A 57671-nucleotide genomic window follows, 5' to 3' on the forward strand; every position below is an offset into this window, starting at 1 on the left:
CTTCCCTAAGCTGTTCCGGGGTGCTCACTTCAGGTAGGATCAGCGCAAATTCATCACCACCAAGACGGGCAACCGTGTCCGATTTGCGCAAACTGCCTGCAAGCCTTTCGCCTACGCCGATCAGCAGTTCATCACCCACGGCATGTCCCAATGTGTCGTTGACCTTTTTAAATCCATTTAGGTCAAGGTAGACGAGAGCAAACCTGCGGCCATAACGGTCGGAACTTTCAATCAGGTTTTCCAAGCGATCAAAAAAAAGTTTCCGGTTAGGAAGCCCGGTCAGGGAATCATACATGGCAGTCCTGATCAGCTGCTCCTGATAAAGACGGCGCTTTGTAAAAGCCACCGCAATAACCCATGCCCCGATTGCTACGAGAATGAAAAATACGCCTCCCAACAGAAGCATGTTGGAAGCCAGTTCACCGGATCTTTCCTGCACAAGGGCCTCAGGAAGATGAGAAACAAGAACCCAGAAATAGCCTGCAGAACTGACCATCATCCTGCTCGGAAGATAAGGACCGCCAGCTCCGGTACTGGAACGGTATCCCTCCCGCAGTGGATGAATGGTCACAAAGGTAAACAGACCGTTGGCTGTAAAGAATTGGCCCTTCTTTTCTTTGAGCATGTGTTCCCATTCATTCGGATATTCATTGGCAAAAGAAATATTTTTCCGTTCTGGAATCATGAATCCCCACTCGCTCTCCCTCTCAGGACCTAACAACCAATATCCATCTGAATTAACGAGCATTTTCACACTCTCAGCAACAGCATCAATACTTAAAATTCGATCAAGCAAGTCTTGGGCAAGATAGTTGAAGATCAGAACTCCGTCCTTATTTCCTTCTGAGTCAAAAACCGGGGTTCCCAAACGAATCACCGGTTTAAACGGTTTTTCCACATGCCCGCGCTCAACGTTCAAATCAAGGGGAGAAATAAAGACTTCTCGCTCTTCAAGGGGAAGACAATCAGCAAAATAGTAACGTTTGGATTTGTCCTGCAATTTATCATCAGCAACAATCCACGGGTCCCCCTTATTGTAATTGACTCTGATTTTTTCCATTCCGGAACTATCTAGGAACACGACATGATTATATTTCTTCTTACAGAACAGAAAATTATAAAATTCCTTCTCAATGTTGCGTTTCTCTCCTTCATAATCAGAGTTGCAATAATCAATAAGTGGATATTGCCCGGCTAGAAAAAGCAGATCACTGACAAGAATATCAAGGCTGTCCTTAATAACGTCTTCCTGCAGGTCAACAGAAGCCTGCTCTCTCATTTTCAACTGTTCTAAATGATTTTTCTGATCCGCGTAAAAGAACAGAAACATCATTGCGGCTACAATACTGCCAGCCACAATAAATATCTTAAAAAAGAGCTTGAAGCTGTTCTTCTGCACATTGTTCAGTTCATTCTCAATCACGACAATAACTCCGTGCGCTACGCAGGTCGTTCTGGAACAGGACATAAAAAAGGCAACCTCGTAATCTATTATAGCACGAAATTGCCTTGCATTAACACTTAAAAATTATACCTACGGACCGAGCCAGCGCACTGCTCCTGTATCAGTATCATAAATAGCGCCCATAAGCTGGGCCTTGCCGGAACGGACCTTTTCAAGGATAGCCGGACATTGGCTCAAGATCTCACGCATGACCTGACGGACATTGGTTTCCGCCACCCTATCCGCCAGTTCTCCGCCCTTGAGGGAAGGATAAAGCACACGGGTCATTTGAATGGCCGGTTCCAATTTGCCCATGAGCTGCACAAGATGCCCCTTCAGTTCAACCTTATCAATAGCAGCCTTGATCAGGGTGGAACGGGTATGGCCCATGACTACCAACAACGGAGTTTCAAGGGCCAGCATGGAATATTCCACCGAGGCCAACGTATCAGATCCAGCCACATTACCTGCAAGGCGTACAGTAAAAAGATCACCGAGGCCGCGGTCAAAAATCAACACCGGGTCCACCCGCGAATCAGAAGCGGTAACCACAGTGGCAAACGGATTCTGTCCCCTTAAGGCCAGAACCTTGCGCTGATGGGAGGTCTGATTGGGATAAACGCTACTCCCCTTAACAAAACGCAGGTTACCTTCCATTAGCAGCACCAGCGACTGATCGGCTCCTCTCTGCTGCTCTGGCGGGGAAGCAGAAGTACCGTTATCAGCCAGAGCATCGGCACAGTGTGAATTCAATAGGAATGCAGTTATGAAAAATAAAAGTAATTTCCTCAATTAGAGACTCCGCCGGTTGCGATTGGTTGGACTTATTAGAAGAACCATACATACCCCGCCCATGTTTATGCAAGGGTCGGTTTACAAATTACTTTTATTAAAGCGTGTAAAGTTTTTTTCCCGCATACCGATCAGATAGGCAAGACATCAATCGGGAGGGTGTCAGGAACTGCCGATACAAGCGCAGGTTCCTTAAAACCATGTCCGGTCCTTCACCCGGGTAAGGTCTTCGCAAGAACGCTTTACCCCGCAGAACGACCCGACATGGTTTCATTTTTTGGAACGCATCACAAAGTAGAGTCCGCTTAAACTGAAAAGAGTTGTCCAGATTCTATACATGAGAAAAATGGAAGCTCCGGCAGTAACACTTCCGCAGGAACCTAAATAGAGCAGGGTCTCAAAGGCTGCCTCATTGACTCCCAGTCCGGCGGCAGGAGCAGGAATCACCCCGGCAAGAAAAGAAAGCGGGGCCGCGAAAAAAACTTCGTTAAAATCAGGCAACAACGGAAGATTCTGAATACGGGCCAGCAGATAGATAGCAAAGACAAAGGAAAAATGCTGGATTGCGGTCAACCCTACAATCTTCAAAACCGTACCTGCAGAATTCCTGTAAAGCATCAAAGCAGAAACAACTTCCCCTATCTTTTCTCCAAGCTTCGAATCCTTGAAAAATATCCGGTAGATAACACCTGTCTCCAAAAATTCAGGAGCAATCAACGGTGCAGCAAGAGAGAGGAGTGCAGCATAGAATAGAACCGGACCAACTTCCTCTCCTAGAAATCCTGAGCCCAAAACACACAATATTCCGGCCAGCCCCGGAAATATCAGCCCGACCGCAAAGCCCGCCATGCGCCCGCGCACAAGAGCCAGAAACCCCAGCAGCACGCTCAGCCAGATCAAACAAAGGATTCCCAGTGCCGGAACCGCAAGAATTCGCAATTCTGGCGAATGTTCTACAAGGGACCAGTTGAAGGCCATGCCCAGACCGCCAAACATAAACAGTCCCATAATCCCAATAATTCGGTCCACAATAATGGCCGCACCGACCCGTGCCCCCTTCCCGGTAATACGGGTGGTATAAAAATAGCGGGCCACATCTCCACTGGCCGAACCCATGACGCATTGGGTGAAAAAATACATAATCGCGGAGATCTTGAAGCTGTCCTTAAGGGAAATAGGCAATCCCGCACCTTTCAACAACTCCACATAGCGAACTGCGCCAAGACTCATCCCCAAAGCAATGATCAGGCAGGCCGCCCCCAGAACCGGAATATGGTCAGCAGCAACCATCAGGTACTTCGGACGAATTCCTCCAGAACGAATCAGCCAGAAAATAAGTCCCCCGGCGAAGAGGGACTTAAGAATATTGGATATGAATGTTTTGCGTCGGTTTGACGCAGGTTCAGGATAATTCAACTCTACTCCGCTTCATCTTCCAACTTGGTGCAATCCAGACGCATTTCCACAAGATCTTCATCATAATTTTCCCTGATCTCAAACCCGAACTTGCGGGAAAGACCCTGCATGGCCTTGTTCTCAAAAAGGGTCTGGCCTACCAGCCAGTGGGTGCCGCGTTCTTTGGTGTAGCTGATAATCTTATGGAACAGCATGGAGCCCAATCCGGTGCCTTTCAAATCGGAGCGGACCACAATGGCGAATTCGGCCTCGGAATTATCCGGCTTGGTGGAAGTACGCACCACCCCGAGAGTCTCCGGTTTTCCATCTTCGCCTATGGCTGTGGCTATAAAGGCCATTTCACGGTCATAGTTGATCTGGGTAAAACGGGACATGTCCTTGTGGTCAAAATCCCTGCGCACTACGCCGAAAAAGCGCATGCGCATATCTTCATCTGAAACCTGCTCCAAAAATTTGTAATGGGCCGGTTCATCTTCGGGACGGATGGGACGCAGGGTTACCTGCCTGCTGTCCCGAAGTACTACGCATTCCTCAAGCTCACGGGGATAGGGACGGATAGCCAGCTGCGGGCAATCCTCGCGGCACTCGGCAACCAGAATCTTGGCTCCAAGGGCCAGTACCCCGGTGTCATCACCGTAAAGGGGATTAATATCCAGATGTACAATCTGAGGAATGTCGATAAACAGCTGCGAGACCTGAATCAGGGTCAGGCAAAGGTCATCAATATCAGCAGGCGGCTGGGTAGGGGTACCGGAAAGCAAGCGTGAAATACGGGTTCTACTGATCAGCTCCCGGGCAAGGCTCATGTTCAAGGGGACCATGGCTACAGCCTGATCACGGACCACCTCACGGGTCATGCCGCCATGCCCGAAGTGAATAATCGGTCCGAAGGTAGAGTCAGCGGACGCGGAAATAAACAATTCATGCGCTCCCAGCCTGCGACCCATTTTCTGGACGGTGAAGCCCTCAATGTAAGCATCCGGGCGTTGACGGTTAACGCGGGTGAGCATGGTCGCAGCTGCTTCCCAGACCTTTTCGGTACTTTCAAGGTCAAGGACAACACCACCTACATCGTAGGGCTGGCTGATCTGCGGAGAACGAATCTTCAGGGCCACCGGACAACCGATCTCGTCTGCTGCAATGACAGCTTCACGAGCGGAGACTGCCACCCTTGTTTCCACCACAGGCAAACCGTAAGCCGCAAGTACCTTGCGCGCTTCCGGTTCGTTAAGTTCCTGCCGCCCCTCGGAAAGAGCCTTATGCACTGTCTCGCGGGCTGTGGTGGTGTCCGGGAAAAAGTCCGTGGGCAGGGAGTCCGGAGTTTCAGTAAGCAATTCCTGGTTGCGCTGATACTCGGCCATATACATAAAGGCCCGCACAGCCTGATCCGCACTCTCGTAAGTGGGAATACCGTGCAGGGAGAAAATCTTACGCGATTTTCGGGACATGTCCGATCCCAACCATGAGGTCAGCACCATGCGCCGGACCCGTTTCAATCCTTTGGCTATAATTTCCGCCACCTCGGCACTGGCAATTCCGGCAAAAGGCACATGTACAACCAGCACGGCATCCACGCCCTTGTCCTTAATAAGTATCTTGAGAGCATCGACGTATTTCTGACCGGGAGTATCGAACTTGATGGTCACCGGATTGCCACCGCTCCACTCACCGTCAAATACGTCATTCAGCTTTTCAACCGTCTCCTCGGAAAGCTTAGCCAGTTTCCCGCCCCGACGGATCAAACCGTCCGCAGCGGTAAGTCCGGCACTGGTTCCGTTGACGATGATTGCCAGACGGTTTCCGCGAACAGGCTGGCGTAAGCTGGCAAGGGTCTGGGCCGCGTCAAACATGCCGTCAATAGTCTGCACCCGCAGCATCCCGGCCCGACGAAAGGCTACATCGTAGACTTCTTCAGCGCGGGCGATCATGGCATTATCCAGACGGGACAGCTCCTGTGTTACGTGCTGCAAAGCCTGTCCCGGACGAATTGCCAGAACCGGCTTGTTGCGCGAGGCAGCACGGGCTGCGGACATAAAGTCGCGGGCATCGTTAATGGATTCGATATAGAGAAGGATAGAACGGGTCTGAGCGTCGGAGCCGAGATAATCAAGCACATCCCCGAAAGTAAGGTCGATACGGCTGCCGAGTGAAACTACATGGGAAAAACCAATATCATTAGTGGCCGCCCAGTCCAGAACTGTGGGAATAAAGCTGTCCGACTGGGAAACAAAAGCGATCTTGCCCGCTTTGGCCGGCAAGGGCGCAAGGCTGGCATTGAGATTCAAGGCCGGAACAATGAAACCGAGGCTCTTGGGACCTAGGATTCTCATTTGCGGAGAATTGGCCGCCTGCAGCAATTCGGCCCGCAGCCTGACCCGTTCATCCTCGGGAATGGCGCTAAACCCCGGACCGATCAAAGCACAAGCCTTAACCCCGATTTCGCTGAGCCTTTTCAGAAGCGGCGGACATTCCTGAAGAGGAAGGCAGATCACTGCAAGGTCAGGAACCTTGGGCAGGTCAGCCACATCCTTGTAAGTCAGAACCCCGGAAATGGCCTCAGCATCAGTACTCACCGGCATCACCGGGCCGAGAAATCCCCCGCCCATAAGGTTACGCATGAGAATATTTCCTGCATTGGCAGGGTCATTGGTTGCACCGATTACAGCCACTGATCCGGGCTGAAAAAGATATTCCAGATTGATAACGCTCATGAAAGCCTCTTGTTAGGGGTCCGTTGCTTATCCTTCCACAACTCTCTACATACCCGCTGATCGCGCTGCATATCAAGCAGAAAGCGTTCAACACAGCCCTAAATATTCCATTTCCGCCAATGGTTATGGTCCGCAACCCTGTTCAACCCGGCTGAAACAGCGTATATGAATAAGTGAAGTGTACACAAACCAGCATAAAATTTCATGAGTCGGAGCCGGAAATATGAGTGAGAACAGCATTGAAAACCTGATGAACGAAGAACGAACCTTTGATCCCCCAAAGGAAATGCTGGAAAAATCTAATCTTACAGCGCAAAAATACGAAGAAGCCTGCCGTATGGCGGATGAAAATCCCGAAGAATTCTGGGCTGAAAGAGCACGCGAGCTGCTGCATTGGAAACGGGATTTCAAAACAGCCCTTGAAGCGAATCCAGAAAAGAATGAATACAAATGGTTTGAAGGCGGAAGGCTGAACGCTTCTGAAAACTGCCTTGACCGCCATCTGGATAACGGCAGGCGCAATAAAGCCGCCCTTATCTGGCAGGGCGAACCTGAAGAGGAAGTCCGGGTCTTCACCTATCACATGCTGCACCGCAAAGTCTGCCGTTTCGCCAATGTGCTCAAAAAAATGGGTGTTTCCAAGGGCGACCGGGTAGCCATCTACCTGCCCATGGTCCCTGAACTGGTAATCTCCATGCTGGCCTGCGCCCGTATCGGGGCAATACATTCAGTTATTTTCGCCGGATTTTCCGCAGTCAGCCTGCAGAACCGGATCATCGACTGCGACGCAAAGGTCCTCATTGCCGCAGACGGAGTACTCCGCGGCGGTAAAAAAATCCCCTTGAAGCGCAATGTGGACGAAGCCCTTTTCGAATGCCCCTCAGTTGAGCAGGTCATTATGGTCAAACGCACCGGGGATGAAATTGATTTCATCGAGGGCCGCGACACCTGGTGGCAGGAAGAAATGTCAGCACCTGACATTGAAGACTACTGCAAGCCCGAATCCATGCGTTCCACAGACCCGCTCTTTATCCTGCACACTTCAGGTTCCACCGGGAAGCCCAAAGGGATTGTACACAGCACCGGCGGGTACATGACCATCACCGCTCACACGACCCAATGGGTGTTCGATCTCAAGGACGATGACGTGCACTGGTGCACTGCTGATATCGGCTGGATCACCGGACATAGTTACACAGTATACGGACCGCTGGCCCTTGGCGCCACCACCCTGCTCTTCGAAGGTGTTCCAACCTACCCCCGCCCGGACCGCTACTGGGAAATCATCAACCGCTACGGGGTGAATATCTTTTACACCACTCCCACAGCCATCCGCTCCCTCATGCGCGAAGGCTCGCAGTGGACCGAAAAATACGACCTCTCCACCCTGCGCATCCTCGGTTCCGTGGGCGAACCCATCAACCCGGAAGTCTGGATCTGGTTCCACGAACACATCGGCAAAGGCAAACTGCCCCTGCTGGACACTTGGTGGCAGACTGAAACCGGAGGCATCCTTATCTCACCACTGCCCTATGTAGGTAAGCTCAAGCCCGGATCAACCGGACACCCCCTTCCCGGAATCAAGACCACCATCGTGCACAGTGACGGCAGCGAAGCCTCTGTAAATGAAGGCGGACACCTGCTGATCACCAAACCATGGCCCGGTATGCTCACCAACATCCACAATGATGAAACCCGTTACCGCAGGACATACTTTGAACGCTTTCCGGGGTGCTATGAAACCGGGGACGGGGCGAGGATTGATAAAGACGGCTTCCACTGGATCATGGGCCGCCTTGACGATGTTATCAATGTTTCCGGGCACAGGCTGGGAACCACAGAAATTGAGTCCGCACTCATTGCCCATCCCGATGTGACTGAGGCCGCAGTGGTCGGTATTCCCCATGAGGTCAAAGGACAATCGGTATACGCCTACGTAACCTTGCGCAGCGGCCTTGATGAGGATGACGAAATGCGTGCGGCCCTGTGTGACTGGATCAGCGAAAAGATCAGCCCTATTGCCGTGCCCGAAGCTATCCAGTTCTCTGAAGGCTTGCCCAAAACCCGCTCAGGCAAAATAATGCGTCGCATCCTGCGAAGCATTGCGGTGGGAGAGGACGACTTCGGTGATACTTCCACTCTCTCTGACGCTTCGGTAATCAGCGACCTTATTGAAGGTCAGAAAATTCTATTCGAGTAAAAGATGAGTAACCATGAGCAACTAACCAGCTGTCAGGAGCTTGTCCGTAAATGCAATATCCTTGTTCTGGCAACATCAGGCGAGAGCGGGATACACACTTCGCTCATGGCCTACGCCTGTTCTGCGGACTGCAATGAAATTTACATGGTCAGCAGCAGGAAAAGCCGCAAATGGCAAAACCTGTCCCAGAATCCGCAGGTCAGCCTGCTGATAGATGACCGGGACGGCAAACTGTCTGAAAGACGTCATGAAATTATGGCCCTGACAGTCAAAGGGACTTTTGTTCCGGTTACTAACGACGCTGAAATCAAGAACATTAAGTCTGCAATTGCCGAAACAGCACCGGCAATTGCAGACGCTTTTTCCGGGCCTGAAAATTCCATTATCCGCATCAAGGCTGATTCATTTCAACTACTGAACGGCCCGCAGAATTCCTTTTACATAGACCTCCATTAAAAACCGCAACCCCCCGAAGCGTAAATAAATTTACCACTTCTTATTACTATGATATATTCATATCAGTAGAACCGGATTCCTATTACTCTGGCCGGGGAGGCAAATGTTCAAGTCCATGAAAGCAATCCTGCTTTTCTTTGCTGCCGGACTGGTCATAGCGACCACAGTCGGGCTGACTTACTTTGCCCAACGCACAGTAACCGAATCGGTCATGGAATCTGAATTCGCCCACGCGCAGGCAATCGTGGATGCCGTCTATCAGGAAGTGAACAACCAATATCAAAGCATCGTCTTTTCTGAACAATCTGCAATTTCTGCCCGCAAGCAACAACTACAAAACATCGTTGGCATATCCATTGACCTTATCCGTTTGAATTACAACAAATTCAAACAGGGACTCATTACTGAATCCGAAGCAAAAAAGCTAAGCGTCGAACAACTAAAAAACATGCGTTACGATGACGGCACCGGATATATCTGGATAAATGACGATACTGCCCCAATACCCCGGATGATCATGCATGCGACCATGCCCGATCTGGACGGTAAAATCCTAGATGATCCCCGCTTCAAAGGGGTAATGGCAAGTAAAGAAAATCTCTTTGCCACCTTCAGCAAAATCGGCACACAGTACGGATCCGGTTTTGTCGAATACCTTTGGCCCAAGCCCACTAAAACAGGATTTAGTAAGGAACAACCCAAACTGTCTTATGTAGAACTATTCAAGGAATGGGGCTGGATTGTCGGTTCCGGGGTCTACATTGATGACATAGAGGAAGAAGTAAACATAAGAATCAAAGCCGTGCTGCAGGAGCTGCGGGAAAGCTTCAAGAAAACCAGAATTGGCAAGCATGGATACATATTTCTCTTTTCAGGAAAACCGGAACTGGTCATCCACCCAGTTTATGAAGCAATCCCCATAGCTGACCTTTTAAATCCCGAAACAGGCAAGCCCCTCTTTCTGGAACTCAAGGATGCAGCCCATGTTGAAGGTGTAATGGAGTATTTATGGGATAAACCTCCTCGGCACAAAGGAGATTTCACTTTCCGCAAGAGGGCTTATATCAAGTTTTTCGAACCGCTGGACTGGTATATATGTTCCACCGCTTACATGGATGACCTTGAAAAACCGGGACATATGCTCAGGAATGAAATAACCATGCTCTCCATCGGAGTACTGGCTCTGGCTCTTTTCTTTGCCGCCATCCTCTCCAGCAAGATCGCCCAACCACTCATAAAACTGACCGCTGCAGCCCGGGCCATACGCGAGGGAGGGGTTTCCGCTTCTGAAATCCCGCAGGAAGGTCCAAGGGAAATCAGGGAGCTGGGTACGGTTATCAGCCAAATGCTGGAATCCATAAAATCCGCAATTGAAGAAAAGGAACAACTCCTTACTGCTTTGGAAGACGGCAACAGGCAGCTTTCAGCCAGCAACCACCAGCTAGAAATCAAAATCCAGGAACACGCGAGAGTGCAACAGGAATTGATCAAGCTGCGCAACCATCAGAAGAATATTATCGATTCCATGCCCTCCATACTGGTGGGAGTGGACAACGGCGGAGCCATCACCCTTTGGAATAAAGGGGCCGCAAACGCCAGTGGACTTGATTTTGAAACAGTAAGTGGCAAGCAGCTTTCCACCATATTTCCCCAATTGGATAAGGAAATAGCCAAGGTAAAAAAACAGATTATCAGCGGTAAAAATGAACAGAAAGTCCGAATTCCGCGCACAGTGAACGGGGAAACCCGCTATGAAAATATCACTATCTATCCGTTGATCAGTGAAGGATTTGACGGGGCAGTTATTCGTCTTGATGACATAACCGACAATGTACGTATTGAAGAAATGATGGTCCAGACTGAAAAAATGATGTCTGTAGGTGGCCTTGCGGCAGGAATGGCCCATGAAATCAACAATCCCTTAGGAGGGATACTGCAGGGAACCCAGAATATTGAACGTAGACTAAAACCGGGGTTAGCTAAAAACGAACAATTTGCCCGACAACTGGGTATCCCGCTTGAGACTCTCAACGAGTACATGGAACAACGGGGCATATTTAAAATTCTCTCCGGGGTCCGGGAGTCTGCTAGCCGGGCAGCTGGAATCATAACGAACATGTTGAACTTCAGTCGCAAGAACGATGTGCACCGCACCACATGCAAGCTCGACGAACTGGCCGACAGCGCCGTTGCACTTGCTGAACAGGATTATGATCTGAAAAAGAAATATGATTTCAGGAAAATAGAAGTCGTCAGGGATTATCAGGAAAACCTGCCGCTAGTAATCTGCGCGCCCACGGAAATAGAGCAGGTTATGCTTAACCTTCTGGGCAACGCCGCCCATGCAATGCAGGAAAGTAATTGCGAAAATCCAAGGCTGGAAATCAAGATCTGGCAGGAAGGGGATTACGTGGCTACTTCTATTTCAGACAACGGCCCGGGCATGGATGAAAATGTCCGCAAAAGAGTCTTTGAACCCTTCTTTACCACCAAACCCAAAGGGGTCGGCACCGGGCTGGGTCTTTCAGTGTCCTACTTCATCATCACTGAAAACCACAACGGTAACTTCATTATTGAATCAACTCCGGGCAGCGGCTCAAAATTCACCTTCAAGCTGCCCGTCTCCTCCCCGCGCTGATGCGGGATTAAAATCAACAACAACGGTTGTTCCTTCTTTACCGGACTCCATGTTGATGGAGCCTCCGTGGACCTTGGCAATCAGACTGGCGGAATAAGTCCCCAACCCTGTTCCCCCAATCTTGCCCGCAGTTGAATACTTTTCGAAAAAAATATCCCTGACCGCCGCCGGAACCTCCCCAAAATTATGGATGGAAATTTGCGGAAACTCGCCGCTACTGAGCCTAACTGTTACCGGATTCCCGGCCGGACTGGCTTCAAGACCGTTCTTGAGCAGATTGGAAAGCATGGAAAAAAGCAGAAGGTCCTCACCGCGCACATAAAAAGAATCTTCATCCCCGGCCTCACTGCCGTCAATGAGCACTTTAAAGTCAGAATCGCAACTCTCAATCATGTCCTGAAGGTCAATTGCTATGCGCTTTATCAGCGGCAGCACGTCCACCTTTTCCGGACGCAGGATATAAGAATCCGTCTCCATGCGGTAGATATCATAAGACCTGTTGACCAGACCCAGCATACGGTATCCTGCATCCTGAATATTTTTGATCAACTCAATCTTTTCAGCATCGGTTTCATCAGCAAGCAACAGATGAGGGAGGTTAATTACGGCGTTTAGAGGGGTTTTCAAATCATGCCGGGTGATGCGCTCCACATCAACACGCAACATTTCACCCCGCTCATGGTTGATAACATCGATGATGGTCGAGGCCACAGAGTCACAAAAATACTCAAGGAAATCCGTACCCATTTCAGGATGAAAACGATCTTCTGAAGGGTCATGGATGGAAAACAGACCAATCAGCCTGCCTGGAGTATACTTATCCATCATCCCGAAAGCGAAGCAGGAACCGCCCATCTCCGGTCCAACTTCCGGGTCCCCGAAAAATACATCCGGGCGCATCATCCGCGAAATAGGACCGAGAAAAACACGGTTGGAACCATCATTCAAGGTTGCGTCAATATAACGCATACATCCCTTGAGATAAAAAGTCGGAATATCCGGGCAGGGCATATCCTTACACAGTTCCCGGTCCAGAACCACCGCAATACGCCCCAGACCAAGCTCCTGCGCCACCCCGGTCAACATTTCAGCCAAACCGGAAAGAGATTTAAGGCCATTCACATATTGCAGGGCCTTACCGAACTTGGCAAAAAGCTGGAAATCAGAATTATGGACGCTGTAGGCTTCTTTAAGCTTTCCTTCAAGAATATGGATACGCTCGTCTTTTTCAGCAAGATCATGACGCGCCCCAAGGTTTGCATCTTCCTGTGAAAGAAAACCGTCGCGGGCATAGGCGTAATTTTCATACATGTTCTGGGCAATAAAATCAGCCTGCTCCCCGTTACCTTCCTTAATAAGCCGCTTAAGGAGGTCCAGCTGCTCCCCGAATTTCTTTAATGTAGGCAGATCGTCCATGTTGTTTCCTATGCTTGTTTGAAAATATAATGCATATATATCAATTCAAAGCACAGAATGCCAGCAGTCCCGCTAATTCGCTAAGCACCACTGCTGCTCCGAGGAAATCCCCATTGGCTCCGTTGACCCTTTTTGCCAGCCGGAACAAAAAGAATATCCCGTCAGCGCAAAAGAAATAAGCCAATAGCTGCACCGCCGGACTGACTGCAAACACTCCTACGAGCACGGTAGTAAGAGCAGCCACGACCATGGAAAGGCAGTCCGCCCCGCGCATGGATAAACTGCCCTGTCCCGGTCTTGCCAACGGCTTGCCGACCATGCTCATAAGGGCATTGCCCAACCTGCCGAGCACAAAAATCCAGACCACAGCTCCATAAGCTCCAGCCTCATACACATAGAAAAAACAGACCGCCTGCCCCAGCACAGCCAGCACCGAAGCCAGTACCCCGAACACCCCGGAGCAGCTGTCTTTGATAATCTTCCAGAACCGCTCAGGATCAGGATAAGGTCCGGCCCCGTCTGCAATATCCGCAAAGCCGTCAAAATGCAGCCCACGGGTCAGGTAAACAGAAGCAGCCACTGTCAGCCAACTCTGAATCCAGAATTTACCAGCGAACAACCCCAGCCAGAACGGAAGCGCGATCAGTGCCCCCAGAACCAGCCCGCTTAAAGGCATCCACTTCACAGTCCGGCCGATATCATCTGCTTCAATATCCATGACCGGACCGATGCGGGTCATGAAACCAAGGGTAATTAAAAAATCTCTTACTAATCCCGATCGCACTGGGCACTCCATTTCAAAGTCAAAATATCTCCCGGTTCAAGGCCCAGCATTTCCGAGGCCGCCCCGCGGTTAAGGGCCAGCTCATAATAGCCCTGGCTCCCGGCAAGAAGTCCAGTGGCCCCGGTTTCAAGTTCAGCATAGCAGCAGACCCGTTTCACGCAGCTGGCGTCATTGCCGGAGAGAAGCTGCTCCTCGGGTATGGACATACGCTCGGGCAGGGTCTGCTTATCCGGGATGTTGAGCACCAGATTGCCGAAACGGTCCTTGTGTAGGATGGTTGCGTCCACCCCGTCCTCCAGCCAGACAGGCTTATCAATTCCGCAACGCACAATTTCGCGCAGGGGCAGCTTGGGTCCAAGTGATTCCAGAGAGATTCCGCAGGCAATGGACGCGGCCAGTGGAGAGAAAATATCCCTTCCATGGAATGTCGCCGAGCTGTGCATTTTTGCGGCGGCCTCGCTGAGATCGGTGACGATCATGGTCCCGGAAAAGCGCGCTTCGGCAAGTTCGAGCACCCCATTGTCCGGGGCTACTACAATCTGTTCACCAAACTCAGCGGCTATGATCCTGCGCGCACTGCCCACACCGGGATCTACAACGGTGATAAAAACCGTATTTTTGGGAAAATGATCCATGGCTGCGGAAAGAAAAAACGCACCCTGTGAAATGCAGAACGGCTCCACCCCGTGGCTGACGTCAATGATGCGCGAATCAGGGGCCTGATCTGCCAGTACCCCTTTCATCTGTCCCACGTAGGGGTCATCCAGCCCAAAATCAGTCAAAAGCGCGATGGGTCTGCTCATTTTTACCTCGGCACGGAAAAACCTTTTCCGAGTACGCTGAAGGTTGATTCGATTATGACAAAGGCCGCCGGGTCAATGGTAAAAACAGTGGATTCAAGACGCTTGATCCTAAATGAATCAACCACAGTCATGATCACTGTTTTCTCCTGCCGGGTATAACCGCCCTTGGCGTTGAGCAGGGTGGTACCCCTACCCATTTTAGCCATGATCGCCCCGGCTACGTCTTCGGGAAAAGTGGTGATTACCAGAACCAGTTTGCGCTGGTTGAAAAGGCGCTGCACCCCGTCAATAGCGGCTGAAGCAACATATATCATTGCCAGCGAATAAAGAACATCATCGAGTTTAAGCCAGAATGTACCGACCCCCAGCACAACAGCATTGAAGGCCATGGAGAACTGCCCGGGTTTGATACCCAGTTTTTCGCGGACCAGCACCAGCAGAATACCGATTCCCCCGCTGCAACCTAGTGAACGCAGGGAAATACCGGACCCCAGTCCCAGCACAACACCACCGGCAAGCACGGCCAGCCATTTATCGGTAAACGGAATTGTCCAAGGAACCAGTTCGATAAATGCACTGAGCGAAATCAGTCCGTACAGACTATAAAAAAAGAATTTCTTGCTGATACAAAACCAGCCGATCAAAAAGACCGGAATGTTGAGCAGGAAAATCCAAAGCCCGGAACTGAGCTGGGGAAAAATATAGTAAAAGAGCAGCCCCAGCCCGGAAATACCACTGGGCAGGAAAGCATTGGGAATAATTATCGCTTTAATGGCCAAGGCACCGACAAAGCCCCCGACAGTAAGCAGAAAAAGGTTCCACGGAATGGTATAAGTTATTTTCTGAAAGCGGGTTATGACTGCATCAATTTCTGTATCCAATTTATATTCTCCTTTGTATGGAGTCACATTTTGCTGTATTAGATTAAAAAGGCAATGTAGATTCGTTTTTTCACAAACTTATCTGACAGTAAACGGTATTCTTAGCCGTCTGATTTTTTTACTCCCTAACAGAGCACTTGGAAGCCGCACCGAAAGATGATAAGCGAAGCATGCCTACATAACAGATAAACAGCATGCCGGACCCGGCAAGGCTGTCATCATAATTTATTAAGGAGATTTTTGATCCACCATGAAAGCTAAACAACACCTTGAAAAAGTTCTCGGTTCCATCCTTGAAGCCAAAGGCTGGGAATGGCCGGAGAAGGCTGTTATCGAGCCTCCCAAAGATAAAAAATTCGGCGACATGTCCGCTAACATCGCCATGATGCTCTCCAAGCAGGCCAAGATGAATCCCCGCGCTATTGCGGAAGCGATCCAGTCCGATCTGGACGGAGACAAATACATCGAGAAAGTTGATATTGCCGGACCGGGCTTCCTCAACTTCACTTTTTCCAACTCCTTCTGGCAGGACCTCGTTCCCGAAGTTCTGACCAAAGGCGCGGACTACGGCCGCAGCGAAATCGGCAAGGGCACCAAAATTCAGGTGGAATACGTTTCCGCCAACCCCACCGGCCCACTGCATATCGGTCACGGTCGCGGTGCAGCCCTCGGTGACTGTCTTGTGCGCATCCTCGAATTCACCGGCTATGACGTGGAAGCAGAATACTACGTCAACGATGCCGGACGCCAGATGCTTATCCTCGGCAACTCCATCTGGGTCCGTTTGCAGCAGTCTCAGGGCCGTGACATTGCTGATCCTGAAGATTTTTACAAAGGCGAATACATCAAAGACCTCGCTGCCGAAGTACTGGAACGCAACCCAGGTATCCTCGAAAGGAGCGAAGACGAAGCAATCGCAATCTGCCGCGAATACGGTAAAGATGAAATCCTTGAAGGCATCAAAAAAGACCTCGCCGCCTTTGATGTACGCCACGATGTATGGTTCTCCGAAAAGAGCCTCGTGACCGCCAACAAGGTTGAAGAGACCTTCGCCGACCTCAAAGCACGCGGCATGGCTTACGAAGAAGACGGCGCACTCTGGTTCAAGTCCACCGAACTTGGTGACGACAAGGACCGCGTACTGCGCAAATCCAACGGAGACCTGACTTACTTCGCTTCCGACATCGCTTACCACGATGACAAATACAAACGCGGTTTCGACATTGTAGTCGACATCTGGGGCGCAGACCACCACGGTTACATTCCCCGCATGCAGGCCGCAGTAGAAGCACTGGGTAAGAAAGGACAGCTTGATGTCATCCTCGTACAGCTGGTTAACCTGCTGCGCGGTGGTGAGCAGATTGCCATGTCCACCCGTGCCGGTAAATTTGAAACCCTTGAAGACGTGGTTAACGAAGTAGGCCGCGACGCATCCCGCTTCATGTTCCTCTCCCGTAAGAGCGACAGCCACCTCGACTTCGACCTTGAACTGGTCAAGCAGAAGACCATGGATAACCCGGTCTACTACGTACAGTACGCTCATGCGCGTATCTGTTCCGTAATGCGCAAAGCCGCTGATCAGGGTATTGAAATCCCTGTTGTTGACGCTGCTCCCCTTTCCGCCCTGACCAATGCGGAAGAACTGAACCTCATGAAACTCATGGATCAGTTCGCGGACGTTGCTGAGAACGCAGGTAAAAACATGAGCCCGCACGTAATCAGCTACTACCTGCGCGACCTCGCCAGCGCACTGCACAGGTTCTACACCATGCACCACATCCTTTCCGCTGAGGAAGATGTAATCGCTGCAAGACTGGTCCTGCTGCAGGCAGTTGCAAGAACCCTTGCCAACGGCCTTAGCCTGCTTGGTGTTTCCGCTCCCGAACGCATGTAATAACAAATCGGAGTTACAAATGGCTGCACCCAGAAAAAAGAAGAAGACTGCTCCCGCTCAGGAAAAGACATTCACCTTTACCTTCACCATGCCCGAAGTAATCGGGCTGTGTGCCGGGGCTGTTGCCGCCCTGTGCGCCTTCTTTGTGCTGGGAATTCTGCTGGGCCGGGGCTACCAGCCTGAAAAGGATGTGCCCGAAATCGCCATGATGCTGCCCTCCAGCTCGGTAAACAGCTCCGGGGAAGTAAAAGGCGGAGTGCTCAAGCCCGAAGAACTGGACTATATTGACCAGCTCAAGAAAAAGCCTGAGCCTGCGGTAAAACCTGAAGAGCCTAAGAAGAAAGAAGTTGCCAAGACTGAGAAGAAAGCCGCTCCGGCCCAAAAGGCGGAACCTGCCAAGGTAGAAAAGCCCGCTGTAAAAGTAGCCGTAAAAGCTCCTGGAGTTAAACAGGCCGAACCGGAACCAGCAGTGGAAATCGACAATCCCGTGGAAGTTGATGAGCCTAAGTACAGCTACGTGTATCAGGCAGCATCCTTCGGCGACAACGCAAGGGCCCAAACTTTTGCCGACAAGCTCATTTCCAGCGGACTCGATTCATATGTTGAGTCAGGAAAAGGCGGAACCCGGACTTGGTATCGCGTTTTTGTCCGTCATACCGGAACGCCCGAATCCACTAATGGAATGAAAAAAATACTCACGAAGTACGGCATCAAGAGGCCGCTCTTGAAGAGTAAGAAAGCGATCTAAATAGAAACCCCGGAAGTTTAACTTCCGGGGTTCTTTTTTAGTATTGGCAACACACCACGCACCGTCACCGAACTAATCACCACCAGCCCACCTATTATAGCCCACTTTCCGGGAATTTCACCGTAGCCGACTGCGACTAAAATTGGATTGAAGATCGGTTCAAGAGTCATGATCAGGATTGCTTCCAGCGCGCCCAGACGCTTGATAGCCCATGTGTAGAGAGCTAGGGATATTCCCTGTTGGAAGATGCCTAAATAGATAAGCCCTACCCAACTTTCAACAGAGGGCATGTTGTTAAACATAAACGGCAATCCGCATAACGCTGTTAGCAGGTGCCCCAAGATTACAGACTCTACCGGAGAGGTGGATTTCTGGGCCCGCATGCAGAGGGTGAAAATGGCGTAGGAGGCCCCGGTAACCACGGCGATGATGTTGCCCCAAAGTCCGCTGGGAGATAGCTTATCAAGGAAGAATAGAACCATGCCGCCTACGGTGACGGCTATGAAAATCCAATCACTGCGGCTGGTTTTCTCCTTAAGAAACCAAGGAGCCAGCAATGCTACGTAAACAGGGGCAGTGTAGGCCAGCAGGATGGCATTGGCTGAGGTCGTCAGCTTAGTGGCGGCAACATTAGTGATCAGCAGTCCGGCATAACCCGCTGCCGCGCCCAATTGCACAAGGGAGAATCCGAATTTCAAACGGCCCCGAAATAGAAAAACCAGAGTCAAAGCAGCAAGAACACTACGCACCCCGGTGATAGCCATGGGATTCCAATCCACCAGCTTGATCGCCAGCCCGCCGGAACTCCAGATCAGGGCCGTAGCGGCCATGAGAAGTACTGCCTTGGATTTTTCGTTCAAACCGGCCCTCCCCTAAGTTTGTACGAAATCTATCCTTTCTTTACTCGCATTGTCATCAATATAATGTCGCAAATCAAATTGCCTTTAAACTTGCAAAAATAAAGGCAGGGTAAATACAAAGGCTGTGCCTTGCCTATATCCTTCAGGAGGGCATTGCACGGATATTTCGCCACCATGGTTGGACACGATATGCCGGGAGATAGCAAGACCAAGTCCAGTGGAACCGAATTCATTACGGCGGAATTTTTCCACAGAATAAAAACGCTCGAATATGCGCGGCTGATCCGCTGCGGGAATACCCGGACCTTGATCAATCACTGCAAGCTGTAAACGACCATCTTCAACACGATGCTCTACGGAAACAGGCTTTTCCTCCGGCCCGTACTTAATGGCATTTTCCAATAAATTTCTGAACAGCTGCATGAGTTGACCGGAATCAGCCATAATCGTGAAATCACCTTTTTCAAAACTGCGCTTAAGATCTACATTTCTTTTTTCAGCAAGCCCGGAACAGGCCTCCCATGCCTCACGTAATGCATCTGTGGGATCAATGGGCATGAGTTCAACCTTTTCATGGCCGCTTTCAAGCCTTGACAGATTAAGCAGGTCATCCACAATTTTACACATGTGGTTGGCATTCTTCTCAATGGTAGCCAGAAAGTTCTTCTGTATGGACTCCGGTGGAGGAGGATCGGAAAGCAGGGTTTCGGCATACCCTTTTACCGAGGTAAGCGGTGTGCGCAATTCGTGTGATACATTGGCTACGAAATCCTGACGCACTGTTTCAAGCCGCTTGATCTCGCTGATGTCATGAAAAACAGCAATAGCTCCCGGACCCTGTCCCGGTTCGGAAGTGTGCGGAGAGCGAACGATATTTACATCGTAAACCCTCCCATTGGGCAAAACAACCTGCACTGTTGTGGCTTCCGGACCTTCCGGGCCGACCACTTCCGTACAGGCATCGTAAAGATCAGGACTGGGAATAATTTCAAGCGGAGTACGATCCACCCCATTCTGAATACCGGGAAAAATATCCTGCAAGGCCCGGTTCACACTCTGAATACGGCAGCTGCCGTCTAAAACCATAACCCCGTCCCACATACCGTTGAATACAGCCTGAATCTTGTTCTTCTGTCCGGTAATGGTGCTGACGTGCTCATCAATCCGTGCAGCCATCCAATTGATGGAATTGGCGAGGGGAATGAATTCCTTGTCCGGAAAAGTCCTGATCCTGCGCTTGTAATTACCCTGCCCCACAGCCTCGGCAGTCCTGACCATGGATTGCACTGAAGAACTGAGCTGCATGGTCACAAAACGGATAACCCCGTAGCAAACCAGGGCAACAATGGGCAGGGCCCAGAAGAAAACCTTGAGGATCATATCCATTCTTTCTTCCGGCCCGTGCAGGGAGTCCTTGATCACCAGATACCCGGCCGGGGAATTAATGCCTTGGGCTACCTTTACAGCTCCTAACATGAATTCCTTGCCGTCCAGAGAATCTTCCTGCACCTGCAATCCGGGCTGTCCGCCTTCTGCGCTCCTGATTTGAGCATCATTCAATGAAATGGAAGCCCCGGCAGCCCAAGTTGGTTGAACCGAATTCTTACCGTCAAGGGAAATATAACCGACTTCTGTTCCCAGCATACCGGACACTGCATCTACCCGGCTCTGCACCCCAGCCCCGTCACTTTTTCTATAGATGCGTCTGGCAAGCTCCATTTTATCGCGCATGCTGTTCTGCGAATCCACCGTAAGGTCAGCCTTCAGCAAGTGATAGGCAAAACCAAGCGGCAGACTGACGCAGATAGCAGCAGTCAGGCAGACTGCGATAAAAAGCTTGCTCTTGATTGAAAATCTCAGATCGCTATTCATAATTGGCTTTAAAGTCAGAAAGTTAAATAAATACGCCGACAACTTAACATGGAATCAACGTCTATAAGTGACAAACAGGTAAGGATTGCTTTAAGGACGCAACAAAGCCCCCCGGAAATTCCGGGACCTGTTTTATCCATTGATGCGGTTTGATTAAATCAGGCCTATGAATGCTTGAAACGATAACCTACGCCACGCACAGTCTCGATATAATCTGCATAGGGACCAAGCTTCTGACGCAACCTGCGGATATGGGTGTCCACTGTTCTGGAATAGCCTTCGAAATGGGTGTCCCAAACAGTATCAAGCAGATGGTCACGGGTGCGGACCTTGCCTTCATGCTGCAAGAGTTCAGAAAAGAGCTTGAACTCGGTAGCGGTAAGGGCCACAAGGTCACCGTCGCATTCCACGGTGTGGGCTTCGAAATCCACGGAAAGGCCTTCACGGCTCCATTTTCCGGGACGGCGCGGCTCAGGCACTTCGGTGCTGCGGCGCAGAACGGCCTTAACCCTGAGCACAAGTTCACGGGGGCTGAACGGTTTGACGATGTAATCATCCACACCAAGCTCAAGCCCCACAACCCGGTCAACTTCCTCGCCCTTGGCGGTAAGCATGATCACCGGGATATGCTGGGTGGCAACTTCCTGTTTCAGCCTGCGGCAGACTTCAAGGCCGTCAATACCGGGCAGCATGAGGTCGAGCAGAATCAGGTCGGGATTTTCTTTTCCAGCCTGATCAAGAGCCTTATGGCCGTCCATGGCGGTCACAACCTCGTAACCGGAAGAGGTAAGGTTGTACTTCAACAACTCGATAGTATCATTATGGTCTTCAACAACCAGTATTTTCTCAACTGACACAATGTTCTCCTTTTGCTCGGACCTTACCTGTAACAATGGTACGAATTAAGGCGGAGTCGTTACAACTGTGTTAATTCTCCGGATCCTGTTCAGTTTCAGCCTTATTTGAGCCTTCTTTTTCGTCATTTGCTGTGAAAAAATCGTCTTCAACTGTCTGGAAACCGTCAACCGCACCGCTCAAGCTCTGTACGGTATAGTTCAAACTTGCCACTGTCCGCTTGAAATCTTCAAGGTATTCCGTGGTTCCGGCAGCAGTATCACTTAAATCAGACATGGCGTCGCTGATCTGCTCCGCACTGTCGGCCTGATCTCCCATGGAGCGGGAAACATCCACGAAACGGGGCTTGAGTACCCGGACCTGATCCACAATCTGTCCAAGATCGGCACTCATCTTTTCCACTTCATCAACGCTTGAGCGGACCTCATGGTTGAAAGTCTCCATCTCCATAACCCCGGAACTCACCGCAGACTGCATGTCCCTGACCATGAGTTCAATATCTTCAGCGGCTATGACCGTCTGATCGGCCAGCCTACGCATCTCGCGGGCAACTACGGAGAAGCCCTGACCGAACTGTCCGGCTTTTTCCGCTTCAATGGCCGCATTGAGAGAGAGCAGGTTGGTCTGGTCGGCAATTCTGGCGATAGTGGTCACAATATGGTTGATCCTGCTGGCCTTCTCGTTGATGGCCGCCAGTCTTGAAGCAACACTGTCGGTAGAATTAACCAGCCTGATCAGAGATTGCTCCCGACGTTCAATATTGCCTTGCAGGGCCTCGGCCATATGGGCAGATTCGCTGGCACTATCGGCAACATCAGCCATAACTTCCACTAAATCTTTAGAGGTCTTGCTGATCAACCGACTGGTAGCGGTAACTTCATTGGTGGAAGCAGCCTGCCTGTTTACTGCGGAATCAATGTGTTCGGCTGTGGACCTGATTTTATTTCCGGCCACAGAGACATTATCCCCGGAAGACTGCACTTCCCCGACCAGTTCCGACAATCCTGAAATCATGGTCTCAAAAGAAGTCACAAGATTGCCGATTTCATTGCCGGGACGGACAATCCTGCCGGCGAAGAATTTACCTTCAGCCATATTCTTCATCTTGCGGATGGAAACACTGGCACTGTGCAAATCCCCGGAAGCAATATCTTTAGCAATGTCGGTTATGCGGGAGACAGGGCTAAAAATAAGGTTCAGCCCGAAGAGCAGAAAACCAAGGGTTACCGCGATAAAAACACAACCCATGAAAACCACAGCTCCAAGAGCCTGATTGGACGCTGCATTCATGGCAGCCAAAGGAATAGCCGAGATCATGGCACACTCTATGCGCCCCGGCTTGCGGTAATAGCCCATATCATTTTTAACCGGATACCTGTTTTTCATGGACGGGGGCGCATCTTTGGGATCACCGTGACAAACCATACAGGAAGGCTTGTTGGACTCACCTTCTGCCACGATAAAGGACTCAATTCCGTTGATCTTGCGGATTTCCTCGATAAAGGGTCTTTTCCCGGCCCTTGCCATGGCATCAAGCTCCTCAATAATCCGGGCCTCATCAGTGGTGGCCAGATTATCGGGATTGCGCGGCTTGGTTGATGCAGTTTTAAAAGTTAACTCGTGCCTGAAGGTATCGGGAATACGTCCAAAAACACCGTTGGCGGTAAATGATGTGGACTGCAACTCGGTTACAAACATATTTTCCGGCAGCATTTCCGTAGCCTTAGGGCGGATAACCGACCCGGTATGCTTACGCACTGCCTTCATGGTATGGAGCATGATTTCAGCCTTGGACCGGAACTGGTCCATCAGGGTTTCCCGGGCATAGTCTGAAACCAGCCACATAATGGACACGGTCAAGGCTATGCAGAAAACCACACATCCGGCTATGAACTGTTTGCGGATACTCATTATCAGTCCTCTTTAATTCCCGATTAATTATGAGATGTCTTTAGGCAAAGACAAACTCCACCATGGAAAAATCATCTTCATAGAGCTCACCACCCTGCAATTTGCGGGTATGATCTATGAGCTGGTCAATGGGTTTGCCCAATTCTCCCCCGGTTTCCTTCATGAACCCTGCAAACTCATCGAACTCCCACATCTTGCCGTCCAAAACCTTTTTAAGCTCGTAAACACCGTCGCTGTAGAGAAAGAAACGCGCTCCCGGTTCAATGGTCACAGAATCGCTCACGTAGGTCATATCCGGCATGCCGCCCACAATCATTCCCGGAGTACGCAACTGCTGTGCTTCCCCGCCGGAGATAAGCAGAGCCGGAGGATGGCCGCCGCTGGAATAGATCAGGGTTCGGTCTGATTTGCGGTACACCCCGTACCACATGGTGAAATATAGATTGTTCTGCTGATCCATCTGAAAAGAATCATTCAAGGCTTCCAGAACCTTGTCCGGCTTGAGAAAGTCGGTATCCGGCAGGGTCTGGGAGCGGAGTACGTTCATGGCTGAAACAGAAAGCAAAGCGGAACCAACCCCATGGTCACAGACATCAAGCAGATACATGGCAAAATGGTCATCATCCAGCCAGTGGTAACCAAAGGAGTCTCCGCCCAATGATGCTGAAGGAATAAAACGCCAGTCTGCCTGAATATTCCCCTCTTTAACCGGGTCCGGGAGCAGTGAAGTTACGTAGTCGGCCGCAACAGCCAACTCCTTGCGCATTTCATCCCTGCTTTCACGCAATTGCTCGTAAGCCTCGTTCCTCTGCAAAAGGTTGATGTAACCCTTGGAGTGATAACGGATACGGGCTAATAGCTCGATGCGGTCCGGAAGCTTGACCAGATAATCATTGGCGCCAAGAGCGAAGGCCTCGGCCTTGGTGGTAGGCTCTTCCTTGGTGGAAAGCACGATCAGGGGGATATCCTTAAGCTTGGAATTTACCCGCATGAACTTGACCATGGTCATGCCATCAATCTCTGGCATAACAAGGTCCTGTAAAATAACCGTGGGCTGCAATTCTTCAGCAGTGGGGATGGCCTTGGTCGGATCACTCACAAAATGGAAATCAATGTCATCCTCGCCCTCAAGCATGCGCCGCACAGCCTCACCAACCATGGGCTGGTCATCGATGAGCAGGACATTAATCTTATGTTCGGTGAGCAATTGCTCTTTGACTTCGGTCATCACTAACTCCTGAAACGTTTTTTAAAATGCCTTACCAGCAACCCGGCCATATCCTCAATGGAACAAATCTCGCGTGCCGCACCCATTTTCACCGCAGCTCCGGGCATACCCCAGACCACACTGGACTCCTTATCCTGCGCCACGGTCATCCATCCGGAATTCCTGAGATCACACATGCCCCTTGCTCCGTCAGCACCCATACCCGTCAATAAAACCGCCGCAGAGTTGGACGGAAACCCGGCACAGCACAGGCTCTCGAAAAGAACATCCACAGAAGGCACGTAAAGATTCTCACCGGGCCCGCGGGACAACTCCACTATCCCTCCCGGCCCCATGCGCATATGCCGGTCACCGGGCGCGATTACCGCCTTCCCGGCCTGCATGACCATGCCGCTGCGGGCAAGTTCAACTTTCAATCCGGTCTGGCTGTCCAACCATTGGGCCAGATTTTCAGAAAAATTACCGTCCACATGCTGGGCAATGGCGATGGCTGCCGGAAAATCCTCAGGTAAGGCTCCCAGCAGGGTGGCTAATGCGGAAGGTCCGCCGGTGGAACTGCCTATTGCCAGCAGCGGGGGAACCATCCTCACTTTCGGAGCAGGCTTGTGAACCGCCCTTTCCTTCTTATTGCCATGCAACTTACCAATCACTGAAATTTTAGCGAGAAGATCGCTACCGCCTTCAATAGAACCGTTATCCTGACGGGGAGTAGTGGCCACATCTAGCGCTCCCGCTCCCATGGCCTCGAACACCTTGGTAGAATTGCCCTCGATACTGGCAGTAACGATCAGAACCGGGCAGGGGCACTTCTGCATAATCGCCTGTGTAGCCCCGGCACCGTCCAGCACGGGCATAATCAAGTCCATAAGCACAAGATCGGGAACATCGGCACAGCACTTTTCCACCGCCTTTTCCCCGTTATGGGCAATCCAGGCGACTTCATGTCCGGCATCGACAATTACTTTTTTAAGGACATCCACTGCTGATGCCTGATCATTCACAATACCTATTCTCATTTTCCGGCCCCGCCTATGAGATCTTCAACTGCCGAAAGCAGGGTCTCGTCATGAAAACTGCTCTTGGTCAAATAGTAATCGGCTCCGGCTTCCAGCCCACGGAGCTTGTCTTCCTTGCGGTCTTTATAGGAAACCATCATTACCGGAATGGACTTGAGATCCGGGTCACTCTTGATCTTGCTGGTCAATTCCAAACCGTTCATGCGCGGCATATCCACATCGGTGACCACAAGGTCATAGTCACCGGAAATAACAGCGTTGAGTCCATCCTGCCCATCAACTGCTGTATCCACTTCATAGCCGTGGTTGACCAGAAGCTTGCGTTCCACTTCGCGCACGGTAAGGGAATCATCCACCACCAGAATCTTCTGCACCGGGCCGCTTTCCGCGGATTCCAATCCCACCTTGCCCAGCCTGCCGCCGGAAAGGAGATTGTCGATAGAGCGCACAAGGTCCTCGGCATCAAGGATGAGTACCGGAGAACCGTCAGGCATCATAGCCACTGAGTTCACATCAGGGACCTTGCCCAGCCGATGGTCCAGCGGGCGAACCACAAGGTCCTGCTCGCCCAGAAAATCATCCACCACCAGCCCGTATTTATTCATCCGGTCACTGATGACCACTACCTTGAGCCCGTCATCTTCAATATGGGACGAGCTGACTCCCAGAATCTGGGCCGCAGGCACCAAGCCCACATTGGCTCCATTAAGCGATACATACTGGCGGTCCTCGGCCAGCTTAAGCTGATCCGGAAAAACCGAAGCAATACGGCTGATACGGCTCAAGGGAATGGCATAAGGCTGGTCAGCAATCTTAACCAGAAGGGTGCGGATAACTGAAAGGGTCAGCGGCAGCTGCATGGAAAAAGACATACCCTGTCCGGGTTCTGAATCTGCACGGACAGTACCGCCCACTTCCTGAACCATGGCATGAACCACGTCCAGCCCAACTCCACGCCCGGAAATCTCAGTGACTTTTCCGGCTGTGGAAAACCCGGGCAGAAAAAGAAATTCCATCAATTCAGCGCGGCTCATTTCCTCAGCCATGCGCGCCGGGGCCAGCTTGCGTTCCACCACCTTGGCCCTGATCCGTTCCGGGTCCAACCCCTGACCGTCATCACGGACTTCAATGAAAAGCATCCCGGCCCGGTGCCCGGCAATAACCTTAATGGTTCCGGTGGGCGACTTGCCTGCTGAAACACGCTCATCCGGCATCTCGATACCGTGATCAACCGCGTTCCTGATCAGATGGTTGAGAGGGGCTTCCAGCTTGTCCAAGATATCGCGGTCCACGGAGGTAGTTTCACCTTCGATGATGAAATCCACTTCCTTGCCCAACGAACGGGCCAGATCGCGGACCAGACGGGGAAAACCGCGCCCGCCGTCGGAAAAAGGACGCATGCGGCTGGCAATTACCTCGTGGTACAGCCTGCTGGAAACATTGTCATTGCGCCTGCGGTAAAGATCGAACTCATTGATATGCTTGACCAGCATGACCAGACATTCGCCCAACGCAGACTTCATTTCGCCGACCACATCTTCTGCGGTCTCGCCATGGCTGACCCGCTCACAGGAATCTTCTATGATCTTCATCACATCCCGGTGCCCAGCTTTTAAACGCAACAAAGAAGAAGCAAACTCGCCCAGCCTGCCGGACTCCACAAGACTTTCCCCGGCAAGGGCCATGAGCCTGTTCAGGTTTCCGGCGGAAACACGGACCACTGAATCTGCAGGGGCACGCACTCCCTGTGCCGGAACGGGACTTTCCTTGGCTGGAGGAGATTCCTTGACCGAAACCGAGGCATCCTGCTTAGACTCACCCTGCTCCGGAAAGGCTTCAATAACTTCCTCCACAGGCTCTGGAACAGGCTCGGCAATTGAAGCCGGAATACCCTGCGGACAGACTTCGGAGCAGACCTTAGCCGCCGCCCCCTCATCACCACGCAAAGCCTTTTCCATCTGGTCCATGAGCGGTTTGCGCTCACTTAAAAATCCTTGGATGGCGTCAGTTTCAAGCTGCGATACATCACGGTAAATATCTGTGGCCGCCAGCAACAGGTCAATCTGCCCGGAACCGAGAACAGTCTCGCCCTTCTGGCAAGAGACGAGCAGATCCTCCATGGCATGGGCAAGGGCCACGGCATCGGTCAGCCCCACGATACGGGCCGCCCCCTTCATGGAATGGGCCGCACGCATGAGCGGCTCCACCTTGTCCGGGGCCTGATCCTTTTCCAGTTCCAGCAGTCCGGCATTCAGAGCCTGTGAATGGCTCTCGGCCTCCATACGAAAAAGATCGAGCATGGAAAGGTCGGCAAGGGGCACACCTTCCTTAACCGGAGCGGCAGCCTGCACTGGGGCTGATTCTGAAATTTCATCTGCAGAAGGCTGCTCTTCAACTTCCTCTTCCTGAACAACAGGAGCTTGCAACTCATCTTCAGCTTCAGGCGCAGCTGTTGATTCAGTCTCGGCAGACTCAATGCTCGCGAGCAAATCCTTAAACTCAGCGGCCCTTTCTTCCAGCCAACCGTCCATTTCCTCCGCTTCAACTTCAGCAAGGGAATGCAGGAACCGGGTTCCGGCCAGTAATGCCTCAATAGTCTGGTCCGCAAGCAACTCCCCTGAGCCGGAACATCTGTCCAGCACGGTTTCCATGGCCTGCGAAAGATCCACAGCATCAGCCAGCCCTACGATCTTGCCCGAACCTTTCAGGGCATGGGCAGCATGGATGAGCGGCTGTACTTTTTCCGGGGAAACGTCAGCAGCAAGACCGGGAACGCCTTCTTCCAGCACCCGGGTATGGTTGCCCGCCTCCATGCGAAAGAGTTCCAGCATGGAAAGATCCGCCATATCTCGCGTCACCTTATCTTCTCCCTGTCCGGCTGTTACTCATAATCTCCGCCTTACTTGATGATGCGGTTGAAAGCCTCAAAAAGAAGCTCGTCTTCCAGCAGTGAAATTCTTTTATCATCTATTTCAAACAGGCCGCGGGTGTATGCCGCAGGGGCCTTGGCCACGGTGGCCGGAGCATCCATAAGAGCATCAGGAGAAAAATGATGCACTCCGAGCACTTCATCCACCGCAAAAATCCAGCGCCCGAAACCGCGGTCCACACAGATGAACCTGCTGTAGACCCGGAATCCTTTTTCTTCTTCAGTCAGGTATTCCGCTTCAAGCCCAAGCAATTCCCGCACTGAAACCACCGGGACGATCTGACCCTGAATGCTGGTCAGCCCCCGAAACATCCTGCTGTTGCGATGGGGAACCGGACGCACGGTGCGCTCCTCCAGAACCGAAACAAAGACCTGCGAAGAAAGAGCCAGCCATTCACGGGAAATCCTGAAGACCACTGCCCCTGCCGTCTCGACCTGCTCTTCTTCCTTGGCAATAGCCACGGCTTCGGTATTCTCGGCCAGATAGCCTTCGGGCGGCTCCCGGTCCAGCAGGGAAAGTCCGGCACTGGTAAAGTTCGGACAATGATAGCAATGGGACCAGTGCTCAAGTTCCGGGCAGGTCCTGTCCCCGGCATAACCTATTGTATTCCAGCAGGATTCAAGCATTATCAGGCCTCATTCCTTTTTTCAGCCCGACGGGCCCTGTTGCGCATGATCTCGGCCTTGCGCAAATCCCCCCGGTTTTCCAGCAGCAGGGCGAGATGCACTAGCGATTCCATATGATCCGGTTCAAGGTACAGGGCCTTGCCGTAAAATTCTTCAGCCATTGAAATATTTCCCCCGGCTTCATGCAGCAGCCCGCAGAGATGAAACAATTCAGGCTCCGGCCCTGCCTGTTTGAGCAGGTCATCACACATGCTCAAAGCCTCTGTTGTATCGCCCCGGTCCGCAAAGGCTTTGATATCCTCAACAGAAGAACAGACCGACAACTCCGTACCTTCAGGACTTTCAACCGTCTTTTCCGCAACTTCATGACTCTTTTCTTCCCTGCGGGACACCAGTTCCGGTTTAAGCGGAGGCGTAGTTTTAAAAGAGCTTTGGGTTAGTAATGTTCCAGTGCTAACCAAAGACTTCCGGGAGCAGTCCTTTTGCGGACATACGGGCGGTTTAAGCAGAGCGGCAACCTTGCGTTTGCCCTTACGTAAAGCAAATGTCCCCTGCTTCCTGACCGGGGTAAACCAATCGTTAAAAACCGGAAGAATCTCGGCATGCCCTACAAAGAGCAATCCGTCATCCTTCAACTTCTCATTCAATAATGCCGCCAAACATTTCCTTGAGCCTTCATCAAGATAAATCAATAAATTACGGCAAAAAATAACATCATACGTGCCATTGGGAAGACAACCGTCAATGATATTTCCGGCATGAAAATTCACCGAGTTCCTGACCTCTTGGGCAAGCATGCGTCCCTGTTTGCATTTACGGAACCATCTTTGAGCATACAGAGGCAGGTCAGTGCGAAAGGAGTTATCTCCATAGATACCGACCTTTGCCTTAAGCAAAGCACGCTCGCTGATATCGACCCCATCAACCCGAAAACTTTTCAGCCCGGCCCCCATTAGGGTCATGGCTATGGAATAGGGTTCTTCACCGGTGGAACAAGGAGCGCTGAGCACCCGGAAATCATCATTACGTCCGGCAACAGTTTCAAAGAGCAGTTCAAAGGGTTTGCTATCCCTGAAAAACCATGTTTCCGGGACCACAATCTCCTCAACCAGTTCCGCCAATTCCTCATCACTGGTGCGCAGCAGGCTGAGATAGGAATTCTCTTTGCTCCCGGTCTCCCGCATACGCGCCCTGACAGCCAGTTCTATGCCCGAACGGGACAGCGAATCCGGAGCTAATCCCATGGCCCGGTTAAGTATTTTCAGGAACGGCTCAACATTCATCCCTTACTCCTGAGCTGATCCTGAATCATCTTTGGGAAAAAGCACCTGCCGTAATTCCTCAGTCAGCAGCTTATGAGGTTTGAGCAATTGCAGCATACAATCATTTACCCGGGCTACCCGGCCCAGCCACGGGGCATCGGGAATCTCCAGTCCGGAATCTTCAAAATCAGAATCAGCAACCTTCAGGGTCTCGGTGATATTTTCAGCCAGCAGTCCCAGATATTGTTCACCCCGCTCCTCGCCTTCATCAAGGTCGGCAAGATCAATGAGCACAATCCGGGTGGACATGCGCGAAATGCACGGAGTATCCATAGCAAGCATGGACAAATCCACCACCGGGGTGACCTTGCCCCGGTAATTAAAAAGCCCCTTTACGTAATCCGGAGAACGGGGCAGTTCCTTGCACACAGTGGGCGGAACCACCTCTGCTACGGCCTGGGCTTCCAGCCCGTACACGTATTCACCTATCCTGAATGTGAGCACCAGCATGGTTATTCACTCACCTTGAAGCGGGAAACTTCACTGCGCAAGCCTTGCACCGCCTCATTAAGCTGGGATGTGGCCCGGTTGAATTCCGAAAGGGCATCGGAAGTATCGGAAGCAGTATCGGAAAGCTGGGCCATGGCTTCACTGATCTGTCCGGCCCCTTCAGCCTGTGCAGTCATGCCGTCGTTGACCTGTTCAATCCGGGGATTAAGTTCGCGGACCCCGGTCATGATGCCTTCCAGCTTCTTACCCAGCTTGCCCGCTTTTTCAGCACCGAAGCGAACATCAGAGGCAAACTTCTCCATCTCATCCACACCGGAATCAACAGAGCTGCGCATGTTGGAAATCATATCTTCAATCTCAAGGGCTGCCACCGAAGTCTGGTCTGCAAGACGCCGGATCTCCGCTGCAACAACGGAAAAGCCCTGACCGAATTTTCCGGCCTTCTCAGCTTCAATGGCGGCATTAAGGGAAAGCAGATTGGTGCGATCCGCAACCTTGGTGATGGTATTGACGATGCCCTCAATGGCATTGGCCCGGTCATTAATTTCGTCCAGCTTGCCGGTAATAGTTATGGTGGCTGAACTCAATTCATCCATGATCCTGACCATGGTCTTAAGGCCGTCCTGCCCTTCAAAGGCGAGGTTGTCCATATTGGAAGCCGCTTCATTAACATGATGCATGGCCCCGGCAAGTTCACCGGAATTGGCGGAAATCTCTGCACTGGTGGCACTGATCTGGGTGGTTGCTGTGGCCTGCTGGTTAACGGTCACTTCCAACTGACGGGCCGAAGCCGCGATTTCCGTGGAAGAAGTGGTCACCTGAATACCGGAACGCTGTACCTGCCCGATCAGGGAAAAAAGAGCATCGACCATTCCCTTGACCGCTAGGTAAAGCTGTCCGGTCTCATCAAGGATTTCAGGAGTATCGGCATGGCGCACAGCTTTGCGGGCATTGGGGCAGGACTCATCCACCACGGCGATGGTTTCCCGGGCCTTATGCAGGTCTCCGGAAGCGATAACCTTGACCAATTCAACCATATGGCTGACCGGTTCAGCTATCATTCCGCTGGCATAGAAGGAAACAATAAGGGTAATGGCCAGCAGGACCATCCCGGTAATACCCAGCCATTCCACCAGATAATCAAGCACCCCGGTCAGGCGGCTGGTGATGCCCTGATATTCATCCAGATATACACCGGCTCCGATAACCCAGCCCCAAGGCTTGAAATAGGTAAATACCGAAAGCTTGTCCCGACCCTCATCATCCGGTCCGGTTTTCCAGACATATGTTTTACTGTTGAGCTTACCTTCCCCAGACTCAATAGCCTGATTGAGGATATCCTGAACAAACCCCTTCCTGCCGCCGACCTCATCAACATGGGCCCCGTCATTCTTGGGTGAATTGGAAACAATATAGTGCCCCCGGCTGTCCCCTTTAGTGCCGATAACCCAGATGTACCCGGTCTTGCCGATGGAAGTTTTAAGCATGGATTTGCGCAGGACCTGCAAAATATCATCATCCATGTAGACAGCCATCATCCCGGTCACATAACCATCCTGATCCCGTAAGGGAGTGTAAATGGTAAAGCGGGAGCCATGGTCCAAGTCTTCATAATTACGGGCATTGCGTCCGGAAAGGACATCATCAATAGCCGTGACCACCCGTCCGTCATCACCGAGGGAGTAAAAAATATCTCCCAGCCTCCAGTTCAGATTCTCTGCCGAAGCGGTGGTATCTACTACGAGCATATCCCCTTCGGGATTTAATCTTTGGAAAATTGTGCAATAAGCACCGGAAATGCGGGTCGCCTCCACCAACATGGGTAACGGCTTACCTTTGCGCTTTGAATAGGTGAATTCGTTGCCGCCGACTGTCAGCACTGGAACAGTCAGCTCATCAGTATCCTTACTGCGATGGTTGTTCACCGGCCAGTCCGAAACCCTTTTCAGAACCTGAACCCTGCCTTCATCATCCAAAAGGGACTGCAAAGCCATGGCCGCCCTTTTGGTTTCCGCTGTAAGCAATTGGTCAGCGGTACGGCATTCCTCATAAAGATCGGCTGTCAACTGCGAAACATGGGATTCGATAAGAGAGCGAACCTCACCTTTCATACAGTTCTGCAAACGGTCCTCAAGGATATCGGTAATGATAAACATTGCCACAATGGGAATAATTGCGGCTCCGCAGGCAATGGCCATTATCTTTCTTCTGAGGGAAAAACGCATCGGATACATCCCGGCACCGCCATGAGCTGAGACGCGGCACCTTTTATTACAAGATTACATGGATTCCATCATATCAGGGAACAGGTGCTGTGACACCTACCCCTCCCTTGTATTTATTTTATATGATTAAATCAATGACCGCAGGCATTTTGCAGGTATTTGTAAGAAATATATTTATTTCATGTAAAGTGATTGCCACGGCCTGCCGATAGCAAAAGTATGAACCGGCAGGTGAATTTCTGCCCGCCGGATGTCCCCACTCACGGAGGAGTGTATGTATTATCACGGATTTGATAACAAAGCTGCGTCTGCTACCAAGTATTGGAGCCACAAAGACGATGAACTTGTTTCGGTGTTATTTGCAAAAATCATCAATAAGACAGTGAACACTCAGAGCCCCTGCCCGGAGCAGGACCATCTCGTGGACCAGATGGTCAACAACCTCTTCGACCTCTGCTTCTACATCAACAAGGACGTTCATAACTGCTAATCTTTTTTCAGACACCTGCGGCCCAGAGAAAGCCGCAGCGTGCTGAACAAAAAAATCCCCGACAGTATCTACTGCCGGGGATTTTTTTGATGGAACTTTATTGACCGCTTCGCTTAATTAGGAAACCTGAGCGAGACGGGGTGCGTTCTTGGCTTTTTCTTCTTCAGCTCTTTTACGCAGGTAGTGAACCATGGTCAGGATAGCGGTGATTGCTTCAAAGCCTTCCTGTTCTACGGAATCTACCAGTTCATCAGAAGGATCTGCCTGCAGGGCACTTTTGAGAGCCTTGGAGTAACGACCGAAACCATCCATGAGATCAAGAGCCATGTAGTTTGCTTCATCAGGATCTTCAGGGTTGATGTCCATGGGAACGAGTACGTAACCCATGATGTTTGCAAGCCTGGTCAGGGGGCGAATGCTGCCGGTAGCCTTCATGATGGGGATCAATTCTTCAACGCCTACTTTAGCACCTTTATCTTCGGGGTTAATCTCACGAAGAAGAGTGGGGTAGGGCTTGTTGATTTCATTTGCCACGTCACGTGCAGGCTTGTCATTTTTAAGTACAACATCCTGTAAAAGCTTGGTAAGTTCATTATTTGCCATTTTATCTCTCCCTTAGTTCATTATTTTGCGATTATTATTACTCTTAAGCTAAGCTAAATTCATGCCAGTTTATTATGCAATAATACACATACATTTAACGCTTTAATTTCAAGCTATTAACAAAAAAGATCCAATTGATCTCTCCTGCTTTTTATCACAAACCAATAAATTTTACTGAAAAACAAGAAAACCCATTATCCGGCAAATCATTATCGTTGCGAAAAGAAGGCTATACAAGGAATACTCTTCCCATGCAAGAACTGATTTAGGCTATATCAGGTTTTTTACCCTGTTCAGGTATGCTTTTCAGAATAGTAAAAAAAGACACCGCAAAAATGCGGTGCCCTTTTCACAAATATTTAACCTGCAATGCTATTCAATTCCCAGAGACTCAAGATAGACCTCACCGGAAAAGGTGAGCTCTGCTCCGCCCTGCAAAAAGACATTGCCGTCTTCAATGATAACCTTGAGAATTTCACCGCCGGAAGTACGGACGCGCACCGCAGCATCGGTCAAGCCCTGCTCATGAAGAGTAACCTGCACAGCGCTGACTCCGGTTCCGCAGGCATAGGTTTCATCTTCCACACCTCTTTCATAGGTACGGACGATAAGGCTATCGTTGTCATCGATCTGCACGAAATTCACGTTGGTTCCGGCCGGAGCAAAAGCTTCGTGGTAGCGGAATGCCGCTCCGAGCTTTTTAATGTCCACCTCTTCAACGTCAGCAACCTGCACCACTACATGTGGCACACCGGTATTGGCGAAATGGTATTCGTACTCTTCACCGTCGATCTCAAGAGCCTGTTTCACAACCAGACCTTCGGGCGGGGTCAGCTGGACCTTTACTTCCTCAAGCTCAGGAAAGACCTGCACTTTGATGGGGCCGGCGTCAGAGCCGAAGGTGTGCTGCTCCCCGGCAATATCCAACGCGTGAGCCAGACGGCCGGCACAACGGGATGCGTTACCGCACATCTCCGCTCTTGAGCCATCGGAATTGTAGAACTGCCAGATAAAATCAAGACCGGAGCCTTCCGGTGCATTTTCAATAAAGAACAGACCGTCTGCATAAACACCGAAAGCGCGCTGGCAGAGCTTTTCAGCCCAGAGAGGCATCTTCTCAACAGGTAAGCCCAGTTCACGGTTATCGATGATTACGAAATCATTGCCGCAGCCCTGCATTTTATAAAAAGGAACGGATTTTCCAAACATTTTACTCATTGGCAGCCTCGTATTGTTGCGAAATTGGATTTGATTTTTCTAAGGCAAATGCTCAGTCAAGAACAGACTATCAGACCGCGGATACACGGGCATGCAGCCGACGGGCCATATACAGGAAAGGTGTATCCATGACCGCCACTATAACCTTAAACAGGTAGGTAGTAAAAAGGATTTCCACCCAGACCTCAAAAGGAAAGAGTCCCCACAAGGCAACAAAGCAGAAAACGGACGAATCAAGGAACTGGCTGAGCAAAGTGGAAGCGTTGTTGCGCAACCAGAGATGACGCTCTCCCATCTTATCCTTGAGCAGATGGAATACATAAACATCATTCAGCTGGGAGACAATATATGCTGCCATGCTCCCAAGCGCAATACGGGGCAGAAATCCGAAAATAGCTTCAAGATGGGGCTGGGCAAAATCATCCGCTGCCGGTGTGAACATGAGGGCCAGCTGCATATAGACTACAGCCATGACCAGCACCACAAATCCGAGGTAGACTGCCTTCTTGGCTTCTTTTTTACCGTAGAACTCACTGAGCATGTCAGTGGAAAGAAAGACACTGGCGTAAAGGATATTACCCAGAGTGGTAGTCATTCCGAACAGCTCAATGGTCTTCAGAACCTGAATATTACAAAGGATCAGATTGAAAACGATCAGGCCGAACAAGCCAATTTTGCCGAAAAATCTATAAATAACAAGTACAAGGCTCAGGTCCATGACCGCAAAGCCAAGCCATAATAATTCATTCATTCCAAACTCCTGTACGGTCATTCCATAAAATTTTCATTCCCGAAAAACACCGCAACGTAATAAACACAGGCCCTGACGACCTGAGACAATGCTCCTAGCTTAAATCAGACTGAAAAGCCATTCAGTTTTTAAGTATTATGAAAATACAAATAACACAACAACCAGACACCGATGTATAATCCGTAGAATTATAACTGGTTTATCAAAAAAAAAGGGATTCCGACAACCGGAACCCCTTTAATTCAACCTGACAGCTATAGGTTGAAGGAAACCTCTTTAATTACATAATTCGCAGCTTGGGCCTCATGGGGGAGACAACCACCCGGTTACGGCCCTGCATCTTGGCATCGTAAAGAGCTTCGTCAGCCTTGCGCACGATCTCGGTATCTTTTTCAAGACTTCCCGGACGCACAGAGGAAACCCCGATGCTGGCGGTAACGTTGAAGCTCTTATCCTGATAAGTCATGGCGCAGGACTCAATCTTGGCCCTGACCCGCTCAGCAAGCATATGCGCCTGCTCTTCCTTGGTATGCGGCAGCAGGATTACGAATTCCTCTCCGCCGTAACGGGCGATGAAATCAGTGGAACGGAAAGTCTTTTCAAACATGCGAGCCACTTTTTCCAGGACCATGTCCCCGGCCATGTGACCGTAGGTATCGTTCACTGCCTTAAAATGGTCCAGATCAACCATGAGCAGGGAAAGTTCGGTATTCAAACGCTGGTGGCGCTTGAATTCTTCGACCAACCTTTCGTCAAAACTACGTCGGTTGTAGACTCTGGTCAGCCCGTCACGATTTGCACGGGTCTTGATCTTGTTGAACATGAGGGCGTTGCTCAAAGCAAGTGAGAGATGATTCACCGCAGCATTGAGGGAGGAAACCTGATCCTTTGCCAGTCTGACATTGCGTTCGCAAAGCATGACCAGACAGCCGAACTTTTCGCCACGGGCTACCAGCGGCAGAGCCAGAATTCTTCCGGCTCCGGGACTGTAAATCATCTGATTGCTACCCACGGGAACAGTTTCAGACATATTGTAGCTGGAAACTTCCATACCGCTGAGGGCAACCACATTTTCAATCATCAACTCAACCCATTCAGACTGGACATTTTCGGCCTGACCGGGATTGATAAAAATTTCTGCATCAATATGCTTTCCGGTGGGCAGGACATCCCAAAAAGCACCCTGTACCGAGTAAACCGGGAGGAGCATCTTGAGGTCTTCGGCGGCCTGTCCAAGGATATCTGCCACTTCAAGGCGCTCGGTGGCATTGGAAAGCACAGTGTTCAAGAACATGAGCTGTTCTGTTTTGCGGGAAAGCAGCTCCCGTTCAAGGATAATTTCCTCGGTCATGCGGTAAAGGTCACCATAAAGACCGGAAATTTCCTTGGCCCTGAACAGAGCATCCTGCACCTTGGAACTAGTCAGCGGAGTGCTGACTACTGCCAGAAAACCGTCCTCGAGCACCTGCTCCAAATCAGCGTTGTTCTTATCATCCTGAATCAAGATACGCTGGGTGGATTCAAGGTTGCGGTAGGCCATGCGCCTATCTTCAGGCAATTCATCCCAGACTCTTTGCGGAATCCAGGTAGCGGCAGGCTTCTCATTATTGCTCAGTTCCTTTTCACCGGGCAAAGAACGCTCGGAAAAATTTCTCAAAAAGAATCCGGGACCGAGGGAATCCTCGATTTTACCGGCTTCGTTGCTGTTTAGACCGAACCCCCAAAGCAGTTCAGGCCTGTGTCCTCTTTTCATTTCTGGTCTCCTTGATTAGCTGTCAGAAACAATATTCCACCCCATTTTTTGCAAAAACAGGGCCACCAGATATTAAGAGGATAACGCCGAACAGTATTATGGGAGTCAAACCAGAAGCACCCCATCAATAAAAGACTAAATAACAATAACTTACACACGCACAACACATGAGTTATAATTTTCATGAACAAAATTTCCGCAACACAAAATTTCTTCCGAAACACATTAAAAAGGAAAAGAGTGCCGGAAAACCGTCAGCCTCAAGGGTAAACGCACGGCAAATAAATCCTTTGACAAGAGCGTGCCAAATGTGGCTTGAAATAACGTATGAAAACTCAAAGAATATGGGGTAGTCTGGACCCATTCCACGAAAGCGGCCCCATTTTGGGCAGAAAAGTAGCGAACACAGGTTTCTTGAACGGATTACTCAAAATGGACCCGTTTGATGAATACCATTTCTTCCTTTCCGGGTCAGTCGGCAGACAGGGGCTGATCAATTTTTTCCAAAACAATTACCCAGCCATTTATGAACCGGGCCGAGTTAAGATCATGGACCGCCGGGACCTTCCGGCTGAAATATCCAAACAGGAATATTTCTGCTTCCACCAGTCCGACTGCATCAACTACCCTCCCCATCTGGCCCGGGTCCGCAACAAATACGCACGAAACATATTTCCCATCACCGGAACAACCCATTCATTGAGTTACAGCAACTACGGTTCATTCTTCCTTAATTATTTATGGAAAGGCACTACCGGGCGAGACTGCATTGTGACCACTTCCAACACCGGAATCGTGGTTGTTGAAAAATATTTCAAGCACCTGCGCGAAGGACTGGGTCTGAGTGAAAAGACTCATCCCACACCGCAAATCAGAAAAATTCCGCTGGGCATCGATCCCGGTCAACTGGCCCCACCGGACGAACACTTAAAAGCGCAGGCCAAAAGAAATCTCAACATTGACGCCGCAGACAAGCGAATCAATCTCCTCGTCTTCGGACGTATCGCCCATTATTCCAAGATGGATATCCTACCCCTGTTACGTGCCCTGCAAAGACTCTTTGCCGCAGGCATGGACCGGGGAAAAGTAAGGTTAATGCTTGGCGGATGGATCGATGAAGACGATGATTTCCCGGCAACTCTGGCCCAGCTCAGCCGCAACATGGGTCTGGAGCTGGTTATCATTGGACGGCCTTCTGAAGCTAAAAAACTCGACCTCTACCGGGCGGCGGATATTTTTGCATCTATTTCCGACAACCCGCAGGAAACCTTCGGCCTGACCATTCTGGAAGCAGGAGCCTCCGGATTGCCGGTAATTGCCTCCGACTATGACGGTTACAAGGATCTTGTGGTTGATGGTGAAACCGGACTGCTCATCGAAACCATCGGCCCGGAAGCCACACCGGAACTGGACCTCATGGCCCCGCTCTGCTTTGACAACCACTACCACTTACTGATGGCTCAGCAGACCGCCGTGAGCACCCCGAACCTGGCTGCCGAACTGGAAAAATTGATCAACAATCCGCAGTTAAGAGCCCGGATGGGCATTGCCGGAGCCAAGCGGGTCCGTGAACAATTCAACTGGACCTCAGTAGTTGAACAGCATGTCAGCCTCTGGGAAGAACTTAATACTGTCCCGGTGGATGAAGAGTCATTGCGCGACATACTCCACCCGATCCAAGTCCGCATGGGTGAAACCTTTTCCCATTATCTCACAGAAACCCTGACCCCGGAAACAAAACTGGTTACCGGAAAGACCGGTATGGCCATATATCAGGGCCGCGAATTTCCGCTTGTGTATAAAGGAGTGGACAGATTCCTTAAAGAAGAAGTGCTCCGCAAAATGGCTTTTTTTGCCCGAAAACCGATCAGCGCTGCGGATCTCGCGGAGAAAATCAAAACCATCGCCGGAGAAATGAGTGAGCGCGAAACACAGTTCCACATTCTCTGGAGCCTGAAACACGATATTCTGGAAAAAGTATGCTGACCCGGAACGTAGTGCACCACACCATCCTCAAAAAAAGCGGTGGTGCTGCAAAAGTGGCCCTTCTGCTCCATCAGGGCTTGATTGATGGAGGGGATGATTCAGCACATTCCTTTGAAACATCAGAAACTGTCGAAGAGGATCTGCTTGCCCCGGAAGCGGCTGCGCAGGCAATCCCGGAAAACAGCATTGTCCACCTGCATACTTCAAAGGACCCGACAAATTTCCTGCGCGCATTACCTGATAGCTGCAAAACTGTAATAACCCTGCACGACACCCAGATGATCACCGGAGGCTGTGCTTCACCCATCGACTGCCCTGAATTTGAACACAAATGCCGCACTTGCCCGCGAAATTTTCCAAACTCAGAACAGGTCCGCGCAGAACGCATCGCTGCCATAATAGAATCAAAGGCTGTACTGGTCTCCCCATCCGGATGGCTGGGCAGGTTGACCCGCAAAGCCGATCCTTCCCTGAAGCCTAAAATTATACCTAACGGTATACCGTGGCCGGAAGCCCCAGCAAACAAAAGTATGATCCGGAAAGAGCTGGGAATCCACCCGGTATCAAAAGTAATGCTCTTTGTGGCCCATGGCGGAGTGCAGGCAGCTTATAAATCTGGCCCACAATGGAAGAATTACTGGGCAACGATCAAAGCAGCAGTACCGGAAGCTCTCTGTTTTGCCATCGGGGGCAACGAAAACAGCAGGGACGGTGACTTTATCTCAGTCCCTTATGTGGACAGCCAAACACTTTCCAAATTTCTGGCTGCAGCGGACGTGCTGGCCTATCCTACTCTCGGAGACAATCATCCCTTGATTATACTTGAAGCCATGGCCCAAGGGTTAGCTCCGGTCAGTTATGGAGTAGGAGGTGTACTGGAGCAGATTTCCGATGGCGAGGACGGAATTCTTATTCCCCCTTATGAAAAACAGATATTTGCCGAAAAAGTAATTATGCTTCTCAAGAACAGCAGGATAGCTAGAGAGATGGGCAACCGGGGCTTTCAAAAAGGCAAAAAACGCTATTCAGTCCAAAGAATGCTCAAAGACTACTTAAAAATTTATGGCAATCTTGTGTAATTTTGACTACTCGTGTTATTTTTTTACCTATTTTTTTAAATTTTTATAAAAACCCAGTTGACTTTTTCTGCTGATTAAACTGGAACTGTGTTATTAACCTTAATATGAAGATGAAAAAAATCTTTCATAAACAAGCATTTCAGGCTAACATTATTATGAGCAAAAGTTGCTCTGTTTTATGATGCTGGCTCGATACATTATTTTTCCAGGGGAGGATGACAATGTCCCAAACTAATATTCTACTTGAATCAGGCACCAATGAGCTTGAAATAGTTGAATTTTATATTGACGAAGTTGACAATGTACATGACGGTTCAACCCGCCGCAGCTATTACGGCATCAACGTTGCCAAGGTCGTTGAGATTATTCGCCTGCCTGAGTTGACCGATATGCCCGATGCAGCCAACGATGCTGTTCTGGGTGCCTTCGATCTCAGGTCGGAAATCATTCCCCTGATCGATCTCAGCCGCAGAGTCGGTAAAAATAGAATTGAAGACGAAGCTCCCAAAGTCATCGTCACCGAATTCAACAAAATTTCCACCGCCTTCCTTGTTTCCGGTGTGACCCGCATTCACCGCATCAGCTGGGAACAGGTTGAAGCACCAAGCAAGCAGGTTTCTTCGCTGACCGCAAACTCCATCACCGGGGTGGTCAAACTTGAAGGACGCATCGTATTCCTGCTCGACCTTGAAAAGATCGTTGCCGACCTGAACCCGGACATGGACCTCACCGACATGCCGGAAGCATCCCTGGTCGACAAGATCGAAAAGCGCCAGCTCAAGGCACTTATTTCTGATGACTCCACCATGATCCGCCGCATGATCGGGCAGATGCTCGAAGATGCCGGTTTCCGGGTAACCAGAACCCACAACGGTAAGGCTGCGTGGGACAAAATCGTGGAATGGAAGGCCACGGCCGAAGCAGAAGGCAAATCCATCAACGATTATCTGGACATTGTAGTCACCGATATTGAAATGCCGGTTATGGACGGTCACAACCTGACCAAACGCATCAAGGATGACCATGAGCTCCGCAATATTCCGGTACTGCTCTGCTCCTCCATCATCACCGACACCCTGTTCCACAAAGGCGAATCCGTCGGTGCCGATGACCAGATCTCCAAAGCTGAGATCAACCAGCTGGCTGAAAGAGTTTTCAAGCTTATTGAAAAATACGAAAACTCTTAGCCTTAGCAATCATAACAACATTGAAGCCCCCGCAAAGTTAAACTTTGCGGGGGCTTTTCTTATTCCTCTAAAATCTGATCTACTTGATCCAAACAAGGGAGCACTGACGCCCGGTTACCTTTTCCCTGCGGTAGGAAAAGAAACTCTGGTCCATGGAATAAGTGCACAGGTCAAGTGAATGGATGTTACGTCGGCGAAGTCCGGCTTCCACCAATTGGTCTATGGTCAGTTTCCAAAGATCAACAGTGCTGGACTCCTTGTCAAAATATGAATCAAATCCGGGGCCGAAATCAGATTCGAAATTTACGAACTGGGCTACCGCAGGACTCAGGCTGGGACCACGAACGGCCAGCAGATCCTTAGGATCGCAGCTGTAGCGCTCGCAAAGATCCGCCACACCCTTGCCGGGAAAATTAATGGCATTGCCCCGCCAGCCGTTGTGCAGTCCGGCCACGAAATCACCATTCTTGTGAGCAATCATGATCGGCTGGCAATCCGCAGTCTTAATCACAAGTGCATGCCCAGCTGAGGTTGTGGCAAGGCCGTCACCCTCAAGACTGGGAGTATCTGCCGGGGAACCTTCCTCAAGGTCATAATGCATCACGTCTCCATGAACCTGAATGCACTCATGCCAATGAGAGATCCCCAAAGTGGCTGCCAATTCTGTACGGTTGGCCCGTACATCATACGCATCATCGCCGACATCATAGGAAATATTGCCACCATGATAAGGGTCCTTGCAGCTGCCCCCTTCTCTGGTGCTGAAAACAACCGAGACCTTATCCAGTCCCGGAAACGCAAACGGTATAAAATTTATTTTTGCCATATCTTTTCCTTATCAGTGCAGACCAGCTGCACAGCTTTATCCCAAGGCTCAACAGGAAAACCTTCCACCAGCTGGAAATCGTAACAAACCCCTACGGAAAGAAATCCTTCCTTCTGCGGACGAGCCAGAAAACGGTCGTAATAACCGCCGCCAAAGCCGATACGGAAACCGCTACGGTCAAATCCCACGCCGGGAACAATGATCAGGTCCGGTGAAACCGCATCCGGAAACTCGCAACGGGTCCGGCAGGGTTCTTTGATACCGAATGCTCCCGATGAAAGATCAGCCTCGGCACGAACCACACCGAAATCCATCTGTCCCGGTTCATTCTTGCGGCAGCAGGGCATGAACAGCTTCTTACCACTATCCCAAGCATCTTTAAGCAAGGGGCGCACGTCGACCTCATTCTTGATAGGCCAGTAAAGCAGGACTTCTTCAGCCTGTTCCCATTGCTCAAGGGAAATAACCGTATCCACAATGCTGCGGCTCATTGAATCAACGTCCGGTCCACGCATGGCAGAACGTTTTTCCAACAATTGCCGTCTGATGATTTCTTTATCCAATTCAGCCACCTGTTTTTCAATTTCAATCGTGAGATAAGAAAATTAAGCACAACCATGTCACAAAAATCAATCACCAAGTGCGACAATAACGAAAATAAACTCGGTTCAACCGGCACACTGGCCGGACTGCCATTGGTTTTTAAGACCATTAATGCTATTCAAAATTCTCTGGAACCAACACCTATAAAATCCTAACTGAGCCATATACAATCGGAGGCAGCATGTCCGAATCCAACCAAAAATGGATAGCTTTCGGCGATGTTCACCAGAGTGTTAAATTTGTTGACCTGCTCCCTAGCCTTGAAGAAGTTTCCGGAGTGATCATCACCGGAGACCTGACCAACCATTCCCCTGAAGGGGCAATCGAAAAGGTCTGGAATAGCATATACCGCAGAAACAAAAATATCCTTGCCCAACTCGGCAATATGGATAGGAGCAACGTAACGGACTTCTTGAAGGAGAAAGGTGCGAACCTGCATTGCGAAATCCGTGAACTAGCTAAGGGCATTAAAACCATGGGCGTGGGCTGTTCCATACCAACCCCTTTTGGAACTCCCAGCGAGATATCCGAAGATGAAATGGCCCAATATTTAGACGACACCCACCATGAGCTCGGCGATTATGAACAACTGCTTCTGGTGGTCCACGACGCGCCCTTCAACACCAAGCTGGATGTCATCGGCAATGGAATGCACGTAGGCAGCAAAGCCGTGCGCGGTTTCATTGAAAAGCATCAGCCCGATATCGTCCTTTGCGGGCACATCCATGAATCCAGCGGCGAAGACTCCATCGGTAAATCCCGTATCTTCAACCCCGGCATGGCTTCCGGCGGCGGGTACGTGCTTGTTTCCATTGAAGATGGCAAGCTGGACGCAACCCTTAAACAAATTTAAACATGAGCAAATTAAGATTTGTCTGGGTCGGCAAGCTCAAGGAACCTTTTTTCCGTGATGCCTGCGCCCATTACACCAAGAAACTTGGACGCTTCCACAAGCTGGAAGAAACCATCCTCAAAGATGCACCGGGCAAGCTGCCCCCCATGGACAAAGTGCAACATGAAGGCAAGGCCATCATGGCCAAAATAAAGCCTTCTGATATGCTTATCTGTCTTGATGAAAAGGGCAAGGAAATGACCTCGGTGGAACTTTCCAAGCAGCTGCAACGTTGGACTGAAGACCCCAACCTGACGCCCACCTTTGTCATTGGCGGTCCCTTCGGACTTGCTGACGAGGTCAAGAATGCGGCCCGGGTCAAGCTCAGCTTGAGCAAGATGACCCTACCCCACGAACTGGCCCGGACAATGCTCCTTGAACAACTCTACCGCGCTGCTTCCATACTGCGCGGTTCGCCTTATCATCACGTTTAAAGGCAGATTTGATGCGCTTCGCGCTTTATTGATTTGATTTCGCCTCCGGCGGCTTAAACCCTTTTTGAAAAAAGGGTTTGTTCCACTGTCGCTATCCCTAAGACTCGAAGCGAAGCTTCTCGACTAAGGGCTAGTGCAAGAATCCCAAAAACTTTTACTTCGGCTTCGCCGTTGTCATATATACTTTTGTGCGGGAGCTCCCTGCTATTGGAGAGAGTTATGCTTAAAATGGATTACCTTGAAAAACTGGAAGAATACATGACTTCCGGTGATATGAAATTTGAATTTGATAATGGAACCGAAGAAAAAAGATTTGAAATCCTCGAATTCCTTGAGAAGCTCATGGATGTGGCCGAAATCGCCGACGAACATGCCACCAAGCTGATCTTCAAAGGCGGTCTGCTGGAAGCTCTTTCCGGAGCAAACCAAGAAGAAGAAAAATAATTTTTACTTCCATACAAAACAAAAAGCGGCCTTGATTCAATTGAATCAAGGCCGCTTTTTGTTTTGAAAGTAGCTTTAACAAGCTATATGCAAAGCTTATTAAAATTTTTTAGGCGCCGGAGGCATTACATTCTTCGCAGACACCAGAAATAGTGAACCTTATCTCCGGCTTTATATTGCATGGAATCTTCAAGCTCATAGCCCGGATCATCCAAATCCTGTTCAGAAGGTGCAGGATCATTGGACAGGATCACGATCCTGCCTTGCGGGGCCAGCATGGGCTTTACGAACTCCAAAAGTTCCTTCCATGGCATGAAGGCCTTGCTCAGGATCAGGTCTGCGGGAAGAGTTTCTGCAGGGATCTTTTCCGCTCGGCCCTGAAACACATCCGTACGCGGCAGCTTCATCATCCGCAGGGCAGTACGCATGAATATGCACCGCTTCTCACGCGACTCAACCAGACGGTAATCACCGGCCTGCCAGAGGGTACGCAAGGGAATTCCGGGCAATCCGGCTCCGGCACCGAGATCCAAAGTTACCGGATTGGCGGGCAGCTCCAGCGAATCAAGAAAATCTGCCAGATGCAGGCTGTCGATAATCAGGGAATGAAAGACCTGCTCCCAGCCCTGCGGACCGACCAGATTCATGGACTTGTTCCACTTGACCAGCAGAGTCAGATAGTAGGCCAGCACCCTTGCCTGATCTGTGGCAGCCTTGAATCCTTCATCTTGAACAGTATTATCCTTAAGTCTGCGGCCAGCCTTGCTTGCCGCACCGAGAATATCCGCAGCATTGATATTAATTTCCGCCATTAGCCCTCCTTGCTGTTCCCGGCAGATTGCACACAAAGGCCCCTCTTGGCAACACTTTGCCTTTTCAGCACCGACCGGATGGAGATCAAGACCGCAATTCCGCACAGAACAGCAAGGCTGGACAGTGAAAAGCGCATTACTGTCAGGTATTCAGTTGCGGATTCAGGGCTGACTGGGGCCTTGCCCATAATGGTGGAAAGGAAGATGGCGATGATAACCATACTGAAAACCATACCGATAGTCCTTAGCCCACCTGAAATCGCAGAAGCAAAACCATAACGGGAAGGAGGCACGCTGCTCATAAGAATGATCATATTCGGTGAGGAGAACAGCGCAAAACCGATGCCCAGCACCACAAACATGCTGTAAAGATAGGGAAGACTTGTGTTCGCTGTGACCAGTGCTCCCATTATCGTCCCGGCAGTACAAGCCAGCATGCCCAGCAGAGCCAACACCCGCGGGGAAAACTTATCAGCAAGCCTGCCGCAAAGAGGAGAAAGCACGGCCTGAACAATAGGCTGAATAACCAGTACCAGTCCTGCATCATGGGGACTGAAGCCTTTTACGGACTGCATGTAGAGACTGAAGAGAAAAACTATCCCGAATGTTCCGGCATAGTTAATAAACTGCACCAGTGCGGCATCTGAAAAATCACGTCTTTCCTTGAACAGGGTTAATTCCACCAACGGTGATTCTGCTCTATTCTGCATGTAAATAAAGAGTGCAACGCCAAGTAAACCTGCAATCAATGCTGCCGGTCCAAACCATCCTGCACCGAGACTGGTTCCACCAAAAACAATGGCTGCAACAGAAAGAGCAACAACAAAGCTTCCGGAATAATCGAATTTCTCATCCGAAGGCCGGAACTTTCCGTTCAAATTGCGGTGGGCAACATAATATGAAATTCCAAGCGGAATCATGCTCAGATAATAAATCCAGCGCCACCCCATATGTGATGTCACAAGACCGCCTACGTACGGTCCTGCTGAAAGGCCAACATATACTGCTGCTACCGCCAACCCCATTGCCTTTCCGCGCTCTTCTTTGGGCACGGAATTGGTCAGCAGTGCCATATTGGTAGCTATACCCATACCGCCGACCATACCCTGAATCATGCGTAAACAGATCACAGTTTCAATGTTCTGGGCAAACCCGATCAACAACGTGAATATTGCAAACAGCAATACACCGAGCCTGAACATGGGCTGCCTGCCATGCATATCAGCCAGCCGACCAAATGGCAGCAACAGGGCAGCGACACTACCGATATATACCGATTCAACAAGACTGAGATCAAGACCGCTGGCTCCAAATTCACGGCCCATGACCGGAAGGGTTATGCCTACAGCCGAGAACATGAAAGGCATGGTAAACTGGGTTACCGCCACTGTAAATATGACTGCTTTTTTCTTTGCATCATCCATTATATTCTCCTGAAATATCACTACAAATAATCCCAAACACGGGGCATACCCAGATGATCTCTGCTCGTATCAATCACTTTGCCCATCAATTCCATCAATTTTTCTGCTTCTTCTCCTGAAAGTCCGGAGATCATAATCTCATTTGCAGCCATCAGCTCTTTAAGCAGATCTTCCTTTATCTTCTCTGCTTTCTCTGTGGGGTAAACCAATTTCTGACGTCTATTTTCGGGATTCTCTTCTCTGTATAGCAATCCCAGCTTAACTAAATTTGCGACTGCCCGCGCGGTAGCTGCCTTATCAACACTGAGGATCATTGATAATTCATCTTGAGATCTTCCTGGATACCGCAATGACTGCATAATAAAACCGACCTGTCCGTATGTAATACCTACAGATTTTAATTTTTCGGCAAGAATAGCCTTATGCAACCGTCCCATCTGTCCGTTCATGTATCCAAATGAAGCATGTTTTTTTATCATTTGCCCCTCTATTTTGTTGATAGATCAACAATTGACTAGTCAACTGTTGATCTATCAACTATTACCAGTTGAGCAAATAGTCAACGTTTTTTTAAAAATGGTTGATATGCATAAAAACGTATGCTCATATGCTCATAAACGCCGACCAATTATTAATATTATACCTCAACTGGAAATCTATCGGGACTACTGATGGCCAATGTCTTAATTATTGATGATGACCCGTTTATCGGGGAACTGCTGATCGCCATAGCTGAATCTGCGGGCCATGATGGAGAAAAAGCCCTGACCCTCAAAGAAGGCATGGCCCTTGCGCGTGAAGAGCGCTTTGATGTCGTATTCCTCGATGTAATTCTTCCTGATGGAAACGGGCTTGATGCCCTTCCGGAGCTGCAACAGCTCAGCAATATGCCTGAGGTTATCATCATCACCGGTAAGGGAGACTCCAAAGGCGCAGAGCTGGCAATAAATTCCGGGGCATGGGACTATATTTCCAAACCGGCCAGCCAGGAAGAATACATGCTGCACATGAAGAGGGTCTTCCAGTACCGCAGCGAAAAACAATCCTCCAGCCCCAAGCTCGGCCACCACAATATCGTAGGACGTTCTGACTCCATTGTACGCTGCCTCGGTCAGGCTGCCAAAGCTGCTGAAAGCCACGTAGGAGTCCTCCTGCTTGGAGAAACAGGCACCGGCAAGGAACTCTTTGCCCGGGCTGTCCATGACAACAGTATGCGCCGTACTGGACCTTTCATTATTGTCGACTGTGCCTCGATCCCGGAAAACCTCGTTGAATCCATACTTTTCGGCCATGAGCGCGGAGCTTTTACCAGCGCAGACAAAAGTCAGGAAGGTTTAATAGCCAAGGCTGACGGCGGTACTCTTTTCCTTGATGAAGTGGGGGAACTTCCGGTCTCTTTGCAGAAATCTTTTCTCAGGGTATTGCAGGAACGGACCTATCGTCCTGTGGGCGGCAATGAAGAAAAACAAAGCGATTTCAGACTTGTGGCCGCAACAAACCGCGACCTTGAAGCCTTGGTCCAGAGTGGACGTTTCAGACAGGACCTGCTCTATCGACTGCAGGCATTTACCATCGAGCTTCCACCTCTGAGGCAACGCGGGGAAGACATCAATAGGCTCTCCCGCTACTATTTGAACAAAATGGCAGCAGACTTCGACGCTTCGCCTATTGCCATTTCCGAAGAATTCCTTGATGCCTTAAAATCATACCCTTGGCCGGGTAACGTGCGTGAGCTTTTCAACGTACTGGAACAGGTTTTCACCTCAAATCCCGGGGCCGGTGAATTCCTGCCCATCCACCTACCTGTCCGCTTGCGCGTATCTGCAGCACAGGCTTCGGTACTCCCAAAGCAGGAACCCAAGAACAGCCTGACACTGATCAAAGGCAATAAGTCCCGCAAACCCCAAGCACGCAGCGAAGACATGCCCATGCCTGAGGTCAATCTCCCGGATGCCAACAAATTACCGCCTTTTAAGGAATATCGAGACGAGGCCGTCAACAGTGCTGAAAAATTGTACCTTGAACAACTGATACTCATCAGCAAGGCTAATATGGCTGAAGCGGCCAGAATCTCAGGCATATCAGTTTCCAGACTTTATGCCCTATTGAAGAAGCACAACATCAAGAAGCAATATTCAGTTGAATAACAAAAAATCCCCTGCAACCTAAGGCTGCAGGGGATTCGTTTCTAACAGAGTTGTCTAAACTGTTTATTCCATGGAACTGATATTAAAGGCCACAGAATAAAAGTGATGGGTGAAGTCAACGTATTCAACCGGAACATTTTTAGGTACATCAATCCTCGCCTGTGCGAAGTTGACAATTCCCTTAATGCCACCGTCAACAAGATAGTTCGCAGCTCGCTGCGCCCTTTCCGGCGGAGTGGTAATAATTCCGATCTCCAAGCCCAGTTCTTCTACTCGCGCCTTAAACTGGCGAGTGCAGACGACTTCAAGGCCGGACACAACTTCCCCGATTTTATAGGGGTCGCAGTCAAATGCCGCACGAATGGAGAATCCGCGCAGTGCGAATTCCTTATGGCGCAACAAAGCTCGTCCAAGGTTACCAACGCCCACAAGAGCGCAACCCCAGACCCGGTCTACACCGAGAGACTGCTTGATTGAAGAGATGAGTTCATGCACGTAGTAACCTACACCACGTACACCGAATTCACCGAAGTATGCCAGATCCTTACGAATCTGAGAAGGATTGACCGAACAGGCCCGGGCCAGTTTCTCAGAGGAAATAACCTCTACTCCGTCCCTTTTGAGTCCTGTTAATACCTGTATGTAAACAGCGAGCCTTTTAATGGTCGCTTTGGGGATATTCTGGGTTTTCACTTTAGTTTCCTATTTTCCATGACAAATGCACTTGCACGAAAAGTCTCGGCTGGTAGTTTTAGGTTCTGAGGTCCGGAAGACCACTACCTTCCCTCGCAAGTTCGCTAATTCCCCTACTGGAGAGTCGATACGAACGCAACCTTTTCCGCCACCTTCCATTAGATTAATATACACTAAAACCCTTGGTTTCGGCTACCCTTTGGGAGCATATTATTAATTTATGCAAGGGATTATAGCCTAGATGCCTGTAAAACCCCGATACCGGCATCAAATATGTGAAAAAATTAACAATACTTGCGGAAAAAAAAGGAGGTCCGAAGACCTCCTTTAAATATTTCCAAATCCTTAAAACTAACCGATGAGGGGGTTAGCGAAGAGCAGGATCAGGTTAACAACGAGAGCGTAAATGGCCAGGGATTCTACGAATGCCAGACCAAGAATCAGAGTAACGGTGATTTTACCACCAGCTTCGGGGTTACGTGCAGTACCTTCACAAGCAGCTTTCAGACCGAGGCCCTGACCGATACCACAACCAGCAGCAGCGATAGCCATACCGATAGCGGTAGCAGTAGCGGTTGCGGAAGCAACTTCGGGAGCTACGCCAGCAGCGAATGCTGCACCAGCAGCGAGAACCAGAGCCATGGTGTTCAGAACGATAAGCAGAGCTTTACGCATTGTAAAATCCTCCAAAATATAAGTTTATTTAACAGGTCGTTAGACCATTTCCCCAAAATTAAGTTTGCCTGAATCCTAGTGAGCTTCTTCCAGAGAACCTTTCAGATAAATCATGGTCAGCATGAAGAAAATGAAAGCCTGGATAACCTTTGCCAGCATGAACAAGAAGTACATGGGCAGGGTGGAAACTACAGGAGCAAGCAGGAACAGAAGTACGAGAACGATTTCCTCACCGCGGATGTTACCGAACAGACGCAGAGTAAGCGAAAGCGGACGCGAAATGTGGGAAACCACTTCGATGATAAACATCAAGGGAGACAGAGCCGGAATGGGGCCCATGAAATGCTTGATGTAGTGGGCACCATGAAGTTTGATGCCGATGTAGTTGTAGTAAAGAAAAGTACATACAGCCATTGCTGCGTTAGTGTTGACGTTCGCGGTAGGAGCGTCAAATCCGGGAATAAGCCCCATGAGGTTCAGTGTGAGGATGTATACAAAAAGAGTACACATGAAAGGAAATACTTTGCGTCCGCCCTCACCGACGTTACTGACGACAAAATCTTCCAATCCCCCAATGACGATCTCAGCAAGGTTCTGCACCCCGCCGGGAACCAGACTGAGCCTTCTGGATACAATAAAACCCAGTACGAAAAGAACACTCATTCCGAACCATGTGTACCACACGTGGTTGGGGATGTGAGTTCCCAGAGCGTGGTTAAGCTCTGTCATGATCAATAATGGATGTGGTAAACCTCCAGCCATGATCCTTATGCCTCCTTCACTTTTTGCCGAAACCCGGCTACGCCCCAAAATATCGCATTCACAACTACCGTACTAAGACCGGCCAGAAGAGCGTAAATGGAACACTGCCCCCAGACTATCAGACCGTAGATAGCCAGCCCGGATAAAATGAGCCGACCGTAGAAGCGAATCAACAAGGACACAACCGCGCCCTTGCGCATGTAAGCCAGATGCTGACCGAACTTAGCCAGCGACCAGAAGTTGAACGTAATCAGAACCGCTCCGGCTGCCAGTCCCAGTGCCCAGTGGGCAAACCCGATGGAGACTACTGCAGCTATAAGGCATGTTCCGGCAGTAAGGTACAATTGATTTCGCACCAGACTGCGTACGTCCGGATGAGTGAAGCCCCGCCTGTGGAGGAATGATTCAATCTTCTGATTTATTTTCATTGGTTCCAGGACCTTTCCCCTGATCCTTTTTCTGAATCCGCTGAACTTCGTCGAATACGTTCTTGAAGCCGGCAGCGATTCCGAAACACAAGAAAACAATTAGAAGCCAAGGCTTCGTTCCCAACCATTTATCGAGATACCACCCGATACCCAACCCGACAAAGGTGGAGGCAACCAGATGAGTTCCGATCGTAGCAGCATTGCCGAGCAGATCGAAGGTCTCTTTATTCCCTTTCAAAAAGAACATGTTGCTTCCGGTCCTTTATTTTATCCGGGATGGAATTTGCTGCGCAAAGCGGACTTTGCGCAAACCTTCACAAGTGAGTTTCGTCTAGCATAATCTTCAAATAAGAGTCAACGTATTCTTCATCCATAAGCTCTATTTTACTGAAAATTTATTCCAAAGATCAGCAGAGGAACCCACCTCGCAACAAAAAACACCTGAATTTCATATCCCCGAAAAGACTAACGCGCAACATCAAAATCAATTTTGAATGAACATTCAGCTTTTTTTTCATGCTTATTTTTTATTAACACACCTGATTAATTAAATCTTTATATTTGTAAAAAATTTCACAATCAACCTTTATAAGAATTTCAACCTCTAACCGTTCAGAGTGACTTTTTTTTCATATGCACGTAAGTCTTAAGACTGTAACCGGATACAGATTTAATAGAGGAAGATTAGAATATTATGACTAGCAATGAATTGACTCTGGACAGACTCACATCCAGACAGGAACCGTCTGAAATCAAGTACAACTCCAGTACAGAAATCCCTGAATCAAAATACGATTACGACCAGTTCCAGCCCCGGGCCTTACAGGCATTCCGCATGGCCCTTGCCATCAAGGGGACCTGCCACAACCTCTATCTTTCCGGGGACCCTAACCTCGGCAGAAGCTACTTTGCCCGTGAATATTTCCAGCTACGTGCTGCCAAACAGGAGACTCCGCCGGATCAGTTATACCTGCACAATTTCTCCCAGCAGGACCACCCCATTTCGGTCAGCCTGCCTGCCGGACGGGGCAAGGAATTCAAGAACGCCATGTCCGAAGTTGTCTCCCAGATCAAGGAACAGCTGCCCACATGGTTTGAGCGTGAACCACATGTAAAGGCCTTGGAACAGATTTCGCGAACCTTTCAAGACGAGCGTGAAGACCTTTTCACGAATATGGAAGGCCTGGCCAAGGAACGTGGTTTCAGCCTTGAAATCGATGACCATGGCGGCCTGACCCTGATTCCGCTGGTGGAAGGACGAATTTTAAATGATGACGAGTTCGAACGTCTTGACCCGGATGTGCGTAAAAGCCTGCGCAATGCTGCTGATGACCTGCTGGCCGAAGTGACTACAATCCTGCGCCGGATCAGCAAAACCGAAGAAGGCTTCCGTAAAGACGAACGTAAGCTTCATCAGGACTCCGCCAAGGAACTGCTCAAGGACCTGCTTTCTCCGCTGCATGAAAATTTCAATGAGTTTGATAGAATCAAAGAATATCTTGGTGAACTCGAAGAAGAACTGCTCGATAATATTGAACTGTTCATGCCCAAAGAACCGCAGGCCGCATCCCCCATCCCTGGATTACAGCTACCTGAAGCTTCCCCGGTGGAAGAACTTTTTTCACGCTTTGAAGTCAACCTGCTGGTGGATAACAGCAAGACCGAAGGCGCCCCGGTAGTAATGGCCGATCACCCGACCCTTTTCAATCTGCTCGGCTCCATAGAACGGGAATCGGAAATGGGTGCCCTGTACACAGACTTCACCCTGATCCGGGCCGGAGCCATCCACAAGGCCAACCACGGTTATCTCATTGTATATGCAGACGACATCCTGACCACCCCGTCTTCATGGGAAGGGCTGCTGCGGGCACTGCGTACCGGCCAGGCCAAAATCGAAGACCCGGGTGATGGAGAACATATCCGCACCAAGACCATTGAGCCGGAACCGATCCCGCTGGACCTGACCGTCATTTTGATCGGCTCTGAAGAAACCTACGAGATTTTATTATATAATGACGAACGGTTCGGAAAATACTTCAAGCTCAAGGCCCATATGCAGCTCAGCGCTAAACGCAATGAGGATAATGTAGAACGATTTGTGCGTGTTCTGGGCAAGATTATTGATGACTCCAAACTGCTGCCTTTTGAACGCAATTCGCTGGCCCGCATTGTTGATTACTCAAGCCGTCTGGCCGAAGACCAGAAAAAACTTTCCCTGCGCATCCCGCTGATCAAGGAAATGATGGTTGAAGCCTCGGCACTGGCTAAGCTGGACGACAAAGAATCGGTTGACCTGCCGGCGCTGGAAGAAGCTATTTCCATGAAGGACTTCCGTTCCAATCTCTATGAAGATGAATACATGAACGAGTATGACCGGGAGGTCATCAAGGTAGAGACTTCGGGTCAGGGTATCGGGGTGGCCAACGGTCTTTCAGTCACCATGTTCGGTGATTATGAGTTCGGACTGCCGCACCGGATTTCCTGCACCATCGGCGTAGGCCATGGCGGGATTCTCGACCTTGAACGCGAAGCGCGCATGGGCGGACCGATCCACACCAAGGGCATGATGATCATCAAGAGCTACCTTGTGGGTCTTTTCGCACAGGACAAGCCCATCGTGCTCACCGGATCCCTCTGTTTTGAACAAAGCTACGCCGGAATCGAGGGTGATTCTGCATCCGGTGCCGAACTTGCGGCCCTGCTTTCCGGTCTCTCAGGAGTACCCATCAAATTCGATTACGCCTTTACCGGGGCTGTCAGCCAGTCGGGAACTATTATGGCGATTGGCGGAGTCAGCCGCAAAATCGAAGGATTCTTCGAGGTCTGCCGCCGCAGGGGACTGAACGGAAAACAGGGTGTTATCATTCCGGCGGATAATGTGCTAAACCTCATGCTCAGAAACGAGGTTGTGCAGGCCGTTGAAAACGGTGAATTCCATATTTATCCAGTCAAAACCATTGAAGAAGCGATCTTTATCCTCACCGGCATGGAGGCCGGGGTTAAGGGTGAAGACGGTAAATTCCCGGAAGGAACCCTTTACCGCAAAGCAGACGAGAGACTGGCGGAGCTGGCAAAACTAGCCAGCCTTGCGGAATGTAAAAAATAAATCCGAAAGGAAAATCATATGTCCAACTCATGGATAAAGTCCAAGATGCCCGAATTTGTGCGGGACACATTCAGAGACTTCTGCCTTGCGGGCAGCGCGCTGGAGGAGCAGTTCGAAACATTTGACCGCGAACGCAGCGTTAGTTTCGAAGTCCTTGATGACCTCATCGGAACCAAGATGAATAAAGGATTGCTCTGGCGCTTGAAGGATACGGCCCACCTGCTATTCCGTAATGAGGAAGGCGACCCCCTTTCCGGGCGTTTTCTGGACTGGGGCATGGGTTACATTTTCCACGAAGCATTCAAACTTCGCGAAGATGCCTACCAGAACCTGAACTACGCTCCGCTCTTCTCAAACCTGCGCGGCAAGGACACCACCCTGCCGGAATCAGTGATCGGACAGGATTTCGTTCAGGTTGTTGAACAGACTGAAGAGAGTATGGAACGCGAAATCAGCCGCATAAGATTTATTATTGCCCGCTGCCGTAAACTCTTTCCCATTTACCTGAAAAGCCATAAGGACAATGCGCTTCTGGGCAGGCTGCTCTTTTCCCAGAACCATCTGGTTCATGAAGTCTTTCGTGAAGAATATGAAGTACTTATTGATACAGTTTACGAAGATGAGCCTGAAATGCTTTATGTTCTTGCCTCCCGGAGCCTGCGTCTTGGAGGGTGGATGGAGAAGGCCGTAGAAGCCACCGGGCTGGCCTTTAAATTAAACCCAAGCAACCCTAGGGTGTTGCAAGAAAAAGAAATAGTTGATAATTGGACGAAAACAGTTAAAGTATGACTAAGCAAGCGAACAAATTCTAAATATCGCAGGAGGCCTTGAAAAATGAAAAAACTGATCTTGCTCGCAATCGCATTCAGCCTGATGTTTACATTAGGATGTGCTAAAAAGCAGGTCCAGCAGGAAGATGTTGTGGTTGTTGAGGAAACTGAAGTTGTAGTTGTTGAGGAAGAACCCGCTGCAGAAGTTGTTCCTCCGACTCCCATGGAAATCTACGAAAGTGAGTACAAAACTCTGCCCACTTCCCACGTAGTAACCAAAGGCGAATGCCTCTGGTGGATCGCTGAATACAAACAGATTTACAACGATCCTTTCATGTGGCCCCTTATCTACAAAGCTAACAGGGACCAGATCAAGAATCCTGACCTGATTTACCCCGGTCAGTCCCTTGAAGTACCCCGCGCAGGCTTCTCCCTTGACGAAGTTAAGGATGCCCGCAAACAGGCCGGTGCTTCCTGGAAAGCTCTTGAACCCGCTGAGAACGCAATGGTTCCCGGCGAAATTAAAGCTGCTCTCGGTTACCTGTAGAAATACAAGTATACGACTGTACAAGCCCGGTTTCCTTTTCAGGAAACCGGGCTTTCTTTTTTCCTTTCCCTTGAATTTTAACAGAAATACGGGGTATAAAGAAACTAGTCCATATTCTACAGGTAAAAAGGTTTAAGTCGCCGGGGGCATATGAAATTTACCAATTGGCTCAGGACGGGATTCGGCAAGCTGGTCATTGCCACTGCTTTGCTGCTGTTCTTAAGCACACTCGCCTTCTATTGGATAGAACTCAGCGAAGGTGAGGAAGCGCGGATTTCCCATGCCCTCTGGTGGGCCGTCGTGACCCTGACCACTGTGGGCTACGGGGATATGGTACCGACCACTGTGCCCGGAAGAATACTCGGCGGACTGGTCATGATCTCCGGCATCGGGCTGGTGACTTCACTCACCGGTAATATGGCTTCCATGCTGGTGGAGCAGAAAGCCAAAAAACGCAAGGGGCTGTTATCAGTGAAAGCCAGCGACCACGTAATTATACTTGGATGGAATGACTATGCCTTCGGGCTGATCGACTCGCTTAACGAGCAGACCGCCCCAAAGAA

At 50.1% G+C, this 57671-nt stretch carries 50 protein-coding genes (2 of these 50 cut by a window edge); 17 read left to right on the plus strand and 33 right to left on the minus strand.

Annotated features, from left to right (window positions below):
• The 4 genes from ACO05Z_RS19315 to ACO05Z_RS19330 form a co-directional block, all read right to left on the minus strand.
• Nucleotides 1-1423 carry the 5' portion of a diguanylate cyclase domain-containing protein gene (locus ACO05Z_RS19315; protein WP_421903823.1) on the minus strand. 203 nt of this gene lie to the left of the window's left edge, so the window shows 1423 of its 1626 coding nt (coding positions 1-1423); its start codon is at nt 1421-1423; its stop codon lies off the left edge, out of view.
• 111 nt (nt 1424-1534) lie between these two features.
• Complete coding sequence (locus tag ACO05Z_RS19320; RefSeq protein ID WP_421903824.1) at nt 1535-2236, minus strand: carbonic anhydrase; 702 nt, start codon at nt 2234-2236, stop codon at nt 1535-1537.
• 270 nt (nt 2237-2506) lie between these two features.
• Nucleotides 2507-3652 carry a lysylphosphatidylglycerol synthase transmembrane domain-containing protein gene (locus ACO05Z_RS19325; protein WP_421903825.1) on the minus strand — a complete coding sequence of 382 codons (1146 nt, stop codon included), beginning with the start codon at nt 3650-3652 and terminating at the stop codon, nt 2507-2509.
• A 2-nt stretch (nt 3653-3654) separates the two neighbouring features.
• Nucleotides 3655-6363 carry a GNAT family N-acetyltransferase gene (locus tag ACO05Z_RS19330; RefSeq protein WP_421903826.1) on the minus strand — a complete coding sequence of 903 codons (2709 nt, stop codon included), beginning with the start codon at nt 6361-6363 and terminating at the stop codon, nt 3655-3657.
• Between the two features lie 223 nt (nt 6364-6586).
• Here ACO05Z_RS19330 and acs point away from each other — a divergent pair, with 223 nt between their 5' ends.
• From acs to ACO05Z_RS19345, 3 genes are all read left to right on the plus strand, one after another.
• On the plus strand, nt 6587-8563 hold the full coding sequence (gene acs, locus ACO05Z_RS19335; RefSeq protein ID WP_421903827.1) for an acetate--CoA ligase: 1977 nt from the start codon (nt 6587-6589) through the stop codon (nt 8561-8563).
• A 3-nt stretch (nt 8564-8566) separates the two neighbouring features.
• On the plus strand, nt 8567-9019 hold the full coding sequence (locus ACO05Z_RS19340) for a pyridoxamine 5'-phosphate oxidase family protein (protein WP_421903829.1): 453 nt from the start codon (nt 8567-8569) through the stop codon (nt 9017-9019).
• Between the two features lie 103 nt (nt 9020-9122).
• Nucleotides 9123-11657, plus strand: a complete 2535-nt coding sequence (locus ACO05Z_RS19345; RefSeq protein WP_421903830.1) for a cache domain-containing protein — start codon at nt 9123-9125, stop codon at nt 11655-11657.
• Here ACO05Z_RS19345 and ACO05Z_RS19350 read toward each other — a convergent pair.
• The 4 genes from ACO05Z_RS19350 to ACO05Z_RS19365 are packed head-to-tail and all read right to left on the minus strand — an operon-like array spanning nt 11616 to nt 15541.
• Entirely contained in the window at nt 11616-13073 is a 1458-nt protein-coding gene (locus ACO05Z_RS19350) for an ATP-binding protein (protein WP_421903831.1), read from the minus strand. The genes ACO05Z_RS19345 and ACO05Z_RS19350 overlap by 42 nt on opposite strands.
• A 40-nt stretch (nt 13074-13113) precedes the next feature.
• On the minus strand, nt 13114-13857 hold the full coding sequence (locus tag ACO05Z_RS19355) for an adenosylcobinamide-GDP ribazoletransferase (protein ID WP_421903832.1): 744 nt from the start codon (nt 13855-13857) through the stop codon (nt 13114-13116).
• The gene (locus tag ACO05Z_RS19360; RefSeq protein ID WP_421903833.1) at nt 13842-14660 is read right to left on the minus strand and encodes an SAM hydrolase/SAM-dependent halogenase family protein; all 819 of its coding nucleotides are present in this window, start codon (nt 14658-14660) and stop codon (nt 13842-13844) included. Before ACO05Z_RS19360 ends, ACO05Z_RS19355 begins: the two co-directional genes overlap by 16 nt.
• Before the next feature lie 2 nt (nt 14661-14662).
• The gene (locus ACO05Z_RS19365) at nt 14663-15541 is read right to left on the minus strand and encodes a YitT family protein (RefSeq protein WP_421903834.1); all 879 of its coding nucleotides are present in this window, start codon (nt 15539-15541) and stop codon (nt 14663-14665) included.
• A gap of 250 nt (nt 15542-15791) precedes the next feature.
• On the opposite strand from ACO05Z_RS19365, the gene argS reads away from it, so the two are divergent.
• Nucleotides 15792-17435 carry an arginine--tRNA ligase gene (argS, locus tag ACO05Z_RS19370; RefSeq protein WP_421903835.1) on the plus strand — a complete coding sequence of 548 codons (1644 nt, stop codon included), beginning with the start codon at nt 15792-15794 and terminating at the stop codon, nt 17433-17435.
• A gap of 19 nt (nt 17436-17454) precedes the next feature.
• Nucleotides 17455-18183 carry an SPOR domain-containing protein gene (locus ACO05Z_RS19375; protein ID WP_421903836.1) on the plus strand — a complete coding sequence of 243 codons (729 nt, stop codon included), beginning with the start codon at nt 17455-17457 and terminating at the stop codon, nt 18181-18183.
• A 17-nt stretch (nt 18184-18200) separates the two neighbouring features.
• Here ACO05Z_RS19375 and ACO05Z_RS19380 read toward each other — a convergent pair whose 3' ends face one another.
• The 11 genes from ACO05Z_RS19380 to ACO05Z_RS19430 all read right to left on the minus strand — a co-directional run bounded on the left by ACO05Z_RS19380 (nt 18201) and on the right by ACO05Z_RS19430 (nt 33478).
• Nucleotides 18201-19043, minus strand: coding sequence for a DMT family transporter (locus ACO05Z_RS19380; RefSeq protein ID WP_421903837.1), 843 nt, complete (start codon nt 19041-19043; stop codon nt 18201-18203).
• Nucleotides 19044-19127: 84 nt separating this feature from the next.
• Nucleotides 19128-20915, minus strand: coding sequence for an ATP-binding protein (locus tag ACO05Z_RS19385; protein ID WP_421903838.1), 1788 nt, complete (start codon nt 20913-20915; stop codon nt 19128-19130).
• Between the two features lie 164 nt (nt 20916-21079).
• Nucleotides 21080-21772, minus strand: coding sequence for a response regulator (locus ACO05Z_RS19390; RefSeq protein ID WP_421903839.1), 693 nt, complete (start codon nt 21770-21772; stop codon nt 21080-21082).
• 70 nt (nt 21773-21842) lie between these two features.
• The gene (locus ACO05Z_RS19395; RefSeq protein ID WP_421903840.1) at nt 21843-23681 is read right to left on the minus strand and encodes a methyl-accepting chemotaxis protein; all 1839 of its coding nucleotides are present in this window, start codon (nt 23679-23681) and stop codon (nt 21843-21845) included.
• A 40-nt stretch (nt 23682-23721) separates the two neighbouring features.
• Nucleotides 23722-24909: a SpoIIE family protein phosphatase gene (locus tag ACO05Z_RS19400; RefSeq protein ID WP_421903841.1), complete on the minus strand. Its 1188-nt coding sequence runs from the start codon at nt 24907-24909 to the stop codon at nt 23722-23724.
• A 2-nt stretch (nt 24910-24911) separates the two neighbouring features.
• The gene (locus ACO05Z_RS19405) at nt 24912-25925 is read right to left on the minus strand and encodes a chemotaxis response regulator protein-glutamate methylesterase (RefSeq protein ID WP_421903842.1); all 1014 of its coding nucleotides are present in this window, start codon (nt 25923-25925) and stop codon (nt 24912-24914) included.
• Entirely contained in the window at nt 25922-28771 is a 2850-nt protein-coding gene (locus ACO05Z_RS19410; RefSeq protein ID WP_421903843.1) for a response regulator, read from the minus strand. Before ACO05Z_RS19410 ends, ACO05Z_RS19405 begins: the two co-directional genes overlap by 4 nt.
• A gap of 53 nt (nt 28772-28824) precedes the next feature.
• Nucleotides 28825-29481 carry a chemotaxis protein CheW gene (locus tag ACO05Z_RS19415; RefSeq protein ID WP_421903844.1) on the minus strand — a complete coding sequence of 219 codons (657 nt, stop codon included), beginning with the start codon at nt 29479-29481 and terminating at the stop codon, nt 28825-28827.
• Nucleotides 29482-29483: 2 nt separating this feature from the next.
• A complete protein-coding gene (locus ACO05Z_RS19420; RefSeq protein ID WP_421903845.1) occupies nt 29484-30764 on the minus strand; it encodes a CheR family methyltransferase in 1281 nt (426 codons plus the stop codon).
• Between the two features lie 3 nt (nt 30765-30767).
• Nucleotides 30768-31253 carry a chemotaxis protein CheW gene (locus ACO05Z_RS19425; protein WP_421903846.1) on the minus strand — a complete coding sequence of 162 codons (486 nt, stop codon included), beginning with the start codon at nt 31251-31253 and terminating at the stop codon, nt 30768-30770.
• Nucleotides 31254-31255: 2 nt separating this feature from the next.
• Nucleotides 31256-33478: a methyl-accepting chemotaxis protein gene (locus tag ACO05Z_RS19430; protein ID WP_421903847.1), complete on the minus strand. Its 2223-nt coding sequence runs from the start codon at nt 33476-33478 to the stop codon at nt 31256-31258.
• Between the two features lie 274 nt (nt 33479-33752).
• Between ACO05Z_RS19430 and ACO05Z_RS19435 the strand changes: the two genes are divergently transcribed.
• Complete coding sequence (locus ACO05Z_RS19435) at nt 33753-33968, plus strand: hypothetical protein (protein WP_421903848.1); 216 nt, start codon at nt 33753-33755, stop codon at nt 33966-33968.
• Between the two features lie 117 nt (nt 33969-34085).
• Here the strand turns inward: ACO05Z_RS19435 and ACO05Z_RS19440 are convergent, their stop codons facing one another.
• The 4 genes from ACO05Z_RS19440 to ACO05Z_RS19455 all read right to left on the minus strand — a co-directional run bounded on the left by ACO05Z_RS19440 (nt 34086) and on the right by ACO05Z_RS19455 (nt 38293).
• Nucleotides 34086-34571: a phage regulatory CII family protein gene (locus tag ACO05Z_RS19440; protein WP_421903849.1), complete on the minus strand. Its 486-nt coding sequence runs from the start codon at nt 34569-34571 to the stop codon at nt 34086-34088.
• Between the two features lie 372 nt (nt 34572-34943).
• On the minus strand, nt 34944-35789 hold the full coding sequence (gene dapF / locus ACO05Z_RS19445) for a diaminopimelate epimerase (protein WP_421903850.1): 846 nt from the start codon (nt 35787-35789) through the stop codon (nt 34944-34946).
• Between the two features lie 70 nt (nt 35790-35859).
• A complete protein-coding gene (locus ACO05Z_RS19450) occupies nt 35860-36540 on the minus strand; it encodes a queuosine precursor transporter (protein WP_421903851.1) in 681 nt (226 codons plus the stop codon).
• A 280-nt stretch (nt 36541-36820) separates the two neighbouring features.
• Nucleotides 36821-38293: a GGDEF domain-containing protein gene (locus ACO05Z_RS19455; RefSeq protein WP_421903852.1), complete on the minus strand. Its 1473-nt coding sequence runs from the start codon at nt 38291-38293 to the stop codon at nt 36821-36823.
• A 432-nt stretch (nt 38294-38725) separates the two neighbouring features.
• Here ACO05Z_RS19455 and ACO05Z_RS19460 point away from each other — a divergent pair, with 432 nt between their 5' ends.
• The 3 genes from ACO05Z_RS19460 (at nt 38726) to ACO05Z_RS19470 (ending at nt 42545) form a co-directional block, all read left to right on the plus strand.
• Nucleotides 38726-40279, plus strand: coding sequence for a glycosyltransferase family 4 protein (locus tag ACO05Z_RS19460; RefSeq protein WP_421903853.1), 1554 nt, complete (start codon nt 38726-38728; stop codon nt 40277-40279).
• Nucleotides 40273-41358: a glycosyltransferase gene (locus tag ACO05Z_RS19465; RefSeq protein WP_421903854.1), complete on the plus strand. Its 1086-nt coding sequence runs from the start codon at nt 40273-40275 to the stop codon at nt 41356-41358. Before ACO05Z_RS19460 ends, ACO05Z_RS19465 begins: the two co-directional genes overlap by 7 nt.
• A 221-nt stretch (nt 41359-41579) precedes the next feature.
• Nucleotides 41580-42545, plus strand: coding sequence for a chemotaxis protein (locus ACO05Z_RS19470; RefSeq protein ID WP_421903855.1), 966 nt, complete (start codon nt 41580-41582; stop codon nt 42543-42545).
• Between the two features lie 79 nt (nt 42546-42624).
• Here the strand turns inward: ACO05Z_RS19470 and ACO05Z_RS19475 are convergent, their stop codons facing one another.
• Together ACO05Z_RS19475 and ACO05Z_RS19480 are read right to left on the minus strand one after the other, a co-directional pair.
• A complete protein-coding gene (locus tag ACO05Z_RS19475) occupies nt 42625-43371 on the minus strand; it encodes a polyphenol oxidase family protein (protein ID WP_421903856.1) in 747 nt (248 codons plus the stop codon).
• Nucleotides 43359-43943, minus strand: coding sequence for a 5-formyltetrahydrofolate cyclo-ligase (locus ACO05Z_RS19480; RefSeq protein WP_421903857.1), 585 nt, complete (start codon nt 43941-43943; stop codon nt 43359-43361). The genes ACO05Z_RS19475 and ACO05Z_RS19480 overlap by 13 nt, the downstream gene beginning before the upstream one ends.
• Nucleotides 43944-44155: 212 nt before the next feature.
• On the opposite strand from ACO05Z_RS19480, the gene ACO05Z_RS19485 reads away from it, so the two are divergent.
• The 3 genes from ACO05Z_RS19485 to ACO05Z_RS19495 all read left to right on the plus strand — a co-directional run bounded on the left by ACO05Z_RS19485 (nt 44156) and on the right by ACO05Z_RS19495 (nt 45744).
• Nucleotides 44156-44827 carry a metallophosphoesterase family protein gene (locus ACO05Z_RS19485; protein WP_421903858.1) on the plus strand — a complete coding sequence of 224 codons (672 nt, stop codon included), beginning with the start codon at nt 44156-44158 and terminating at the stop codon, nt 44825-44827.
• A gap of 2 nt (nt 44828-44829) precedes the next feature.
• Nucleotides 44830-45300 carry a 23S rRNA (pseudouridine(1915)-N(3))-methyltransferase RlmH gene (locus ACO05Z_RS19490; RefSeq protein ID WP_163350301.1) on the plus strand — a complete coding sequence of 157 codons (471 nt, stop codon included), beginning with the start codon at nt 44830-44832 and terminating at the stop codon, nt 45298-45300.
• Nucleotides 45301-45519: 219 nt separating this feature from the next.
• A complete protein-coding gene (locus ACO05Z_RS19495) occupies nt 45520-45744 on the plus strand; it encodes a hypothetical protein (RefSeq protein ID WP_421903859.1) in 225 nt (74 codons plus the stop codon).
• A gap of 125 nt (nt 45745-45869) precedes the next feature.
• Here the strand turns inward: ACO05Z_RS19495 and rsmG are convergent, their stop codons facing one another.
• Genes rsmG through ACO05Z_RS19510 form a run of 3 tightly spaced genes read right to left on the minus strand, consistent with a single transcriptional unit; the run spans nt 45870 to nt 48459 of the window.
• Complete coding sequence (gene rsmG / locus ACO05Z_RS19500; protein WP_421903860.1) at nt 45870-46556, minus strand: 16S rRNA (guanine(527)-N(7))-methyltransferase RsmG; 687 nt, start codon at nt 46554-46556, stop codon at nt 45870-45872.
• Nucleotides 46556-47980 (minus strand): MFS transporter, encoded by a 1425-nt coding sequence (locus ACO05Z_RS19505; RefSeq protein ID WP_421903861.1) that lies wholly within the window; start codon nt 47978-47980, stop codon nt 46556-46558. Before ACO05Z_RS19505 ends, rsmG begins: the two co-directional genes overlap by 1 nt.
• Nucleotides 47981-48000: 20 nt before the next feature.
• Nucleotides 48001-48459 carry a MarR family winged helix-turn-helix transcriptional regulator gene (locus ACO05Z_RS19510; protein WP_421903862.1) on the minus strand — a complete coding sequence of 153 codons (459 nt, stop codon included), beginning with the start codon at nt 48457-48459 and terminating at the stop codon, nt 48001-48003.
• A 192-nt stretch (nt 48460-48651) separates the two neighbouring features.
• Between ACO05Z_RS19510 and ACO05Z_RS19515 the strand changes: the two genes are divergently transcribed.
• Entirely contained in the window at nt 48652-50127 is a 1476-nt protein-coding gene (locus ACO05Z_RS19515) for a sigma-54-dependent transcriptional regulator (protein ID WP_421903863.1), read from the plus strand.
• 63 nt (nt 50128-50190) lie between these two features.
• Here ACO05Z_RS19515 and ACO05Z_RS19520 read toward each other — a convergent pair whose 3' ends face one another.
• The 5 genes from ACO05Z_RS19520 to ACO05Z_RS19540 all read right to left on the minus strand — a co-directional run bounded on the left by ACO05Z_RS19520 (nt 50191) and on the right by ACO05Z_RS19540 (nt 52932).
• The gene (locus ACO05Z_RS19520) at nt 50191-50820 is read right to left on the minus strand and encodes a redox-sensing transcriptional repressor Rex (RefSeq protein WP_015853584.1); all 630 of its coding nucleotides are present in this window, start codon (nt 50818-50820) and stop codon (nt 50191-50193) included.
• 351 nt (nt 50821-51171) lie between these two features.
• Entirely contained in the window at nt 51172-51495 is a 324-nt protein-coding gene (gene atpE, locus ACO05Z_RS19525) for an ATP synthase F0 subunit C (protein ID WP_015853585.1), read from the minus strand.
• A gap of 75 nt (nt 51496-51570) precedes the next feature.
• Nucleotides 51571-52257 (minus strand): F0F1 ATP synthase subunit A, encoded by a 687-nt coding sequence (gene atpB, locus ACO05Z_RS19530; RefSeq protein ID WP_421903864.1) that lies wholly within the window; start codon nt 52255-52257, stop codon nt 51571-51573.
• A gap of 5 nt (nt 52258-52262) precedes the next feature.
• A complete protein-coding gene (locus ACO05Z_RS19535; RefSeq protein ID WP_015853587.1) occupies nt 52263-52685 on the minus strand; it encodes an ATP synthase subunit I in 423 nt (140 codons plus the stop codon).
• Complete coding sequence (locus ACO05Z_RS19540) at nt 52663-52932, minus strand: AtpZ/AtpI family protein (RefSeq protein WP_015853588.1); 270 nt, start codon at nt 52930-52932, stop codon at nt 52663-52665. Before ACO05Z_RS19540 ends, ACO05Z_RS19535 begins: the two co-directional genes overlap by 23 nt.
• A 447-nt stretch (nt 52933-53379) precedes the next feature.
• Between ACO05Z_RS19540 and ACO05Z_RS19545 the strand changes: the two genes are divergently transcribed.
• From ACO05Z_RS19545 to ACO05Z_RS19560, 4 genes are all read left to right on the plus strand, one after another.
• Nucleotides 53380-55791 carry a Lon protease family protein gene (locus ACO05Z_RS19545; RefSeq protein WP_421903865.1) on the plus strand — a complete coding sequence of 804 codons (2412 nt, stop codon included), beginning with the start codon at nt 53380-53382 and terminating at the stop codon, nt 55789-55791.
• An 18-nt stretch (nt 55792-55809) separates the two neighbouring features.
• Nucleotides 55810-56580, plus strand: a complete 771-nt coding sequence (locus tag ACO05Z_RS19550) for a hypothetical protein (protein ID WP_421903866.1) — start codon at nt 55810-55812, stop codon at nt 56578-56580.
• A 45-nt stretch (nt 56581-56625) separates the two neighbouring features.
• Nucleotides 56626-57108 carry a LysM peptidoglycan-binding domain-containing protein gene (locus tag ACO05Z_RS19555; RefSeq protein ID WP_421903867.1) on the plus strand — a complete coding sequence of 161 codons (483 nt, stop codon included), beginning with the start codon at nt 56626-56628 and terminating at the stop codon, nt 57106-57108.
• A 150-nt stretch (nt 57109-57258) separates the two neighbouring features.
• A protein-coding gene (locus tag ACO05Z_RS19560; protein WP_421903868.1) for a potassium channel family protein crosses the window boundary here: on the plus strand, nt 57259-57671 show its 5' end (the start). 736 nt of this gene lie beyond the right edge of the window; the window shows 413 of its 1149 coding nt (coding positions 1-413); it begins with the start codon at nt 57259-57261; its stop codon lies off the right edge, out of view.

It is taken from the genome of Maridesulfovibrio sp. (assembly GCF_965230075.1).
GTDB lineage: Bacteria > Desulfobacterota > Desulfovibrionia > Desulfovibrionales > Desulfovibrionaceae > Maridesulfovibrio.

Bases quoted from the DNA above. Each gene is read 5' to 3' on its own strand.
- ACO05Z_RS19330 (WP_421903826.1), bottom strand. From the start codon at position 6,363: ATGAGCGTTATCAATCTGGAATATCTTTTTCAGCCCGGATCAGTGGCT.
- acs (WP_421903827.1), top strand. From the start codon at position 6,587: ATGAGTGAGAACAGCATTGAAAACCTGATGAACGAAGAACGAACCTTT.
- ACO05Z_RS19340 (WP_421903829.1), top strand. From the start codon at position 8,567: ATGAGTAACCATGAGCAACTAACCAGCTGTCAGGAGCTTGTCCGTAAA.
- ACO05Z_RS19345 (WP_421903830.1), top strand. From the start codon at position 9,123: ATGTTCAAGTCCATGAAAGCAATCCTGCTTTTCTTTGCTGCCGGACTG.
- ACO05Z_RS19350 (WP_421903831.1), bottom strand. From the start codon at position 13,073: ATGGACGATCTGCCTACATTAAAGAAATTCGGGGAGCAGCTGGACCTC.
- ACO05Z_RS19360 (WP_421903833.1), bottom strand. From the start codon at position 14,660: ATGAGCAGACCCATCGCGCTTTTGACTGATTTTGGGCTGGATGACCCC.
- argS (WP_421903835.1), top strand. From the start codon at position 15,792: ATGAAAGCTAAACAACACCTTGAAAAAGTTCTCGGTTCCATCCTTGAA.
- ACO05Z_RS19375 (WP_421903836.1), top strand. From the start codon at position 17,455: ATGGCTGCACCCAGAAAAAAGAAGAAGACTGCTCCCGCTCAGGAAAAG.
- ACO05Z_RS19385 (WP_421903838.1), bottom strand. From the start codon at position 20,915: ATGAATAGCGATCTGAGATTTTCAATCAAGAGCAAGCTTTTTATCGCA.
- ACO05Z_RS19395 (WP_421903840.1), bottom strand. From the start codon at position 23,681: ATGAGTATCCGCAAACAGTTCATAGCCGGATGTGTGGTTTTCTGCATA.
- ACO05Z_RS19400 (WP_421903841.1), bottom strand. From the start codon at position 24,909: ATGACCGAAGTCAAAGAGCAATTGCTCACCGAACATAAGATTAATGTC.
- ACO05Z_RS19405 (WP_421903842.1), bottom strand. From the start codon at position 25,925: ATGAGAATAGGTATTGTGAATGATCAGGCATCAGCAGTGGATGTCCTT.
- ACO05Z_RS19410 (WP_421903843.1), bottom strand. From the start codon at position 28,771: ATGGCGGATCTTTCCATGCTGGAACTCTTTCGCATGGAGGCGGGCAAC.
- ACO05Z_RS19415 (WP_421903844.1), bottom strand. From the start codon at position 29,481: ATGCTTGAATCCTGCTGGAATACAATAGGTTATGCCGGGGACAGGACC.
- ACO05Z_RS19420 (WP_421903845.1), bottom strand. From the start codon at position 30,764: ATGAATGTTGAGCCGTTCCTGAAAATACTTAACCGGGCCATGGGATTA.
- ACO05Z_RS19425 (WP_421903846.1), bottom strand. From the start codon at position 31,253: ATGCTGGTGCTCACATTCAGGATAGGTGAATACGTGTACGGGCTGGAA.
- ACO05Z_RS19430 (WP_421903847.1), bottom strand. From the start codon at position 33,478: ATGCGTTTTTCCCTCAGAAGAAAGATAATGGCCATTGCCTGCGGAGCC.
- ACO05Z_RS19435 (WP_421903848.1), top strand. From the start codon at position 33,753: ATGTATTATCACGGATTTGATAACAAAGCTGCGTCTGCTACCAAGTAT.
- ACO05Z_RS19440 (WP_421903849.1), bottom strand. From the start codon at position 34,571: ATGGCAAATAATGAACTTACCAAGCTTTTACAGGATGTTGTACTTAAA.
- dapF (WP_421903850.1), bottom strand. From the start codon at position 35,789: ATGAGTAAAATGTTTGGAAAATCCGTTCCTTTTTATAAAATGCAGGGC.
- ACO05Z_RS19450 (WP_421903851.1), bottom strand. From the start codon at position 36,540: ATGAATGAATTATTATGGCTTGGCTTTGCGGTCATGGACCTGAGCCTT.
- ACO05Z_RS19455 (WP_421903852.1), bottom strand. From the start codon at position 38,293: ATGAAAAGAGGACACAGGCCTGAACTGCTTTGGGGGTTCGGTCTAAAC.
- ACO05Z_RS19460 (WP_421903853.1), top strand. From the start codon at position 38,726: ATGGACCCGTTTGATGAATACCATTTCTTCCTTTCCGGGTCAGTCGGC.
- ACO05Z_RS19465 (WP_421903854.1), top strand. From the start codon at position 40,273: ATGCTGACCCGGAACGTAGTGCACCACACCATCCTCAAAAAAAGCGGT.
- ACO05Z_RS19470 (WP_421903855.1), top strand. From the start codon at position 41,580: ATGTCCCAAACTAATATTCTACTTGAATCAGGCACCAATGAGCTTGAA.
- ACO05Z_RS19475 (WP_421903856.1), bottom strand. From the start codon at position 43,371: ATGGCAAAAATAAATTTTATACCGTTTGCGTTTCCGGGACTGGATAAG.
- ACO05Z_RS19485 (WP_421903858.1), top strand. From the start codon at position 44,156: ATGTCCGAATCCAACCAAAAATGGATAGCTTTCGGCGATGTTCACCAG.
- ACO05Z_RS19490 (WP_163350301.1), top strand. From the start codon at position 44,830: ATGAGCAAATTAAGATTTGTCTGGGTCGGCAAGCTCAAGGAACCTTTT.
- ACO05Z_RS19495 (WP_421903859.1), top strand. From the start codon at position 45,520: ATGCTTAAAATGGATTACCTTGAAAAACTGGAAGAATACATGACTTCC.
- rsmG (WP_421903860.1), bottom strand. From the start codon at position 46,556: ATGGCGGAAATTAATATCAATGCTGCGGATATTCTCGGTGCGGCAAGC.
- ACO05Z_RS19505 (WP_421903861.1), bottom strand. From the start codon at position 47,980: ATGGATGATGCAAAGAAAAAAGCAGTCATATTTACAGTGGCGGTAACC.
- ACO05Z_RS19510 (WP_421903862.1), bottom strand. From the start codon at position 48,459: ATGATAAAAAAACATGCTTCATTTGGATACATGAACGGACAGATGGGA.
- ACO05Z_RS19515 (WP_421903863.1), top strand. From the start codon at position 48,652: ATGGCCAATGTCTTAATTATTGATGATGACCCGTTTATCGGGGAACTG.
- atpE (WP_015853585.1), bottom strand. From the start codon at position 51,495: ATGCGTAAAGCTCTGCTTATCGTTCTGAACACCATGGCTCTGGTTCTC.
- atpB (WP_421903864.1), bottom strand. From the start codon at position 52,257: ATGGCTGGAGGTTTACCACATCCATTATTGATCATGACAGAGCTTAAC.
- ACO05Z_RS19535 (WP_015853587.1), bottom strand. From the start codon at position 52,685: ATGAAAATAAATCAGAAGATTGAATCATTCCTCCACAGGCGGGGCTTC.
- ACO05Z_RS19540 (WP_015853588.1), bottom strand. From the start codon at position 52,932: ATGTTCTTTTTGAAAGGGAATAAAGAGACCTTCGATCTGCTCGGCAAT.
- ACO05Z_RS19545 (WP_421903865.1), top strand. From the start codon at position 53,380: ATGACTAGCAATGAATTGACTCTGGACAGACTCACATCCAGACAGGAA.
- ACO05Z_RS19550 (WP_421903866.1), top strand. From the start codon at position 55,810: ATGTCCAACTCATGGATAAAGTCCAAGATGCCCGAATTTGTGCGGGAC.
- ACO05Z_RS19555 (WP_421903867.1), top strand. From the start codon at position 56,626: ATGAAAAAACTGATCTTGCTCGCAATCGCATTCAGCCTGATGTTTACA.